Consider the following 57,671-nt stretch of genomic DNA (forward strand, 5'->3'; position numbering starts at 1 on the left):
GAAGACCGGTAACGGTTGGAGCTGACTGGTACTAATAGGCCGAGGGCTTGTCCTCAGTTGCTCGCGTCCACTGTGTAGGTTCTGAAGTAACGACCGTGTTGTGTTCCGGTTGGTTAACTTCATAGTGTTTCGGTGGTCATAGCGTTAGGGAAACGCCCGGTTACATTCCGAACCCGGAAGCTAAGCCTTTCAGCGCCGATGGTACTGCATGGGGGACCGTGTGGGAGAGTAGGACGCCGCCGAACAATTTTTAGCCTCAGGCCCCGAGCTTATGCTCGGGGCCTGAGGCATTTCTGCGTTGTGCCGCTATTCGATAGGCCGCTATTCGACAGTGAGACGGGGCCGACTCCGATCCTTCGGAGCCGGCCCCACCAATAAGCTCTTCCCTTTACTCGCCCGCCGCCCGAGCGAGTTCCAGGTCCAGAGACTCGCGACGAATGCGCTGGTCCATATAGAGAAGCGCCGTGATGCTCGCCGTCACTGGGAAAGTGATCGTCGAGCTGACGACCGCGCTGATGCCCGCGATGACGAGCGAGGACCAGCTGAGAGTGCCCGTCGAGCTCTGCTCGCCGCCGACGAAAGCCTCGATCACCGTGCTCGGGACCTGGACCAGCATCGAGACCATGAACGTGAGGAACACGGCCACCAGCTGCACGCCGAAGACCCGTCCCCACGCGCCCCGCACCAGCTTCGCCGAACGCCGCATCGACGCCACCACGCCCTGCTTCTCCAGCATCAGCGCCGGCGCGGCCAGGCACCAGCGGATCCAGAGCCAGGTCGCCACCACCGCGGCCACCAGGCCACCCATGGCGGCCACGGCGGTGCCGCCGTCCTTGTCGGCCGTCGCCATGAGAAGAAAGCCGGGGCCCATCCCGGCCGCGAAGATCGCGACGATCAGCAGCGGCAGCAGAACGAGCAGGCCGCACATGCGGAGCAGCTGCGGCCTGGCGCTCCGCCAAGCCTCGCCGATCGTCGTCGTACGCCCCAGAACCGCGCGACTGACCACGACCGTCAGCATTGCCGTGGCGACGATCGAACCGAGGAGGCCGAGCGCCCAGGCGACGCTCGTGCCGCCCAGGTTGTCGCCTATGTTCCTGAGGAGCTCCTCGGAACTCGGCGCGTCCGCGGCGTCGAGCGGCACATCGCGGAAATACAGGCCGATCAGCGTTGTGGCCGCCGCCTGCGTGGCGAGGGCGAGCGTCAGGGAGACGCCCAGGACCGTACGCCAGTTGCGGCGCATGGTCTGGATCGTGCCCTCGATGATCTCGCCGACGCGAAGCGGCCGCAGCGGGATCACCCCGGGCTGCGGAGCCGCCGGCGGCGGTGTCCAGCCGTTTCCGCCCCAGCCCCCGGTGGCCCCCTTGCTCGCGGCACGCTGCCTCAGGGGTTTGCGGGGCTGCGGCGGGCCCGCTGCCGGGGTGGTCCAGTGACCCCCGGGCGGCTGCTGCCGGGCCCACTGCGAGGAGCGTACGGCCTCGTCTGCGCCGGGAGCCCGGTCCGTGGGCGTGGACTCCTCCGGAGCGGTCGGCTGCTGCTCGTCGGAGGGGGAGGGCCCGGGCGAGGTCCGGCCCGGAGTGTCGTTCATGGTCTGTCGCTCCTTTTCGTGCCCGTCCGCCGGTGCGGCGGCCCGGGCGATCGCCAGCAATCGTGCCACGCGGCCCCGGGCCCGCCCCGGGCCCGCCCGAGCCCCTTTCGAGGGCCTGGCGAAGGCTCGTACGAGGGAGGAACCGAGAGGCGATCTTCAATAGTCGGGGCGTGCCGGGCAGACTGGAGAGATGGCTGATCAGCTCGCGGTACCCACGGAATCCGCCGGACCTCCGGTCATGCCCGCGCTCCGCTGGGACGAGCCTCCCGAGGGCCCCGTGCTCGTCCTCCTCGACCAGCGGCGACTCCCCTCCGAGGAGGTCGAGCTGGTGTGCACGGACGTGCCGGCCCTCGTGGAGGCGATCGCGACACTCGCGGTGCGCGGTGCGCCGCTGCTCGGCATCGCCGGCGCGTACGGGGTGGCGCTCGCGGCCGCACGCGGCTTCGAAGTGGCCGACGCCGCCGCGCTGCTCGCCCAGGCCCGCCCCACGGCCGTCAACCTGGCGTACGGCGTGCGGCGCGCCCAGCGCGCGTACGACGACGCCGTCGCGGCCGGCGAGGGCACCGGGCGGGCGGCCGCCGCCGCGCTCGCCGAAGCGCGGGCCCTGCACCGCGAGGACGCCGAGGCCAGCGCGCGCATGGCCGCCCACGGCCTGGAGCTGCTGGAGGAGCTGCTGCCCGGTGGCGGATATCGCGTCCTGACCCACTGCAACACCGGCGCCCTGGTGTCGGGCGGCAACGGCACGGCCCTGGCCGTGGTCGCCGCCGCGCACGGGGTAGGGGAGCTGAGGCGGCTGTGGGTGGGCGAGACGCGGCCGCTGATGCAGGGGGCGCGGCTGACGGCGTACGAGGCGGCCCGGGCCGGTATGGCGTACACGCTGCTCACCGACAACGCGGCCGGTTCGCTGTTCGCCGCCGGTGAGGTCGACGCCGTCCTCGTCGGCGCGGACCGGATAGCCGCCGACGGCTCGGTGGCCAACAAGGTCGGCAGCTATCCGCTGGCGGTGCTGGCCCGCTATCACCACGTGCCCTTCATCGTGGTGGCGCCCAGTACGACCGTGGACCTCCGGACCGACGAGGGCGCGGCGATCGAGGTCGAGCAGCGGCCCGGCCATGAGGTGACGGAGTTCGCCCTGGTGCCCGCGGCAGGGGCGGAAGCGGGCACCGGGATGCCCGTGGCGCCGCTGGGGACCACCGCGTACAACCCTGCGTTCGATGTCACACCGCCGGAATTGGTGACCGCGATCGTCACCGAGAGCGGGGTGGTCTCGCCGGTGACGCGGGCGGGTCTCGCGGAGCTCTCTGGCAGTGCGGGAACGGGACTTGGGAGTGTGACGGGCTGATTTCCGCACGCGTTTTCCGCTCCCGGCGCGAGGTGCCGAAGGCGCCCCGGGTCAACGGGACACACCGAGGAGTGTTCCTCACGACAGGTGAGCTGAGTCACCCGGCTCTATGGACCGGATGCGAAAATGGGATGATGTCGATATGAAGGGACGCGTCCTTGTCGTCGACGACGACACCGCACTGGCCGAGATGCTCGGCATTGTGCTGCGTGGTGAGGGTTTCGAGCCGTCGTTCGTAGCGGACGGCGACAAGGCACTTGCTGCTTTTCGTGAGGTCAAACCGGATCTTGTGCTGCTCGACTTGATGCTGCCCGGACGGGACGGCATCGAGGTGTGCCGCCTGATCCGGGCCGAGTCCGGCGTACCGATCGTGATGTTGACCGCGAAGAGTGACACGGTCGATGTGGTGGTCGGACTGGAGTCCGGGGCTGACGACTACATCGTCAAGCCGTTCAAGCCGAAGGAGCTGGTGGCCCGCATTCGAGCCCGTCTGCGCAGGTCGGAAGAGCCTGTGCCCGAGCAGCTCACCATCGGTGACCTGGTCATCGACGTGGCCGGGCACTCGGTCAAGCGTGAGGGGCAGTCGATCGCGCTGACCCCGCTGGAGTTCGACCTGCTCGTCGCCCTGGCCCGCAAGCCGTGGCAGGTGTTCACCCGTGAGGTGCTCCTGGAGCAGGTGTGGGGCTACCGCCACGCCGCGGACACGCGGCTGGTCAACGTGCACGTGCAGCGGCTCCGCTCGAAGGTCGAGAGGGACCCCGAGCGGCCGGAGATCGTGGTGACCGTGCGTGGTGTGGGCTACAAGGCCGGGCCGAGCTGACATGTCGGGCAACGGTGCCGCCCCGGAGCGGGGCGTGGGGCGGCCCGTCGAGACGGCGGGCGGTATATCTCTCCTCCGGCGCCTGTGGCGCGCCGGCAGGCTGCTGTCCGACGGCGCGGCCGCGGGCCCGGTCCATCCGGTGCTGCGGTTGTACGTGAGGTGGGTGCGGCGGCCGCTGCTGCCCGCGATGCGGCTGTGGCGGCGCAACATCCAGCTGCGGGTGGTCGCCACCACGCTGCTGATGTCGATGGGCGTCGTGCTGCTGCTCGGCCTGGTCGTCATCGGGCAGGTGCGCAACGGCCTCCTGGAGGCCAAGCGGCACGCCTCGCAGAGTCAGGCCGAAGGCGGCTTCAAGGCGGCCCGCGACCTCGCCGACAACCCCGGCGACGCCGCCCGTGGCCAGGGGGCCTCGTCCTCCGGCGGCCGCGCCACCATCGACGCGGGCGCGTGGCTGACGGGTGTGGTGCAGCAGCTCGCCAGCGGTGGCCAGGGCGTCTATCACGTGGTGGCCCTCAGCTCCGGCAGCGGCGACACCTCCGCCGCCGTGGGCATGCGCGGTCCGCGCGCCTCCGGCGATCTCGACCCCGAGCGCAGCATCCCCCTCGACCTGCGGAAACAGCTCGACCTCAAGACGGGCGCGCAGGAGCGGTCGGCCTCGATCAAGCACAGTGCCTCCGACGAAGGAGAGCCCGCTCTCGTCGTCGGCAAGCGCATGTACGACTTCAACGGCGACGCCTATCAGCTGTACTACCTCTTCCCGTACACCCAGGAGGAGAAGTCGCTGAGCCTGGTCAAGGGCACGCTGGCGACCGCCGGGGTGTTCGTGGTGGTGCTGCTGGGCGCCATCGCGTGGCTCGTGGTGCGGCAGATCGTCTCGCCCGTACGGATGGCGGCCAGCATTTCCGAGCGGCTGGCGGCGGGTGTGCTCCAGGAACGGATGAAGGTCACCGGCGAGGACGACATCGCCCGTCTGGGTGAGGCCTTCAACAAGATGGCGCAGAACCTCCAGGTCAAGATCCAGCAGCTGGAGCAGCTGTCGCGGATGCAGCGGCGGTTCGTCTCCGACGTCTCGCACGAGCTGCGGACCCCGCTGACGACCGTGCGGATGGCCGCCGAGGTCATCCACGAGGCCCGGGAGGACTTCGACCCCGTCACCGCGCGCTCCGCCGAGCTGCTCTACGGGCAGGTCGACCGTTTCGAGTCGCTGCTGTCGGACCTGCTGGAGATCAGCCGGTTCGACGCGGGTGCCGCGGCGCTGGAGGCCGAGCCGATCGATCTGCGCGACGTGGTGAACCGGGTGGTCGACGGTGCGCTGCCGCTCGCCGAGCGCAAGGGCACCCAGCTGCTCGTCCAGGGTGCCGAGCAGCCCGTGATCGCCGAGGCGGACTCCCGGCGCGTGGAGCGGGTGCTGCGGAACCTCGTGGTCAACGCCGTGGAGCACGGCGAGGGCCGGGATGTGATCGTGCGGCTGGCCGCGGCCGGCGGGGCGGTCGCGGTCGCGGTGCGCGACTACGGCGTCGGGCTCAAGCCCGGCGAGGCGACGCGGGTGTTCAACCGCTTCTGGCGGGCCGACCCCGCGCGCGCCCGGACGACCGGGGGCACCGGCCTCGGGTTGTCGATCGCGGTCGAGGACGCGCGGCTGCACGGCGGCTGGCTGCAGGCGTGGGGCGAGCCGGGCGGTGGTTCGCAGTTCCGGCTGACGCTGCCACGTACGGCGGGCGACACGCTGCGTGGCTCCCCGATCCCGCTGGAGCCCGACGACTCGCGGCGCAACCGCGGCCTGAACGAGGCCGGGGTGCCGCTCGGTGTCGCCGGTCGCGGTGGGTCCGTACCGCCGCAGGGCCCGCGTCCCGCGGTGGGGCCCTCGCCCGTGCCGGCGCAGACGCGGAGCCTGCCGACCGTGGATCCGACGGCGCTGCCGGGCAGCGGCGCGCGGGTGGTGCGGCCGGGTGGCGCGTGCTTCGACAAGCCGGACAGGGCGGGCAGGCCCGCGGCCGACGGGGCCGTGGACGAACGTGAGGGGCAGGCGCGTGGGCGCTGAACGCAGGCGCCGTCGTACGGCGGCCGGGCTCGGCGCGCTCGTCCTCAGCGGTGCGCTGCTGGCGGGCTGCGCGTCGATGCCCGACAGCGAAGAGGTCAGCGAGGTCGACTCCTCGCAGCGGGCGGACGCCGACGCGCAGGTGCGCGTCTACGGCGTCGCGCCGCACAAGAACGCGCAGCCGCAGGACCTGGTGGCGGGCTTCCTGGAGGCCACGACCAGCGATGACCCGGATTACGAGACGGCCCGGATGTACCTGGCCAAGGGCGTGAAGCGGGACTGGAACCCGGCGGCGGAGACGACGGTGCTCGCCGACCCGCCGCAGGTGCGGGTGGAGCGCAGCGGCGACCGGGACCAGGACTACACGGTCACGCTCGTCGGCAAGCAGGTGGCGAAGGTCGACGCCCGGCACGCGTACAAGCCGGACGAGGACACCTACAAGGCGCAGATCCACCTGGCGCGGGAGGGCGGCGAGTGGCGCATCGACGCGCTGCCGCCCGGCCTCGTGCTCGGCGTCGCCGACTTCCAGCGAATCTACCGGTCGGTCAACAAGTATTACTTCGCGGAGCTGGGCGCGGGCGGCTCCGGCAAGGGGCGGGACGTGCTCGTCGCCGACCCCGTCTATCTGCGCAAGCGCATAGACCCCGTGACCTCCACGGTGAAGGCATTGCTGGACGGGCCGACGAGCTGGCTCGACCCGGTCGCGGCCACGGCCTTTCCGACGGGGACGCGGGTGGTGGACCGCCGGCTTTCGCTGGACGACTCCAACACCCTGAAGGTCCGGCTCAACGGGCGCGCCTCGAGCACGAACGACGAGCAGTGCCGGCGGATGGCCGCGCAGCTGATCTACACGGTCGGTGACCAGTCGGCCAAGGTCAGCCAGGTGACGCTGTTGCGCGAGAACGGCTCCCAGATGTGTGTGCTGGGGCGGTTGCAGGCACGGGACTACGCGGCCGACAAGACGGCGGGGCCGGGCGGCCAGCAGTATTTCGTCGACGCGCAGCACCGCTTGGTGAGCCTGACCGACGGCGACGAGGAGCCGAGGCGGGTGCCGGGGCCGTTCGGTACGGACAACGCCGCGCAATTGCGGTCGGTGGCCGTGGACCGGGGCGAGCGCCGTGCGGCCGGGGTGACGGGCAACGGTCAGGCGCTGTACGTGGCCGACATGGAGTCCAGCACGCCGCTGGGCGAGCCCAGGCTGACCGCGAAGGGCGGTACGAAGGCGGGGCTGACGGCGCCGAGCTGGGACGGGCTGGGCGACCTCTGGGTCGCGGACCAGGACCCGGAGCGGCCGCGGCTGCTGCGGCTGCCCCAGGGCAGCGGCACACCCCAGGAGGTCGAGGTGCCCCGGCTCGAAGGCGGGCGGATCACCGGGCTCCGGGTGGCGGCGGACGGGGTGCGGATCGCCCTGCTGGTGACGAAGGACGACCGTACGACGCTGAAGCTGGGCCGGGTCGAGCGGCGTGGCAGTGCCGGGCGGCCGGTCCTCTCGGTGCAGGAACTGCGCTCGGTGGCGCCCCGGTTGGAACAGGTGGACGCGGTGTCCTGGGCGGGTGGCAGCCGGCTGCTGGTCGCGGGGAACGAGCAGGGCGGTCTCCAGCAGCTGCAGTACATCGAGACCGACGGCTCGCTGCCGAACGCCTCACCGCTGCCCGGGATCACGGGTGTGCGCGGTGTCGCGGCGACGGAGAGCGCCGCGAAGGCGCCGACGCTGGTCGCGGAGCGGGACGGCGGCATCGTGCGGCTGTTGCCGGACGCGAACTGGAAGCTGGTGACCAAGGAAGGATCGGCACCGGTCTACCCCGGGTAGGGCGGTTCCGCCCGGGGTGATCGCCGGGGTTTTCCACAGGGGTGGCGGGGGCGGGAGCCCCGCGCGACAGTGGATCCATGCGCGGGTGGTGGCAGGAGATCGCGGGGTTGGTGCTGCCGGTCGACTGCGCGGGATGCGGCCGATGGCGCGCCGTGCTGTGCGACGGATGCCGTGCGGCACTGAGCGGGCGTGCGGCACGGCGCGTATGGCCGGATCCGGTGCCTGCCGGCCTGCCGCCCGTGCACGCTGCGGCGCCTTATGGCGACAGGATGCGATCGGTGCTGCTCGCCCACAAGGAGCGCGGCGCCATGGGGCTGGCGGGGCCGCTGGGGGCTGCGTTGGCCGGGGCGGTGCACTCGGTGGCGGGCGGTGCCACCGATGGCGGGGGACGGGCTTCAGGGGCCTGGGCGGGGTCATTGCTGCTGGTCCCGGTGGCTTCGGCGCGGCGGGCGGTCGCCGCGCGCGGACATGATCCGTGCCGGCGGATCGCGATGGCCGCCGCGAGTGCGCTGCGGCGAGCGGGGACGCCCGCGCGCGTGGTGGCCGTGCTGCGGCAGCGCAGGGAGGTCGCCGACCAGTCGGGTCTCGGCGCGCGGGAACGAAGGGCGAATGTGGCCGGGGCCTTGGGGGTAGCCGGGGGTGGAGAACGGTTGTTGACCACGGAAGGGCCGGTGGTGCTGGTGGACGACCTCATGACGACCGGGGCGTCGCTGGCCGAGGCCGCCCGCGCGGTCGGACGCGCCGGCGGCCGGATTCTGGGGGCCGCGGTGGTCGCCGCTCCCGAGCGAGCCTTCGCCGACGCATCCCGAAAGAAACCGGAACCCCCCGTGAACGTTCTTCGTTACTGATGGAAACGGCAGGAAAACACCTGAATGGAGGTACGCCCCGGTAGGGGCTACCGACAGGCGTCCGAGCGAGATATGTTCGGTTGTGAGGAATGGCAAGCGCTATGCCTCATATCTCCGATTGGCGCGTTTCGCGCGCTTTCGCGGAAGCTTGAAGTCGATGGGGTGTAGATCTTGTCGATGGGGGAGGAGGAGGTGAAACCGCCAAGTCGGTGGCTCCGGAGTATCCCCGGGGCTTGATGCAAGAGGGATGCGCCTCGCACCTTCGGCGGGGCGATCCGGGAACGGAGTTCTGCGTGGACATCGTCGTCAAAGGCCGCAAGACCGAGGTGCCCGAGCGCTTTCGCAAGCACGTGGCCGAGAAGCTGAAGCTGGAGAAGATCCAGAAGCTCGACGGCAAGGTGATCAGCCTCGACGTCGAGGTGTCCAAAGAGCCCAACCCCAGGCAGGCCGACCGCTCCGATCGAGTGGAGATCACCGTACGGTCCCGCGGACCGGTGATCAGGGCGGAGGCAGCGGCAGCCGATCCCTACGCCGCGCTGGACCTGGCCGCCGGCAAGCTGGAGGCGCGGCTGCGCAAGCAGAACGACAAGCGTCACACCCGAAGGGGCAACGGACGTATTCCCGCGAGCGACGTCGGCGCGGCCGTCAACGGCACCGCGGAGCTCACCGACAGCGGGGAACTCGTCGCGGAGAAGGCCGTGGACGGAGTCCCGGTCACCCGCATGGGATCGCTGGAGATCCAGGGCGAAGGCCCCTTGGTGGTCCGGGAGAAGACCCACACCGCGGCCCCGATGGCGCTCGACCAGGCGCTGTACGAGATGGAGTTGGTCGGTCACGACTTCTATCTGTTCGTCGACTCCGAGAACAAGCTGCCCAGTGTCGTCTACCGGCGGCACGCCTATGACTACGGCGTCATCCGGCTCAACGCCGACCCGCTCTTCGAGGCGGAGCCCGGCGGCGCCGGCGGAGCGCTCGGCGGCTGACCCGACGGGCCCGGCGCCCCTCGCGCCGTGAGCCCGACCCACCGTGGACGGTGCCCTTGGAGCGTCTCGGCGCTCCCGGGGCACCGCTGTGCGACCGTGGAAGCACCGCCCGGCGGTCCGCCATGAAATCATGGCTGCGCGGCCAACCACCGGTCCGCCGAAACCGGTTGGGGCGGACGTAACACTGTGCAACCACCGCGAGGGGCTCTGGGCCTTCAGGGGCCTTCAGGGGGAGGAACAATGGCGGACAGGTTCGGGCCCGTACTGGTGCCCGGCGAGGACGACGACGAGTGCGCCGGCGAGGACCGGGGCACCACGCGCGAGGAGCCCATCCGGGTCCTGGTCGTGGACGACCACGCGCTCTTCCGCCGGGGGCTGGAGATCGTCCTGGCCCAGGAGGAGGACATCCAGGTCGTGGGCGAGGCCGGGGACGGCGCGGAGGCCGTGGACAAGGCCGCCGACCTGCTGCCCGACATCGTGCTGATGGACGTGCGGATGCCCAGGCGCGGTGGTATCGAGGCGTGCACCTCCATCAAGGAGGTGGCCCCCAGCGCGAAGATCATCATGTTGACGATCAGTGACGAGGAGGCCGACCTCTACGACGCCATCAAGGCGGGGGCGACCGGCTATCTCCTCAAGGAGATCTCCACCGACGAGGTCGCCACCGCGATCCGGGCCGTCGCCGACGGCCAGTCGCAGATCAGCCCGTCGATGGCGTCCAAGCTGCTGACCGAGTTCAAGTCGATGATCCAGCGCACCGACGAGCGCCGGCTGGTGCCGGCGCCGCGGCTCACCGACCGCGAGCTGGAAGTGCTCAAGCTCGTCGCCACCGGTATGAACAACCGCGACATCGCCAAGGAGTTGTTCATCTCGGAGAACACCGTGAAGAACCATGTCCGCAACATCCTGGAGAAGTTGCAGCTGCACTCCAGGATGGAGGCCGTGGTCTACGCGATGCGGGAGAAGATCCTGGAGATCCGGTGAGCCGGCCCGCTCCAGCCGGGCGGGCCGCCCCGGGAGCCGCCGGGCGGACCCGGCGGCCGCCTAGCCCTCCAGGGCCGTGACCAGCGCGGCGGCCAGCTTCGCGTCGTCGCAGCGCTCGACGCGCACAAAGTCGCAGCCCACCCACTCGGCGGCCTCCCGCAGCGCCCGCGCCATCGGCTCCACGGCCTGGGCCCCCTTCGCTTCGGCGAACGAGACCTGCCGGGCCACCAGGGTGCGGCCATCGCGGGCCGGGTCGACCCGCCCGGCCAGCCGCCCGCCCGTCAGCAGCGGCATCGCGAAGTATCCGTGGACCCGCTTCTCCTTGGGGGTGTAGGCCTCCAGCCGGTGGGTGAAGCCGAAGATCCGCTCGGTGCGCGGCCGGTCCCAGATCAGCGAGTCGAAGGGCGACAGCAGCGTCGTACGGTGCCGGCCCCGCGCGGGCTCGGCCAGCGCCGCCGGATCCGCCCACGCCGGCCGCCCCCAGCCCGCCACCTCGACCGGCACCAGGCCGGTGCCGTCGATGACCGCGTCCACCTGCTCGGCCTTCAGCCGGTGGTAGTCCGCGAGGTCCGCCCGGGTCGCCGCGCCCATCGCCGCGCCCGCCTGCGCGACCAGCCGCCGTATGCACTCGGCGTCGTCGAGATCGTCGTGGAAGAGCGGGTCCGGCACCGCGCGCTCCGCCAGGTCGTACACCCGCCGCCAGCCGCGCCGCTCGGTGCAGACGACCTCGCCCGTGTCGAGCAGCCACTCCACCGCGATCTTCGTCTCGGACCAGTCGTACCACTCTCCGCCGTTCTTGGCGCCGCCCAACTCCGTGGCCGTCAGGGGGCCCTCGGCCTTGAGCCGGTCGCGGACCTCCGCGCAGGAGCGCTCGCCGTCCTTCATCACATGCCAGCGGTGGCCACGCGCCTGGAACGCCCGCCGCCGGAACGCGAAGAGCGGCCACTCCTCGATGGGCAGGATGCACGCGGCATGCGACCAGTACTCGAAGCTGTGCGGGCGGGTGGTGGGGGCCCCTTCCGGGCGCGGCGTCCAGTACGCCGACTCCACCGTGTCGCGGCCGATTCCGCCCAGCCGTGCGTACGGCACCAGCTCGTGCGAACGGGCCAGCACCGAGATGGTGTCCAGCTGGACCGCGCCCAGCCGCCGCAGCGTCCCGCGCACCCCGGCCCGCCGGTCGGGGGCCCCGAGCAGGCCCTGGGCGCGCAGCGCCAGGCGCCGCGCCTCGTCGGCGGAGAGCTTCACCTCGGGCGCACGGCCCTTGCCACGGGCGGCAGTTGTCATCGTGGAGACCATGACGTCACCCTAGAGGCGAGCACTGACAACGCCGGCGGTGAGGTCAGCCGCGCTCGGAAAACGGCAGGTAGGCAGTCCGGTGGGGCAGTCCCAGGTCCGAGGGCAGCAGCGCGGCGGTCCAGGCGTCGCGGCGGGTGCCCGCGTGCGGGAGCTTCGCGCGCTGGACGCCCTCCATCCGGAAGCCCAGCTTCAGGGCGACGGCGCGCGAGCCCTCGTTCCCGGCCTCGGCGACCCACTCCAGCCGCTCCACGCCCAGTCCCTCGAACGCCCAGCGGACCACCGCGCGCCCCGCCTCCACGGTGTAGCCGCGCCCCCGGGCCTCCTTGGCCGTCCAGAAGCCGAGCTCGGCCTGGCGCGCGGGGGTGTGCAGCTGTGCGAGCCGCACCAGTCCCATGGCCCCCACGAGCCGGCCGTCGTCCCGGGAGAAGAGGCCGAAGTCGTACATGGAGTCCTCGCGCCAGCCGTTCGGGGAGAGGTCCTCGACGAAGGACCGGGCGTCCCGCGCCGTATAGGGCGAGGGCACGCTGGTCCAGCGCTGGATCTCCGGATCCTGGCACGCCGCGTACACCGCGGCGGTGTCGGACGGCGTGAACGGACGCAGCAGCAGACGCTCCGTGATCAGCTGTATCGGTTCCATGAACGGAGTGTAGGGACGGGTTTGACGGACGTCGTCCGGAATTCCGCCCGGGCGGCACCTTCGCGCCGCGCCGTTCGTTCCCCGTGCGGGTGACACCTGGCCCAGGCGATGACGGACCTCCCGGCGCGGTGGGGTCCTCGCTTACGATGGCCGTTGCGGCGGGGACTGTCCCGTCGTGCCCGCGCACCCTCCCCCTGCCCGGCGGTGGGGGGTAACACCAGTGCCAGGCCCGACCGGCAAGGAGTCAGCCTACGTGTCCGTCTTCGGCAAGATCATGCGTGCAGGAGAAGGCAAGATCCTGCGCAAGCTGCACCGCATCGCGGACCAGGTCAATTCCATCGAAGAGGACTTCCTCACTCTCTCCGACGCCGAGCTGCGGGCCCTGACCGACGAGTACAAGCAGCGGTTCGCCGACGGTGAGAGCCTGGACGACCTGCTCCCCGAGGCGTTCGCCACCGTCCGCGAGGCGGCCAAGCGCGTCCTGGGCCAGCGCCACTACGACGTCCAGCTCATGGGCGGCGCCGCGCTGCACCTGGGCTATGTCGCGGAGATGAAGACCGGTGAGGGCAAGACCCTCGTCGGCACGCTCCCGGCCTATCTGAACGCCCTCTCGGGCAAGGGCGTCCACCTGATCACGGTCAACGACTACCTGGCCGAGCGCGACTCCGAGATGATGGGCCGGGTCCACAAGTTCCTGGGTCTGTCGGTCGGCTGCATCCTCGCCAACATGACCCCGGCGCAGCGCCGCGAGATGTACGGCTGCGACATCACGTACGGCACCAACAACGAGTTCGGCTTCGACTACCTGCGCGACAACATGGCGTGGTCGCAGGACGAGCTGGTGCAGCGCGGTCACAACTTCGCCGTGGTCGACGAGGTCGACTCGATCCTGGTGGACGAGGCCCGTACGCCGCTGATCATCTCCGGCCCGGCCGACCAGGCCACCAAGTGGTACGGCGACTTCGCCAAGCTGGTCACCCGGCTGAAGAAGGGCGAGCCGGCCAACCCGCAGAAGGGCGTCGAGGAGACCGGCGACTACGAGGTCGACGAGAAGAAGCGCACCGTCGCCATCCACGAGGCCGGTGTCGCCAAGGTCGAGGACTGGCTGGGCATCGACAACCTCTACGAGTCGGTCAACACCCCGCTCGTCGGTTATCTGAACAACGCCATCAAGGCGAAGGAACTGTTCAAGAAGGACAAGGACTACGTCGTCATCGACGGCGAGGTCATGATCGTCGACGAGCACACCGGCCGTATCCTCGCCGGCCGCCGCTACAACGAGGGCATGCACCAGGCGATCGAGGCGAAGGAAGGGGTGGACATCAAGGACGAGAACCAGACCCTCGCCACGATCACCCTGCAGAACTTCTTCCGCCTCTACAACAAGCTCTCCGGCATGACCGGTACGGCGATGACCGAGGCCGCCGAGTTCCACCAGATCTACAAGCTCGGCGTCGTCCCCATCCCGACCAACCGCCCGATGGTCCGCAAGGACCAGTCCGACCTCATCTACCGCACCGAGGTCGCCAAGTTCGACGCGGTCGTCGACGACATCGCCGAGAAGCACGAGATGGGCCAGCCGATCCTGGTCGGCACCACCTCCGTCGAGAAGTCGGAGTACCTCTCGCAGCAGCTCGCCAAGCGCGGCATCCAGCACGAGGTGCTCAACGCCAAGCAGCACGACCGTGAGGCGTCGATCGTCGCCCAGGCCGGCCGCAAGGGCGCCGTGACCGTCGCCACCAACATGGCCGGCCGCGGTACGGACATCAAGCTCGGCGGCAACCCCGACGACCTCGCCGAGGCCGAGCTGCGCCAGCGCGGCCTGGACCCGGTGGAGCACGTCGAGGAGTGGGCGGCCGCGCTGCCCGCCGCCCTGGAGCGCGCCGAGGCCGCGGTCAAGGCGGAGTTCGAGGAGGTCAAGTCGCTCGGCGGCCTGTACGTCCTCGGCACCGAGCGCCACGAGTCGCGCCGCATCGACAACCAGCTGCGCGGCCGCTCCGGCCGACAGGGCGACCCGGGCGAGTCCCGCTTCTACCTCTCGCTGGGCGACGACCTGATGCGCCTGTTCAAGGCCCAGATGGTCGAGCGCGTCATGGCCATGGCCAATGTGCCCGACGACGTGCCGATCGAGAACAAGATGGTCACCCGCGCCATCGCCTCCGCGCAGTCCCAGGTCGAGCAGCAGAACTTCGAGACGCGTAAGAACGTCCTGAAGTACGACGAGGTGCTCAACCGCCAGCGCGAGGTCATCTACGGCGAGCGCCGCCGCGTCCTGGAGGGCGAGGACCTGCACGACCAGGTCAAGCACTTCATGGACGACACCATCGACGACTACATCCGTCAGGAGACCGTCGAGGGCTTCGCCGAGGAGTGGGACCTGGAGCGGCTGTGGAGCGCCTTCAAGCAGCTCTACCCCGTGAAGGTCACCATCGAGGAGCTGGAGGAGGCGGCCGGCGACCGCGCGGGCATCACCGCCGAGTTCATCGCCGAGTCCATCAAGGACGACATCCACGAGCAGTACGCCGCCCGCGAGGAGCAGCTCGGCTCCGACATCATGCGTGAGCTGGAGCGCCGCGTCGTGCTGTCGGTCCTGGACCGCAAGTGGCGTGAGCACCTCTATGAGATGGACTATCTCCAGGAGGGCATCGGCCTGCGCGCGATGGCCCAGAAGGACCCGCTGGTGGAGTACCAGCGCGAGGGCTTCGACATGTTCCAGGCCATGATGGAGGGCATCAAGGAGGAGTCCGTCGGCTATCTGTTCAACCTGGAGGTCCAGGTCGACCAGCAGCTGGAGGAGGTCCCGGTCCAGGCGGAGAGCCCGTCCCTGGAGAAGGAGGTCCAGGACACGGTGCCCGCCGGCGCCCGTCCCGAGATCCGCGCCAAGGGCCTCGACGCCCCGCAGCGGCCCGACCGGCTGCACTTCTCGGCGCCCACGGTGGACGGCGAGGGTGGTGTCGTCGAGGGCGACTTCGCCAACGGCGACGGCCCGACCCGCTCCCCGGCGGACGGCATGACCCGCGCCGAGCGCCGTAAGGCCCAGAAGAACAGCGGCGGCCGCCGCCGCAAGAAGTAGCTCTTCCTGCCACGAGGCGGGGGCGGGACACCTTCACGGTGTCCCGCCCCCGCCTCGTGCGTTCTCAGGCGCGCACCCCCGCCAGCTCGACGGCCGAGCACCGCCATCGCAGGTCCGTTCCGCGCTCCAGGCGGAAGGCGAGGGCGTGCAGGCGGCCTCCGGCGGCGATGCGGGCGAACGCCTCGATCACCCCCGGCCGGGGAGAGAACTCATCGCATCGGCGGACGTAGGGCGCGCGTGCCGGCGGGGTGGGCCGTAGCGGCGCCCGCGGTGCCAGGGCGGCGAGCTGGTCGTACGCGGAGCCCAGGGTGTGCCCCATCATCCAGTGGACCGGCCGCTGGCCGCTGAGGGTGAGCAGCAGGCGGTCGGCGAACCAGTAGCGCGGCAGGCCCTCGCGTTCCCGGTGGCGGGCGGCGAGGCCCGGGGTGGGCCGTCGGCTGTCGGTGCGCCGCGGGGGCGCCGTACCGGGCCTGCCCGGCCTGCTGGAACCGGGCCTGCTGGAGCCGGTGGACCGGTGCATGAGTGATCGCCCCCGTGATGCGGGCCCGGCCTGGATACCGGGCGGTAGCTTCCGTCGGTGATCTTCTATCGGCGTGTTTCCGGGGGCGGCAAGGACGGACGGGGGCAGCCCGGCCCGCCGACGGCGTTCACCTATCCGGGGGACGGCTGATCCGCACTCGCCCGCGGCCTGCGAAAACGGCGACCCGACGAGGCCGGCGAACGGGCCCCCACCAGGGCTCCCGGCACTTCGAAGGGGGACTCGCGCCCGTATGCTGGCAGGACGGTTGATACGTCCTCAGGACCCTCAGGAAAGCGGCTGTCATGCGCGTCTACGTCCCCCTGACCCTCCCCGGTCTCGCCGAGGCGCACAAGACCGGGCAGCTGGGCCCGGCCCCGCTGGACGCCTATGCCGTCACCCCCGCGCTGCGCGAGTGGTATCTCACCGATGACGTCGAGGAGCTGGAGTACGCGGCCCTCGGCCGGGCCGCCGCCGGGTCCCTGCGCAAGCTCGCCGCCGACCCGGACGCCGCGCGCCGGCGGGTGGTCGTCGCGGTGGACGTCCCCGACGGCGCCGCGGTCGCCGACCCCGACCAGGCCGCGATCGGCGAGGTCCGGCTCCCGGCGGCGGTGCCGCTGGCCAAGGCCGCCGCCGTGCACATCGACTCCGGCGACGCCGAGGAGGACGTCGCGGCCGCGGCGGCCGCGCTGGGCGCGGCGGACCGGGGCGACACCGACGCGCAGTTCACCGTGGACGGAGCCGAGGACCACGAGCTGATGTGGTTCGGCATCCAGGAGATTCCCAACCTCGTCTGACGGCCGACAGGCCCGCGTGCCCCGGAGGCGCGTTGTCACACCCGGTCGGTACGGTCTTGCTCATGGGGAAGCACGGGGCACACATCGTCTGGGACTGGAACGGCACGCTCTTCCACGACATCGACGCGGTCATCGCGGCGACCAACGCCGCCTTCGCGGAGCTCGGCCTGGAGCCGATCACCCTCGCGCGCTACCGCGAGCTGTACTGCGTGCCGATCCCGAGGTTCTACGAGCGGCTGATGGGCCGCCTGCCCACCGAGGCCGAGTGGGCCCACATGGACGTGGTCTTCCACCGGCACTATCAGGACCACCGCATACGCTGCGGCCTAGCGGACGGCGCCGAGGTCCTGCTGGAGCGCTGGCAGGGCACCGGCGGCACCCAGTCGATCATGTCGATGTACGGGCACGACGACCTCCTGCCGCTGGTGCGCGGCTTCGGCATCGAGCGCCGGTTCGTCCGGGTCGACGGCCGGACGGGCCCCTCGGGCGGCAGCAAGGCCGAGCACATGGCCCGCCACCTCGCCGGGCTCGACGGGATACCGGCGCGCCACACCGTCGTCATCGGCGACGCCCTCGACGACGCGGTCGCGGCCGCCCACGTGGGTGCCCACGCCGTGCTGTACACCGGCGGATCCCACAGTCGGAGCAGTCTCACCCCGGCCGGGGTGCCGGTGGTGGACAGTCTGGAAGAGGCGGTCGTGGAGGCGGAGCGGCTCGCCGGGAGCGGTCGGCGGGCGGGCTGACGGTCGAGGGCGGCCGCGTCGCTGTCCATACCGTCAAAGTTCGGCCCCTGGTTTTGTACACAAACAGCTCATGACGGTTTCCGGGGGAAGAGCGATAGCCTTACCAGGTGATCAGCGCGATATCCAGCAGGGGCGACGGCGCTCCTGCCCTGCGCCCGGAGTGCCACCGCACCCGGGCCGCCGCTGGTCCCCTGGGCCGGGCTCGTCCGACGAACTTCGTCAAGGACACCCCGGCCACCTCTCATTCCGGCATACCGTCGAAGACGACCGGAGAACCCGCGTCGCGACGTGATGCCTCCACCACCTATGTCACGCAACGGCGCGCGACAGGAGCCAGAGGACATGCAGACCAAGCTGGACGAAGCCAAGGCCGAGTTGCTCGAACGGGCGGCTCGCGTCGCTGAGAACAGCCCGGCCGGGGGGCAACAACCGACTGGGCCGAAGGGCGAGGGGAGCCTCGACCCCGAGACCCTGGACGCGTTCCTCCAGCGCTATTACCTGCACACCGCCCCCGAGGACCTCAGCGGCCGGGACCCGGTCGACGTCTTCGGCGCCGCGCTCTCGCACTACCGGCTCGCCGAGAACCGGCCGCAGGGCACCGCGAACGTACGGGTGCACACCCCGACCGTCGAGGAGAACGGCTGGACGTGCAGCCACTCCGTGGTCGAGGTCGTCACCGACGACATGCCCTTCCTGGTCGACTCCGTCACCAATGAGCTCTCCCGCCAGGGCCGCGGCATCCACGTCGTGATCCACCCGCAGGTCGTCGTCCGCCGTGACGTCACCGGCCGCCTGCTGGAGGTCCTCGGCTCCCGCTGCGACGCCCACGGCGCCGGCAAGGACGCCGTGCTGCCGCACGACGCCGTCACCGAGTCCTGGATCCACGTCGAGATCGACCGCGAGACCGACCGCGAGGACCTCAAGCAGATCACCGCCGATCTGCTGCGGGTGCTCTCCGACGTCCGCGAGGCCGTCGAGGACTGGTCGAAGATGCGCGACGCCGCCCTGCGCATCGCCGACGGCCTGCAGGCCGAGCCGCTCCCCGGCGACGTGTCCGAGTCGGAGACCGAGGAGGCCCGCGAGCTGCTGCGCTGGCTGGCCGCCGACCACTTCACCTTCCTCGGCTACCGCGAGTACGAGCTGGCGAAGATCTCCACCGACGGTGACGAGGAGGACGTCCTCAGCGCCGTCCCCGGCACCGGCCTCGGCATCCTGCGCTCCGACCCCACGCACCACGACGAGGGCCACCACGCCGGCCCCGTCTCGGCGTCCTTCAACCGGCTCCCGGCCGACGCCCGCGCCAAGGCCCGCGAGCACAAGCTGCTCGTCCTCACCAAGGCCAACAGCCGCGCCACCGTGCACCGCCCCTCCTACCTCGACTACGTCGGGGTGAAGAAGTTCGACGCCGACGGCAATGTCGTCGGCGAGCGCCGCTTCCTGGGCCTGTTCTCCTCCGCCGCGTACACCGAGTCCGTGCGCCGCGTGCCCGTCGTCCGCCGCAAGGTCGCCCAGGTCCTCGAGGACGCCGGCTTCACGGCGCACAGCCACGACGGCCGCGACCTCCTCCAGATCCTGGAGACCTACCCGCGCGACGAGCTGTTCCAGACCCCGGCCGACCAGCTGCGGGCCGTCGCCACCAGCGTGCTCTACCTCCAGGAGCGCCGCCGGCTGCGGCTCTTCCTCCGCCAGGAGACCTACGGGCGCTACTACTCCGCCCTGGTCTACCTCCCGCGCGACCGCTACACCACGGGCGTCCGGCTGCGGCTGATCGACATCCTCAAGGAGGAGCTCGGCGGCACCAGCGTCGACTTCACCGCGTGGAACACCGAGTCGGTCCTCTCCCGGCTGCACTTCGTCGTGCGCGTCGAGTCCGGCGCCACCCTGCCCGATCTGACCGACGCCGACGTCGAGCGCATCGAGGCCCGTCTGGTCGAGGCCGCCCGCTCCTGGGCCGACGGCTTCGCCGAGACGCTGACCGCCGAGCTCGGCGAGGAGCGCGCCGCCGAGCTGCTGCGCCGCTACGGCCAGGCCTTCCCCGAGGGGTACAAGGCCGACCACAGCCCCCGCAGCGCCGTCTCCGACCTCGGTCACCTGGAGAAGCTGACGATGGCCGGGGGTGAGCACGACTTCGAGCTCAGCCTCTACGAGCCGGTCGGCGCGGGCCCCGACGAGCGCCGCTTCAAGATCTACCGCACGGGTGAGCCCGTCTCGCTCTCCGCCGTCCTGCCGGTCCTGCACCGGCTCGGCGTCGAGGTCGTCGACGAGCGCCCGTACGAGCTGCGCTGCTCGGACCGGACGAACGCCTGGATCTACGACTTCGGTCTGCGGATGCCCGAGCGGATCGAGGGCGGCGACGACGCCCGCAACCGCTTCCAGAAAGCCTTCGCGGCGGTGTGGACCGGTGCCGCGGAGAACGACAACTTCAACAAGCTCGTCCTGCGGGCCGGGCTCGACTGGCGCCAGGCGATGGTCCTGCGGGCCTACGCCAAGTACCTGCGGCAGGCCGGCTCGCCGTTCAGCCAGGCGTACATGGAGGACACCCTCAGCAACAACGTCCACACCACCCGCCTGCTGATCAACCTCTTCGAGGCCCGGATGTCGCCGGCGCTCCAGCGCGCCGGCCGGGAGCTGATCGACGGGCTGCTGGAGGAGCTGGACGGCGCCCTCGACCAGGTCGCGAGCCTGGACGAGGACCGCATCCTGCGGGCCTTCCTCACGGTCATCAAGGCCACGCTGCGGACCAACCACTTCCAGCGCGATGCGGCCGGCAACCCGCATTCGTACCTGTCGATCAAGCTCGACCCGCAGGCCATCCCCGACCTGCCGGCGCCCCGCCCCGCCTTCGAGATCTGGGTCTACTCCCCCCGCGTGGAGGGCGTGCACCTGCGCTTCGGCAAGGTCGCGCGAGGCGGTCTGCGCTGGTCCGACCGGCGCGAGGACTTCCGCACCGAGGTCCTGGGCCTGGTCAAGGCGCAGATGGTGAAGAACACCGTCATCGTGCCGGTGGGCGCCAAGGGCGGCTTCGTCGGCAAGCGGCTGCCGGACCCGGCCGTGGACCGCGACGCGTGGCTGGCCGAGGGCATCGCCTCGTACAAGACCTTCATCTCCGGTCTGCTCGACATCACCGACAACCTGGTCGGCGGCGAGGTCGTGCCCCCGAAGGACGTCGTGCGCCACGACGAGGACGACACCTACCTCGTCGTCGCCGCCGACAAGGGCACCGCGACGTTCTCCGACATCGCCAACGAGGTCGCCCAGTCCTACGGCTTCTGGCTCGGCGACGCCTTCGCCTCCGGCGGCTCGGCCGGTTACGACCACAAGGGCATGGGCATCACCGCCCGCGGCGCCTGGGAGTCGGTCAAGCGCCACTTCCGCGAGCTGGGCCACGACACCCAGACCCAGGACTTCACCGTCGTCGGCGTCGGTGACATGTCCGGTGACGTCTTCGGCAACGGCATGCTGCTCTCCGAGCACATCCGCCTGGTCGCCGCCTTCGACCACCGGCACATCTTCCTCGACCCGACCCCGGACGCGGCCGTCTCCTACGCCGAGCGCCGCCGGCTCTTCGAGCTGCCCCGCTCCTCCTGGGCCGACTACAACACCGAGCTGCTCTCCCAGGGCGGTGGCATCCACCCCCGTACGGCCAAGTCGATCCCCATCAACGCGCATGTGCGGGCCGCTCTCGGCATCGAGGCCGGCGTCACCAAGATGACCCCCGCCGAGCTGATGAAGGCCATCCTGCGCTCGCCGGTCGACCTGCTGTGGAACGGCGGCATCGGCACCTACGCCAAGGCGTCCACCGAGACGCACGCCGACGTGGGCGACAAGGCCAACGACGCCATCCGCGTCGACGGCCAGGACCTGCGGGTCAAGGTCGTCGGCGAGGGCGGCAACCTCGGCCTGACCCAGCTCGGCCGCATCGAGTTCGCCCTGTCCGGCGGGCCCGAGTCCACCGGCGGCAGGATCAACACCGACGCCATCGACAACAGCGCCGGCGTGGACACCTCCGACCACGAGGTGAACATCAAGATCCTGCTCAACGCGCTCGTCACCGACGGCGACATGACCCTCAAGCAGCGCAACAAGCTGCTCGCGGAGATGACCGACGAGGTCGGCGAGCTGGTCCTGCGCAACAACTACGCGCAGAACGTGGCGCTGGCCAACGCCGTCGAGCAGGCACCCAGCCTGCTCCACGCCCACCAGCGGATCATGCGCCGGCTGACCCGCGACGGTCACCTGGACCGCTCGCTGGAGTTCCTGCCCAACGACCGGCAGATCCGCGAGCGGCTCTCCGCGGGCCGCGGCCTGACCCAGCCCGAGCTGGCGGTCCTGCTCGCCTACATCAAGATCACCACGGCCGAGGAGCTGCTGGGCACCGAGCTGCCGGACGACCAGTATCTGGAGCGGCTGCTCTTCTCCTACTTCCCGCGCCAGCTGCGGGAGTCGTTCGGCGAGCACATCGACACGCACGCCCTGCGCCGGGAGATCATCACGACCGTCCTGGTCAACGACACCGTCAACAGCGGTGGCTCGACCTTCCTGCACCGTCTGCGGGAGGAGACCGGCGCGTCGCTGGAGGAGATCGTCCGGGCGCAGACCGCGGCCCGGGAGATCTTCGGCCTGGGCAAGGTCTGGGACGCCGTCGAGGCGCTGGACAACAGCGTCGACGCCGATGTGCAGACCCGCATCCGGCTGCACGGGCGCCGGCTGGTCGAGCGCGGCACGCGCTGGCTGCTCAACAACCGGCCGCAGCCGCTCCAGCTCGCCGAGACCATCGAGTTCTTCCGGGACGGCGTGGCGGCGGTCTGGTTCCAGCTGCCGAAGCTGCTCAAGGGCGCCGACAGCGAGTGGTGGCAGTCCATCCACGACGAGCTCGTCGAGGCCGGTGTGCCGGACGACCTGGCCGTGCGGGTGGCGGGCTTCTCCTCCGCCTTCCCGGCGCTGGACATCGTCGCCGTCGCCGACCGCACCGGCAAGGAGCCGCTGGACGTGGCCGAGGTCTACTACGACCTCGGTGACCGCCTGCACATCACCCAGCTGATGGACCGGATCATCGAGCTGCCGCGCTCCGACCGCTGGCAGTCCATGGCCCGTGCCTCCATCCGCGAGGACCTCTACTCGGCCCACGCGGCGCTCACCGCCGACATCCTGTCCGTCGGCGACGGCACCGCCTCGCCCGAGGAGCGGTTCCGGTCGTGGGAGGAGAAGAACGCCGCGATCCTGGTCCGGGCGCGCACCACGCTGGACGAGATCCGCGGCTCGGACGCCTTCGACCTGGCCAACCTCTCGGTGGCCATGAGGACGATGCGGACCCTGCTGCGTACGCACAGCTGACGCAGGAGTGAACCAAGGGCGGCCCCGGGGAGAAATCCCCGGGGCCGCCCCTTTTATCGGGTTGTGCCGTGTTAAGAGAGACGGATGAAGGTCCTCTCACGGGTGGCCCCCACCCCGGCGCGCCAGGAGACCGTCCCCGCCTCCACCCGCCGGGAGGCGGCCCTCGCGGCCGCCCTCTACCTCGCGGTGGCCGCGCTCGGCTTCGCCGTCCTGCTGCTGATCAGCCATCATCTCGGGCGCGGCACGGAGGAGCTGCTGCGCCGCTGGGACAGCGGCAACTACCTGCACATCGCCTCGCGCGGCTATCCGCGCGAGATCGTCTACCGCGAGGACGGCGAGCCCGCCTTCAGCCGGCTGGCGTTCTTCCCGCTCGTCCCCGCGCTGATCCGGGGCGTGCACCTGCTGACCGCGCTCCCTGTGGCGTACGCCGGGGTGGTGGTCTCGTTCGCCGCCGGCGCGGTGGCCGCCTCCGGGGTGTACGTGCTCGTACGCGCCGTCGGCGGGCGCCCGGGAGCTGGGTACGCGTGTGTGGCGCTGTGGGCCTGCTCGCCGTACGCGTTCGCGCTGTGGGTGCCGTACTCGGAGGCGGTCTTCAGCGCGGCCCTCGTCTGGGCGATGGTGGCCCTGCTGGCGCGCCGCTGGCTGGGCGCCGCCGCGCTGTGCGTGGTGGCGGGCGCCGTGCGGCCGACGGCGACGGTGCTGATCGGGACGGTCGTCCTGGCCGCCGGCTGGGCGGCGCTGCGGCACCGGGACGGTTGGCGGTCGTGGGCGGCGCTGGCGCTGGCGCCGCTGGGGCTGCTGGGGAGCTGGCTGTTCCTGGGCAGCAAGGTGGGCCGGGTGGACGGCTGGTTCGAGGCCGAGCGGGCCTGGGGGCAGTCGTTCGACTTCGGCCGCGGCACCTGGCACGTCCTGCGGAGCGTCCTGTTCTACGGGCGCGAGGGCCGCGTCACGGACGTCCGCGGCCTCGTCCTGCTCGCGCTCATCCTGCTCACCGCCATCGGGGTGCTGGCGCTCGCGCTGGACCGCCGCGTGCCGTGGCCGCTGGTCGTGCTGGTCGCCGGGGCGTGGGTGCTGATGGTGGGGACGCCCGGCTCGCCGCTGTCCAAGCCACGCTTCATGCTGCCGTTCCTGCCGGTTCCGCTGCTGTTGGTGGCCCGGCCGCTCGCGCGTGCTCCGCTTGGGGTGCGGGTGTGTCTCTACTGTGGGGGTGCGGTGGTCTCGGGGTGGTACGCGGCGGGGTTGCTCTTGTTGTTCGAGGGCTCGCCGTGACGCGAGGGGTCGTCATGTCCCGAGGGCCGGCCGGGTTCTGCGGGCTGGTCGTTGCGCGGGTGCCGGACATGGTGCGGCAGCGCCCTGAACACCCACGCGCGGTAGGACCAGAAGCGGAACAGCGTGGCCGCGCCGATGCCCAGGAACTTGAAGAGGTTGTTCTGGAACGGCGTGTCCCAGCCGAAGCCGTAGGTGGCGATGTAGAGGACGCCGTTCTCGATCACCAGGCCGACGGCGCTGAAGGCGGCGAAGAGGGCGATCTCCCTGCTGCGGTGGCTCTTGTCGCGGTCCCGGTAGGCGTAGTAGCGCAAGCCCAGGTAGTTGAAGGCGATGGCGACCAGGGTGGCGATCACGCTGCACCGGACGACCTGGAGCTCCGTGGTCGTACGGCAGACGTTGAAGACCGCGAGGTTGACGAAGATGCCCAGGCCGCCGACCGTGCCGAACTTCGCGAATTCCCGTCCGAGCGCCAGCAGGCCCGCGGGGCGGGGCGCGGGTGGCCCGGGTTCTCCCGGTGTCCGGGGTGTCCTCGGTCGCAAGGGTCGCAAGGGCCTCTCCCACTACGCTCGCCACGCAAAGCAGACATTTTGCAGCAGGCAACAGATTGTAGTGTAAATTGCCGCAAAAACTGACACAGTGCTACGACGACGGCGAGGACGGTGGCATGACAGAGGCGGTACTGCTCGTCGGCGGCAAGGGGACCCGGCTCCAGCCGCTCACCCTCAACACGCCGAAGCCGATGGTCCCCGCCGCCGGTGTGCCCTTCCTCGCCCACCAGCTGGCCCGCGCCCGAGCCGCCGGGGTCCACCATGTCGTCCTGGCCACCTCCTACCTCGCCGAGGTCTTCGAGCCCTACTTCGGCGACGGCTCCGCCCACGGCCTGCGCCTCACCTACGTCACCGAGGACGTACCGCTCGGCACCGGCGGGGCGATCCGCGCCGCCGCCGACGCGCTCCTGGGCGGGCCCGGCGAGTCCGTGCTCGTCTTCAACGGCGACATCCTCACCGGCCTCGACATCCGGGGCCTGCTGCGCAGCCACGAGCGGGCGCGGGCGGACGTCACCCTGCACCTGACCCGCGTCGCCGACCCCCGCGCCTTCGGCCTCGTACCCACCGGACCCGACGGGCGTGTCCTCGCCTTCACCGAGAAGCCCCAGCGCCCGGAGGAGATCGTCACCGACCAGGTCAACGCCGGCGCGTACGTCTTCCGGCGCGAGGTCATCGACACCATCCCCACCGGCCGGCCGGTCTCCGTGGAGCGCGAGACCTTCCCCGGGCTGCTGGCCGCCGGCGCGCTGCTGCACGGCGTCGTCGACTCCTCGTACTGGCTGGACCTCGGCCGCCCCGCCTCCTTCGTCCAGGCGTCGGCCGACCTCGTACGGGGCGTCGTCCGCTCCCCGGCCGTCCCCGGCGAGCCGGGCGAGTTCCTGCTGCTGCCCGGCGCCCACGTCGAGGCCGGGGCCCGGCTCGGTGGCGGCACCGTCGTCGGCGCCGGGGCGTACATCGCGGCGGGCGCAGACGTCCAGGGGTCCGTCGTCCTGGACGGCGCGCGCGTCGAGGAGGGCGCGCGGGTGCGCGCCAGCATGATCGGCCGAAACGCCCGGGTGGGCCCGCGGACCGTCCTGGACGGCGCCGTGATCGGCGACCACGCCGGAATCGGCGCGGACAACGAACTGTGCGACGGCGCCCGCGTCTGGTGCGGCATGACCATCCCCGACGCCGCCATCCGCTTCTCCGCCGTCTGACCCCGGACCCGACCGGCCACACCGACAAGGACAGGCACATGAGCGCAATCCGCACCCCCGCCGCCCTCCCCCCGCTCCCCGCGGAGTGGGGACGCACCGCGACGACCGTGGTGATGCCCACGTACAACGAGGCGGACAACCTCCCCGCGATGGCCGAGGCGCTCATGTCGCTGCCGCTGGAGGGGCTGCGGCTGCTGGTCGTCGACGACAACAGCCCCGACGGCACCGGCAAGATCGCCGAGGACCTGGCCGAGCGGTTCAACGCGCCGGACCGCGCCCGGATGGCCGTCCTGCACCGCACGGCCAAGGACGGCCTCGGCCGCGCCTACGCCGCGGGAATGGCCCGCGCGGTCGACGAAGGCGCCGACTACGTCCTCCAGATGGACGCCGACGGAAGCCATCCGGTGGGCAAGGTGCCCGAGTTGCTCGGCGTGGCCCTCGCCACCGGCGCGGACGTCGTCGTCGGCAGCCGGTACGTGCCCGGCGGCTCCCTCTCCGCGGCCTGGGCCGCCCACCGCAAGCTGCTCTCCCGCTGGGCCAACGCCTACGCCAGTACGATCCTGGGCACCCGCGTCCGCGACATCACCGGCGGCTTCAACCTCTGGAGCGCCGCCGCGCTGCGCGCCATCGACCTCGACACCGTCGACAGCGCGGGCTACAGCTTCCAGGTCGAGATGAAGTACCGGGCGCTGCGCGCCGGCCACACCGTCGTGGAGGTGCCGATCCACTTCGAGGACCGCGCCGCCGGCGAGTCGAAGATGAACCTTTCCGTACAGCTGGAGTCCGTGGCCATGCCGTGGCGGCTGCGCGCGAGGGCCACCCGTGCTTCCGGCCACCGCGCCCGCTGACCGCGTGACCCCGCTGACCGCCGGGGTCACGCCGCCACGCCCGAACTCCCCGATCAGGGTGGCGGCCGGCGCCACCCTGCTGCTGATCGTCCTGCTGCTGCTCATGGTGGTGCGGCTGCCGTGGGCCGGTGACCTGGGCATGCACGCCGCCGTCCTGGAGCGGCTGCGCGCCGACCTCCTCCACCCGGGCAACCCGCTGGTGCACGCGGACACGCCCAGTCCCTACGTCTCGCCGTGGACGGTCCTGCTGGCGCTGCTCGGCTCCGCGACCGGCTGGGGCACCTTCACGGTGCTGCGGGCGGCGGCGTTCGTCGACCTCCTGCTGCTGGTCACCGGCGTGGGCGCGTTCGTGCGCACCTTCACCCGGGCCAGGAGCGCGGTGCCGCTCGCGCTGCTGTGCCTGCTGCTGCTCTACGGTGTGCGGCTGTTCGCGTGGAGCGGCTTCCCCGGCCTCACCTCGCTCGCGCTGACGCTCGCCTACCCGAGCACCTTCGCCCTCGGCCTCGCCTTCCACCTGTGGGCGCTGCTGCGCGGCGCCCTGGCGAGCGGCTGGCGGCTGCCCGGCTTCCTCGGGCTGGGCCTGCTGCTGGCGGGCGTGCTGCTCGCCCACCCGTTCACCGGCGCGGTGGCCGTGCTCGGCGTGGCCGCCCTGCTGCTGGGCGCCTGGCCGTGGCCCACGGGCGCGCTGTGGGCGCGGGTGTGCGCCGGGGGAGTGCTGACGGTGGTGCTGCTCGCCTACTGGCCGTACTACCCCTTCTTCTCGCTGCTCGGCGCGGGCGGTCTGGACGACATCCACCGGCCGCTCTACGACCACCTCGCGACGAAGTTCTGCCTGGCGCTCCTCGGCGTCGTGGCCCTGGCCGCCCGCTGGTGGCGCGACCGCCGCGACCCGCTGGTGATCTTCTTCCTGCTGGGCGTCGCCGCCTTCGCGCTGGGCGGCCTCAGCGGACACCACGCGTGGGGGCGGATCCTGCCCGCGGCCCTGATCCCCGCCCAGCTCGCCCTCGCGATCGAGACGGCCGACCGGCCGGCGCGCGACGCCGTCGTCGCGCTGACGGCCTGCGCCCTGGCGGTCGGGGCCTGGGCGCAGGCCGGGGTGCTGACGTACGTCCTGCGGCCGGACGCGGTCCCGTCCGTCCTGCGACACGCGCACCGGGTCGCGCCCTGGCCGTCCTTCGACTGGGTGACGCGCGACGTGGCCAAGGGAGAGACGGTGATGACCGACAACTACTACGCGCTGCGGATGATCCCGGCCTACGGCCCGTACACCGTGGCGCCCGCCTACCCCGATGTCTTCCTCCCCGACGAACAGCGCCGGCGGGACGCGACCCGCCGCTATTTCGCCCCGGCCACTTCCCGGGACGAACGGCTCGGCATCCTCAAGGAGTACGGCGTGCGATGGGTGGTGCACAAGGACGGCGGTGCCGGGCTGCCGCAGGGCGATCCGGCGCTGAGGAGGGCCGCGCAGGGGCCCGCGGGGTTCGTGCTGTCCGAGGTCGTGGGCCGGTGAGCGCGCCGGACGCGAGGGCTTCCTCCGACGTGAGCGCGTCCGAGGTGAGTGCCTCGGACAAGAGTGCTTCGGATAGGAGCGCACTGGATGTGAGCGCGCCCGACCGGAGCGCCTCCGACGGTGTCGGCCGGTGGTTGCGCGGGCGCGCCTCGTGGCCCGCGCTCGTCGCGGCGCTGGTGGTGTGCGGGCTGGACGTGGCGCGCGTCATGGCCAATCCGCGGGCGGGCATGGACAACGCCGTCGTGGTGCGCGCGGCCCGGGCCCTGCTCGACGGCGGCTCGCCGTACGCGGACAAACGGTTCCTCTATCTGCCGGGCGCGGTGTTCGCGGCGCTGCCGCAGACGGCCGTCGACGACCGGGTGCTGTTCTACGCGGTGCCGGTCGTCACCGCACTGCTCGTCCTGCTGAGCGTGGCGCTGTCGCTGCGGATCTTCGGCATCCGCGCGGACAGCAGGCTCGCGGCGGCCGTGACGGCGGGGTTCGGGGTGTTCCTGCCCTTCCACGGCCTGGTCCACCTCGGCAACTGGACGGTCGTCTCGGCCGTCGCCTTCCCCGTCGCCCTGCTGCTGATCCTGCGCGGACGCTGGTCGGCGGCCGCGTGCGTGATCGGCGTGGCGATCGCGCTGAAGCCGATGCTCGTACCGCTGTACCTGCTGTTCGTCCTCGCCCGGCGGTGGCGGGCGCTGGCGTGGGCCGTGGGGATTCCGGTGGTGGTGTCGGTGGTGTCCGCGCTGGCCATGCCCCGGCCGGGGCTGTTCTTCACCCGGACGCTGCCGTTCCTGTCGCACGGTCAGGACGCCTACGCCCGCCCGTACGACGCCTCGTGGACGACCGTGCTGCCCCGGCTCGGCGTTCCCCACTTCCTGGCCTTCGCCCTCGCGGCCGGCGCGGCGGTGACCGTGCTCGTCCTCGCGCGGGTGCGGTGGCGGGCCGGGGGGTCCGAGCGGGTGCAGGTCGTGGAGTGCGCGTCGCTGCTGATGCTCGCCGCGTTCCTGGTCACGCGGCCGTCGTTCCTGCACTACATGCTGGTGGTGCTGCCCTCGCTCGTGGCGTCGGTGGTGGAACGGGGGGCCGCAGCGCGTTCGGTGTGGTTCTGGCCGGCGCTGGTGCCGCAGGTCATAGGGGTGCGCTGGCCGTATCTGGAGAGCGCGCAGCGGCACGCCTTCAAGGATATCGTCATGATCACCGGAGTGGCGGCGGTGCTGGCCGTCCACGCCTGGCGGACGCGGGCGCGCCCGGCGGGAGAGGTGACTGTCAGTGGTCGCGTCTACTCTCTTCGTAGTGACCGTGATTCGGTGAATCACGCCGATCGCTCTGATTTGAGGTGACTTGTGACTGTCGTCGACCCCCTCGGCTCCGAGGGGCCCGCTTCCCGCCGTCCCGCTCCCGGCCGTCCCGCTTCCGGCCCGGACGTCAGCGTGATCGTGATCGTCTACAACGACGCGGAACGGCTCCCGCGCGCCGTGCGGTCGGTGCTCGGGCAATCGCTGCGCAACCTCGAAGTGATCATCGTCGACGACTGCTCGACCGACGACACCTTCTCGGTCGCCCGCGAGCTGACCGAGACCGACCCCCGGGTGCGCTGCCTGCGGCTGCCCGTCAACAGCGGCGGCTGCGGAGCCCCGCGCAACGCCGGCATCGAAGCGGCCGTCGCCCCTCATGTGATGTTCCTCGACAGCGACGACGAACTGCCGTACCACTCCTGCAAATCACTCCTGCTCACCGCCGAGGAGACCGGCGCGGACCTCGTCACCGGCGAAGTCACCCGGCACTTCGAGGAGAGCGGCACCACGGGCCTCTGGTATCCCGAGCTCTTCACCGACGTCAGGGTCGTCGACGGCATCCGGGCCGCGCCCGAGTACTTCCTCGACCACCTCTCCACCAACAAGCTCTACCGCGCCGACTTCATCGCCCGGCACCGCCTGCGCTTCCCCGAGGACATGCACTACGAGGACCAGCTCTTCACCGCCCAGGCCTTCACCCTCGCGCGCTCGTTCGCCGTCGTCCCCTGGTCCGTCTATACGTGGTGGCTCGCCGCCGACCCCGCCCACCTCTCCATCTCCTCCAGCCGGCACCGCATCCAGAACGTCGTGGACCGCCTCACGGCCGCCCGGCTCATCGACACCTTCCTGGAGGAGAGCGGCAACGGCGACCTCGGACCGGCGAAGGACGAGAAGTTCCTCCGCCACGACCTGCGCCTCTACCTCGGCGACCTGCCCTTCCGCGACCGCCGGTGGACCGCGGAGTTCGCCGACACCGTCACGCCCTACCTGCACACCCTCGCCCCGGAGGCGCTCGCCGCCGTGTCCCGCGAGCAGCAGATCTGCCAGTACCTGCTGGGCGCCGGCCGGCTCGACGAGGCGGCCGAGTGCGCCCGCACCCTCGACCGCCCCCACCTCGCCCCCCGCCACGTCGTACGGCAAGCCGGGCGCGTGTACTGGGGACGGACCCTCCCGGCGGACCCCGAGGCCGCCGCCGGGCTCGACATCACCGCCTGGCGGCTGGACGAACAGCCCTTCGCCACCGGCCCCCTGCGCCATGAGGTGGCGCACGTCGACCCCGCCGGCGCCGCCCTGCGCATCCGGCTGCACACCTACGACCCCGCGCTGCTGCTCACCGACCCCGGTCCCATCGCCGCCGAGCTGCGCATCGCCACCACCGCCGACCCGCTCACCGTGCCCTTCCGCTACGACCCGGCCCCCGTCGGCCCCGACGGCCCGCCGGGCCACCGCACCGCCGAGATCGACCTCGACCCGCGCCTGATCCCCCTGGAGGTCAAGGGCTTCCGCGGCAGGCGCCACCCCCTGATCGCCCTCACCCGCATGGGCATCACCCGCACCGACCCCCTCCTCGCGCCCGCCGAACTGCCCCCGCTGACCACCCGGCTCCCCCAGCACGGCCCCCTCGCCGGGCACACCATGCGGGTCGGCTGCGAGGGCCACGGCGCGGGCCGGCTCGAACTCACCTGGGAGCGCGCCGGCGCCCTCGGCCGCGCCGAGGCCGTGGCCCCCCGCGTCGCCCCCGCCCGCCGCCGGATCCAGCGGCTCACCCGCCGCGTCACCGGCCCCCGCGCCAAGGCCCTGACCTACCACGAGCTCCAACGGCTCCCCGTCGACGACGAACTCGTCGTCTTCGAGGCCCTGGAGGGCCGCGGCTACGCCGACAGCCCCCGCGCCATCCACGAAGAGCTCCGGCGGCGGTCCCTGCCGCTGCGCGCCGTCTGGTCGTACTCCGGCAGCCGCGCCTCCTACCCCGAGGACGTGCCGCTCATCAGACGCGGCAGCTGGGAGTACGTCCGCACGGTCGCCCGCGCCCGCTATTGGGTCGACTCGCACGGCTTCCCGCAGCCCTACGGCAAGCGGCCCGAGACCCGCTATCTCCAGACCTGGCACGGGCAGGCGCTCAAGCACATGGGCTTCGACGTCCCCGAACTGCGCCTCGCCGGCCCCGAACGGCAGCGACGGCACCGCGAGATGGTCGCCCGCTGGGACGCCCTCATCGCCCCCAGCCCGGAATTCGAGCGGACCTTCGTCCGCGCCAACGGCTACACCGGCGCCCTGCTGCGCACCGGCCTGCCCCGCAACGACGCGCTCGTCCGCTGGAACGACCCCGAGCAGCGCGACCGCGCCACCGCCACCCGGCAGCGCCTCCAGATCCCCGACGGCCGCAAGGTGCTGCTGTACGCGCCGACGTTCCGCGACGGGGCGCGCGGCAGCGGCGAGTCGGTCCGCGTCGACCTCGCGGAGCTGGTGCGGCACACCGGCGAGGAGTGGACGGTCGTGGTCCGCCCGCACTACTACGAGCGGTTCACCGTCCCCCGCGAGCTGGGCCACGCCGTACGCGACGGCCGGGACTTCCCCGACCTGAACGACCTGCTGCTCGCCTCCGACGCGCTGCTCACGGACTACTCGTCGGTGATGTTCGACTACGCCAACACGGGCCGGCCCATCCTGCTCTACACCGACGACTACGAGCACTACCGCTCCACGGCACGCGGCACCTACTACGAGCTGCCCGACATCGCCCCCGGCCCGATGCTCACCACGGTGGACGCGCTGGCCGCCGCGCTCGCGGACCTGGACGCGGTGCGGGAGGAGTGGGCGGGGGCGTACGGACGGTTCCAGGCGCGGTTCAACCCGCACGAGACCGGGCGGGCGAGCAAGACCGTCGTCGACCTGTTCTTCGAGGGGCGAGGCTGATGGCACCGCGCGCCATGACACCGCGCAATCTCTTCCTGGTCGGCATCGACGTGGACTCCTTGGGTGGCTCGCAGCGCGTCCTGCACACCCTTGCCCAGGGCTTCGCGGAGCGCGGCCACCGCGTCGACCTGATCGGGATCCGGCCGAGCCCCGAACCCCACACCTACCGCGCCGACCCCGCCTATCTGCACACCACCCTCTACGGTTCGCCGGCCGCCCCGCCATGGCGGGCCTCCTCCTTCGCCGAGCGGCTGAGCCCCACCCGGCTGCGCGAGGCCCATGCCGAACGGCGGGAGCGGGACCGGGCGCGACACCGGCTGGCCCGGCGGTTCGCCGCCGTGCCGGACGGCCATGTCCTCATCGGCTCGCCCTGGGCCGCGGTCTGGCTGCGCGCCGTGCGATGGCCGCACCTGAAGGGCATCGGGCAGTACCACGAGTCCTTCCTCCAGGCGTGCCACTCCGCGAACCTCCAGCTGATCCTGCGTCACTACCCGGAGCTGGAGAAGTCGGTGTTCCTGAGCGAGCCGGACGCGGCGGAGTTCCGCCGCCGGCGGCTGCCGAACGCGACCGTGATGCCCAACCCCCTGCCCTTCTCGCCGGGCCGGCCCGCCCCGCTCGACACCCGGCGCGTCGGCGCCGTCGGGCGGCTGGAGGCGGTCAAGCGGCTGGACCGCCTCCTCGACGCGTTCGCCGCTGCGGGCGGCGGAGGGGAGGGCTGGGAGCTGCACTTCTTCGGCGACGGCCCGCTGGAGCCGGACCTCCGCGCCCGGGCCGAGCGTCTCGGCGTCGCCGACCGCGTCCGCTTCCGCGGCAGCGTGCGGGACATGGCCGCCGCCTACGGCGAGCTGTCCGTCGTCGCCCTCACCAGCGAACGCGAGGGCCGGCCGATGGCGCTCGCTGAGGCGTCGGCGGTCGGGGTGCCGTGCGTGAGCTTCGACCTGTCGGGCGGCGTCCGGGAGCTGATCGACCACGGCCGCACGGGCACGCTCGTACCGCCCGGTGACACCGAGGCGTTCGCCGCGGCCCTGCGGGAGCTGATGACGGACACCGCCCTGCGCGAGCGCTATGGGCGGGCCGCGCGCGAGCATGTCGCGCCGCTGCGGCTGCCGGACGTACTGGACCGGTGGGAAGCGCTGTTCGAGGAGATCGACCGGTAGCCGGGCGGCCGGTCCACGGGGTTCCGAGGAGAGGGGGAGGGCGATGCTAAGAGGTGGCGGCGCGGCGCAGCCGGCGCAGGGCGATGCCCAGGGCCGCGCGGGTGCCCGAGGCCAGGCGGAGGGCGAGCGAGCCGGTCGCCGTGGCGTACGGCTGGGTCAGCAGCAGCCCGACGCGCGGACTCGGCAGCGCGGTGCGGCGCAGGCCGCGGCCGACGGCGCGCACGGACGTACGGAAGGAATCGCCCGCCGCGCAGCGCACCCGCACGCGGACGTCCCACACCTGAGGGGCCGTGCCGGCGCCGTCGCGACGGCCGAGGGCGGCGAGCGCGCCCAGGCCCAGGACGAGCCGCGCGGTCCAGGCGGGCCCCTCGCCGGTGAGCGGGACGCCGCGGCGGAGGGTGGCCGCGCCGCCCCGGCGGCGCAGCTCGACATCGGCGGTGCGCGGAGGGTCGGCGGCGAGCCGCCCGTAGAGGTCGTGGACGCGCAGCCGCAGTTCGGCGTACGGGCCGGCGGGGGCGCGGCCCTTCGCGGGCCGGGGACGGGGGCGGCGGAGGCGCGGCAGCGCGCGGCGGCCCACCATCAGCCGCAGTTCGCCGTCGACCGTCACCGGCAGCCGGCCGGTGGGCACGGCGGCCGGGTCGGTGAGGCCGTCCAGGCGCGCGCCCGGCAGGTCGGCGGCCCAGACGGGACCGTCGTCCGCCTCGGCGTAGGGCGGCACCAGCCGGGGCGGACGGCCGGCGAGCTGGGCGAGCCGGCCGAGGTCGCGCGGGGTGTCGGCGGCGAGGACGGCACGGGCGATCCAGCGGGCCGGCGCGCGGGCGGCGCACAGCTCGGACTCCTCGTACGTGGCGAGATAGCCGCGGGTCACCCGCCACCAGGCGTGCCGGTAGCCGGGGCTCCGGGCGGGCAGCTCGCGGACGTACATGCGCAGGTCGTGGTCGAGGAACTTCACCCGGGCGGCGTGCGCGAGCGGCTTGCTGCCCGCGTCGAGGAAGACGTCGACGCTCCGCCGGTGGGCGCGGACGCGCGCCTGCCAGTTGGCGACGCGCTCGCGGTCGAGGGAGATCGAGGGCGCGGCGGCGCCGCGGCGCACGTGCCAGATGTAGACGGTGTCGGGGACGGTCGCCACGCGGGGCGCCGCCGCGAACACCTGGGCGGTGAAGACGAAGTCCTCGTAGATGAAGCGCCCTTCGGGGAAGGCGATGGCGTGCTCGGCGAGGAAGGCGCGCGCGTAGAGCTTGTTGACGCAGAGGGTGTCGTGCAGGAGCGCCGGGCGGTGCTCGGGGGAGCGGTGGACCCCGGCCCGGCGGTAGAGGCCGGGCTGCCAGCGGGTGTCGCGCCCCTGGGGAAGTTCGCGGCGCACGCACAGACCGGCCGCCACGGGTGCCCGGTGGCGCAGCGCGGCCCGCAGGAGAGCCTCGGCGGCGCCGGGGGGCAGCAGGTCGTCGCTGTCCAGGAACATCACATACGGCGCGGTGGCGGCCCGCACGCCGTCGTTGCGGGGCGCGCCGCAGCCGCCGCTGTTGACGGCGCGGTGGATGACGCGCAGGCGCGGTTCGCCGGCGGCCAGCTCGTCGAGGATCGCGCCGGTGCGGTCGGTGGAGGCGTCGTCCACGGCGACGACCTCGGCGACGGCCGGCCCCTGGGCGAGGGCGGAGCGCACGGCGTCGCCGATGTGCGCGGCGTCGTCGAAGCCGATGACGACCACGCTGACCTGCCCGGCGGGTGGAGACGGGGCGGGCTCGGGAGAGCCGGTACCGCTGTCGCTTGCTGCCACAAAAAGCAGTTTTACCTACAAAACGGCGTTAAGTGGGGCATTGGGGGTTCGGGCGTGGCCGATCAGGAGGGGGAGGGGCCGGGATGGAAGAGACAGGACTGAGGCGGCCGGTCACGGCGGGGGAGGCGGAGCGGCCCGCGGAGCCCGTGGCGGGCGGCGGGCGGTGGGGGCTCGGGGAGGTCGTTCGTCTCCGTGCAGGCCGTCAACGGCCGTGGCGGGCCGGTGGTCAGGCGGCCGAGGCGGGCGACGCCCTGCGGCGCGTCGGCAGCCGGGGCGGTGCGGGCGCGCCGGTCCCCGAGCCCCCGCCACGCGGTGCGCGGCGGACGCCGGTCCTCGCCGTGTTCCTCCCCGCCGTCCTCATGCTCGGCGTCGGGCTGTGGGGCCTCGATCGCGGGACCATGTGGCGGGACGAGAGTGCCACCTTTCAGGTGGCCCGGCGCTCGCTGCCGGAGATATGGCACCTGCTCGGCTCCATCGACGCCGTCCACGGGCTCTATTACGCGCTGATGCACGTCGTCCTCGCGGTGCGGGCCGACGAGATCGCGCTCCGGCTGCCATCCGTCGCCGCCTCCGCCGCCACGGCCGCGCTCGTCGCCGCTATCGGCTGCCACCTCGCCCGCCCCCGCGTGGGCCTGTGGGCCGGGCTGCTCTACGCCACCACGCCGTTCGTCAGCCACTACGCGCAGGAGGCCCGCTCCTACGCCCTGGTCGCCACCGGCGCCGCCCTCGCCACCTGGCTGCTGATCCGCGCGGTCGAACACGGCACGGGCGGGCCAGGGGCGGGCGGGCCAGGCGCGGACGGATGCCCGCCCGGACGTCCCGGCGCGGGGTCTGACCGGAAGCCGGACGGACGGCTCGGCGGGTGTCCGGACACCCGCCCGGACCGGCCCCCGCACGGCCCCCCGAGCTCCCGCACCCGAATCCGCTTCCGCACCCGCATCCGCCCCCACTCCCACACCCGCACCCGCCCCCACTTCCGCACCCCCTGGACCGCCTACGGCACCGTCGTAGCCGTCACCGCGCTGCTCCATGAGTTCGCGATCCTGCTGCTCGCCGCGCACGCCCTGACCCTGCTCGCCTCCCGGGTGCCGGCGCGGGTCTGGCGCGCCTGGGGATGCGCGGCCGCCGCCGCGTGCCTCGTGCTGCTGCCACTCGTCGTCGTCTCGCGCGGCCAGAGCGCCCAGGTCTCCTGGATCAGGACGCCCGGACCCGAAGAGGCCGAAGCGCTCCTGCGGGCCTTCGCGGGTCCCGGTGACCTCGTCCTGACCTGCACCCTCCTCCTGACCGCCGTCGCCCTCCTCACCCCGACCGCCCGCACCAGCCACCCCCTTGCACCCGCACCCCCCACCCCCCGCCTCCACCTGAACGCGGTCGCCCTGCCGCTCGCGCTCGTACCGCCCGTGCTCCTCTACGCCGCCGCCCAGTACCAGCCGCTCTTCCTCGACCGCTATCTGCTCTTCTGCCTCGCCGGTGTCCCGCTGCTCGCCGCCGCCGGTGCCGACCGGCTTCTCGGGCTCCTGCCGTGGCGGCGTGCCGTGGGTGCCGCCGGGGCCCTCGCCGTCGGCGCGGCCTTCGTCTGGCAGCTGCCGTTCCAGGACCGCGAGCGCCTTCCCACCAGCCGCGGCGACGAACTGGCCCGCGTCGCCACGGTCGTCGGGCGGGTCGCCGAGCCGGGGGACGCGGTGCTGTTCCTGCCGCTGCACGAGCGCCGTACGGCCCTCGCCTATCCGCGCGACTTCGCCGGTCTGCGCGACCTCACCCTCAAGCGGTCGCCCGCCGCGTCCGGCACCCTCTTCGGCGAGGAGGTGACCGCCGCCACCCTGCGCGCCCGGCTGGCCCGCCTCGCCCCGGAGGGCCGCCTCTGGGTGGTCCGGGACACCGGCACCGTCGGCACCCCCTGGTTCCGCGCCCAGCGCGCCGAGCAGGCGAAGACCACCGAGCTGGAGCGGCTCTACCGGGAGGAGTCCACGACGTATGTACGCGGGGGCGCCGTCTCGCTCTACATACGCCGCGAGTGAGACGGCCCCCGCGCACACCCACCGGCCGAGGGGAACGGGCGATACCGGCGCCCCGAAGCTGACAGCCCCCGCGCGCACCCGCCAGCACGGCCCCCTACTTCACCGCGCCCGCCATCACACCGCTGACGAACTGCCGCTGGAAGGCGAAGAACACCGCGAGCGGCACCACCATGGAGAGGAAGGCCCCCGACGCGAGGATGTCGATGTTGTCGCCGAACTGCCGCACCTGCTGCTGCAGCGCGACCGTGATCGGCGGGTTCCCGCTGTCCGCGAAGATCAGGGCGATCAGCATGTCGTTCCACACCCACAGGAACTGGAAGATGCCCAGCGAGGCGATCGCCGGCCCGCCCAGCGGCAGCACGACCCGGGTGAACAGCCGCAGCTCGCCCGCGCCGTCCAGCCGTGCCGCCTCCAGCAGCTCGCGCGGGATCTCCGCGAAGAAGTTGCGCAGCAGGAAGACCGCGAAGGGCAGCCCGAAGGCGGTGTGGAAGAGCACCACGCCCGGCGTCGACTCGAAGATGCCCAGCGTGTTGAACAGCTTCGCCACCGGGATCAGCGCGACCTGCACCGGCACGACCAGCAGCCCCACGACGGCCATGAACCACCAGTCGCGGCCGGGGAAGTCCAGGCACGCGAAGGCGTAGCCGGCGAGCGCGCCGACCAGGATCACCAGCACCGTCGCGGGCACCGTGATCAGGGCGGTGGTCAGCAGCGACTTCATCACCGTGTCGTTGGAGAAGAGGTCGCCGTAGCTCTGGGTGGTGAGCTGCGCGGGGTGGCTGAGGACCTTCCACCAGCCCGAGGCCGCGATGTCGGACTTGTCGCGGAAGGAGGACAGCAGCAGGCCGACGGTCGGCGTCAGCCAGAACAGCCCGATGACGACGAGGAAGGCGCGCATCACGCCCCCGCCGAGGCGGCCGGCGATCCGTGCCGGCAGCGACTGCTTGGCCCGTACGACCGAGTCCAAAGTGGTCATCGCTGCCGCTCCCTTCGGATCCGCCGAATATTCACGAGCATCACCGGCAGCACGAGCACCAGCAGGAACACGGCGATGGCGCTGCCGACGCCCTGGTTGACGTCCGTGCCGAAGGACGACTGGTAGAGCTGGAGGGCGAGCACGTTGGCCTTGTCGAGGCTCGCGCCCGGCGCGATGATGTAGACGAGGTCGAAGATCTTCAGCACATTGATCATGAGCGTGATGAGGACGACCGCGAGGACCGGCGCCAGCAGCGGCACCGTCACCCGGCGGAAGACCTGCCACTCGTTCGCGCCGTCCACCCGCGCCGCCTCCAGGAGTTCGCGCGGCACGCTTGCGAGGCCCGCCGCGATGAGGACCATCGCGAAGCCCGCCCACATCCAGATGTACGCGCCGATGATGGCCGGCGTGACCAGCGAGGGGCCCAGCCAGTCGATGCCGTTGTAGGGCGTGGCGAAGTTCGCGGCGGGCAGTCGCAGCAGCGCGCCGTCCGCCGAGCCGGGCAGGGTGAAGGTGCCGTCGGCGGCCGTCGTGGCCGAGGCCACGGTCCGGCCGTCCTTGACCGCCTCCACCTTCACACCCTTCAGGGCCTTCTCGCCCTGGTCGATCAGGCCCGCCGTGCCGCCACCGCCCCGGGTGAAGTCCCGCCACACCGTGCCGGTGACCTTCCCGGCGACGTCCCGCGCCGGGACGGCGTCCTTGGCGCCCTTCATCTCCGCCGGCTTGGCACCCACCAGCGGCAGCGCGGCCGGCCCGCCGGCCCGTACGGCCGTCCGGGTGGTGAAGTCCCCGCCGCTCTCGGTGAGCAGCTTGTCGTTCGACGGATGCGCCCCCGGGAACGGCGGAGGCGCCTTGAAGGTGTCGTGGACGCCCACCCACACGGCGTTGGCGACGCCGCGATCGGGATTCTGTTCGTACACCAGCCGGAAGATGATGCCCGCGGCGAGCATCGAGATCGCCATCGGCATGAAGACGACGAGCTTGAAGGCCGTCCCCCAGCGGACCCGTTCGGTGAGGACCGCGAAGATCAGGCCGAGCGCGGTGGCCACCGACGGGGCGACGATCACCCAGATGACGTTGTTCTTCAGGGCCGTACGGATCCGGTCGTCGGTGAAGACCTCGTGGTAGTTGTCGACGCCGACGAAGCCGTCGCCGGAGGCGTCGAAGAAGCTGCGGTAGACGGAATAGCCGATGGGATAGACGACGAGGGCGCCGAGCAGGGCCAGGGCGGGCAGCAGGAAGCAGGCGGCCACCCACGGCCGGGTCCCCAGCACCCTCCTGGGCTTCTTCAGGGGAGGCACCTGCGGCCCGGGGGCCGCGGCACCGCCCGCGGTAGCGGTCGACATGAGGCCGGGCTCCCGTCAGCTCTTGAACGCCTTGGCCGCGTCGGACTCCAGCTTCCGCTGGGTGCCCGCCACGTCGCCCGGGTTCTTCAGGAAATCCTGGAGGTGCTTCCACTCGCCCTGGCCGGGCTTGCCGCCGAAGGAGGCGGGCGCCTGGTCGGACATGTCGAAGCGGAAGTCGTCACCCGCCGAGACCAGCGCCTTGGCGATGGAACGCAGCACGTCATTGGGGTAGGCGGCGAGATCCAGATGCTTGTTGGCCGACAGGAAGCCGCCCTCCTTCGCCCACACCCCCGCCGCGTCGGGCGAGGCGAGGAACGTCAGCAGGGCCTGCGCCGCCGGGCCGTCCTTGAGCGCCACGCCCACGTCGCCGCCGGTCACCACCGGGGCCTCGGCCCCGACCGCGGGGAAGGGAAAGACCTTGGCGTCCTTGCCGATCTCCGCCCGGGCGCCGAGGATGTTGGCGGCCGCGAAGTCGCCCTCGAAGACCATGCCGGCCTTGGCGTTCTCCCCGCCGCTGAACGTCTGGGTGACGGAGGTGGGGAACTGCGTCTGGATGGCACCCGCGTTGCCGTCCGCCACCAGCCCCTTCCCACCGAAGAGCTGCCCGAGGGTGGTCAGGGCGTCCTTCACGGACGGGTCCGTCCAGGGGATCTCGTGCCGGGCGAGCCGGTCGTACTTCTCCTGGCCCGCCTGCGAGAGATAGACGTTCTCGAACCAGTCGGTGAGCGTCCAGCCGTCCGCGCCGGCCACCGAGACCGGCGCGATGCCGAAGTCGGAGATCAGCTGGGCGGTGCTCAGGAACTCCGGCCAGGTCCGGGGCTCCTTCGCGCCCGCGCCGTCGAAGACCTTGGTGTTGTACCAGACCAGGGACTTGTTGCTGACCTTGAAATAGACGCCGTACCGCTTGCCCTCGTACGAGCCGAGGTCCTGCCAGCCCTTGGTGAAGTTCTTGTCCAGCTCGGCCGCGGCCGCGTCGTCGAGCGGCTTGAGCCAGCCCTTCCGGGCGAATTCCTTCAGCACGCCAGGCTGTTGGAGCATCGCCACGTCCGGCGGGTCACCGCCCGCGATCTTCGAACCGACGAAGGAGGACATGTCGTCGCCGCTGGGCACGAAGGCCACCTGCGCGCCCGTGCGTCTGGCGAACTCGTCCAGGACCTTGGTGAAGCCCTTCTGCTCGGCGCCCGTCCATACGGCGGTGACCTTCAGCTTCTGGCCGTTGAGCTTGGGGAGCCGGACGGTGTGCGGGATCAGGTCCGAGGAGCCGCTGGGGGCGCCCGACGGCTTCTTGTCGTCGTCACTGCATGCCGCGGTCGCGAGGGCCAGCGCCCCCGCGGCGAGCAGCGCGAGCGCGCTGCGCGCCCCGCGCACCGTACGAAGCGATGTCCGCATTGCCGCCCCTCCCGTACGAGCTCCCCGTGGACGGCCGCCGCACGTCGGCCCGGGCGCGGCCCGTCTCCCGTGCGACAGTCCTACGCCCGCCCGCGAGCTGCCGCAATACCGTCGCCGGTGACAACTCGCTGATCGTGACCGGCCTGTGATGAGCCGTCACGCCGCGGGGATCTCACAGCAGGGGCGGTGCGGCCTCCGTCCCGGCCGACTGCGCGGCGCGCTGGAGGGCACTGGCGAGCAGGGCGAGGTCGGTGGGGCCATTGCCCAGTTCGCGCAGCGGCCTGCGGGTGGGCGGATCGCCCATGCGCTGCCAGTCCAGGGCCACGACCGTCGGCCGGAGCGTCGCCGTCCGGGGGATGCGGCCGGTGACCCGGCCCGCCTGGAAGGGCGTCGTCGCGTCGTCGTCGGGCCGCATCAGGCGGCCCCGGCCCGGCGCGGCCTCGCCGCTGCCGTCCGCCGCCGTGCCGTCGGAAGAGGGGGGCGCGATCTCCAGCGTCGCGCGCAGGCCCGCGCGCTCGACCGCCGCCGTGTCCGCCGTGCGCTCCGGCCGGCCCGAGGCGGCCACCAGATGCACACCGAGCCGCTCGCCGTCGCGGGCCGCGGCCTCCAGCGCCCGGACGACCGAACCCGCCGCCGGCCGGCCCGTACTGCCCAGGGCCGGGGCGACCAGCGCGTCGAAGTCGTCGACGAGGACGACCAGGCGCGGCAGGGCCGTCTCCGCCGTGAGCGACGGGCCGTCCTTCTGCGTACGCAGCTTCAGCGTGCCGCTCGGTACCGACTCCAGGTCGCCGGACGCGTCCATCGGCCGCCGGGGGGCGATGACCTGCGCGGCGGCGACCGCGGCGTGCTGGGCGTGCCAGGCGGTGAAGTCGAGCCGGCCCAGCAGCTCGGCGCGGCGCTTGAGCTCCGAGCTGAGCGCCTGGGCGAACTCCCGCATCCGCACCGGGTCGGCGGCGGCGAGGTACGTCGAGACGTGCGGCAGGTCCGTGCACACCCGCAGCCCCTCGCCGCGCTCGGCGCCCGCGCCGTCGACCAGCACGAGCGAGAGCCGGTCGGGCCGGTCGGCGGCCGCGAGCGACGCGGCGAGCGAACGCAGCAGCTCGGTCTTGCCGCTGCCCGGCCCGCCCTCCACCAGCAGATGCGGGCCGTCCGCCGCCAGATCCACGGCGAGCGGCCCGTGCGGGCCCGCGCCGAGCACGGCGACGGCGCGCCCGCCGGGCCGCGTGCCGCGGTCCGTGGCCGCCGCCCAGCGGGCGGTGAGCGAGGCGGGGGTGGCCCGGGCCAGGCCCAGCTCATCCAGCAGGCGCGAGCTGCGCGGCAGGGCCGCCACGACCCGCGCCGCCTGCCCGCTCGCGGCGCCGGCGTCCGCCATCCGCAGCGGTGCCAGCGCCCGCGCGAACCGCTCGGCCCACGCGCCGGACACGGCGTCGACGGCCGCCACGACGGCGGCACCGGCCGGCTGCCGTGGCGCCGCGCCGTGGACCGCCGCCGCGCCGTCGGCGGGCGACAGGCCGTACGGGTCGGTGGAACCGGCGCCGGAACGATCCGCGGCGGCGGCCGGTGCGTGCCAGGTGTCCAGCGCGGTGCCGGGGGAGTGGCGGGCGGCGTCCGCGCCGGCCGCGGGCTCCGGCGTCCGGTGCAGGACCTGCACCACCGTGGCCACGTCCCCGCTCAGCAGCGCCACCGCGCCGCAGTGCGGGAACGCGGGCGACGCGGCGCGGGCCGTGGCCAGCGTGGCGGAGACCGGCGAGGCGGGGGTGGTGGCGGGGGCGTCCGCCAGGCACAGCAGGTGGATGCCCGCCGCCGCGCCGCCCGCGGCCAGCCGCGCGACCGTCTCGCGCAGATCCGGCGAGCCGGGGTCGCCGTCGACGACCAGGAGGGTGTACGGGCCGGTGTGGCGCTCGGCGGTCGCCGCGACGGACGCCGGGGGCGCCGCCGCCCAGTGCGGCCCCAGCGGGCCCTCGTCCAGGCGGCGTACGAGCTCGGCCGTACGGGCCGCGGCCTGCTCGCAGTCATAGGCGACCAGCAGTCGGCAGTCCTGTCCGCGCACCGGCCGCAGGTGCGGCAGCCAGCCCAGCCAGGACCACTCCGCGAGCCGTTCCTCCGGGGTGCGCGAGCGGTCCGCGCTGATCAGGACGATCTCCAGGGTGACGGGCGAGTGCAGCGCCGCCAGCTGGGCGAGGACCGAGCGGGCCAGCCCGGCCAGCCGCCCCCGGGGCCCGGCCAGGCCCAGCGAACCGACCTGGCGCAGCCCGACCGTCACCGGAACGGAGGACAGCGCGCTGCCGTCGGGGCCGTAGCGGTCGGCGGTGCCCAGCCGGACGGTCAGCAGGTCGGCGTGGTCCGTACCGCGCTCCCACAGCCGTGAGCCCGGGCCGAGCGCCGTCAGCAGCACGCTCGCCGGATCCGGCCAGCGCTCGCGCAGGGCGGCCGCCTCGGCGTCGGCGCGTCCGGCCGCCGCCTCGTCCTCGGGCCAGTCCCCGGCGTCGAGCGGCCGCGCCACCGCGCTCCGGCCGCCGGTCAGCCGCCGCGCCCACGCGCCTATGCCGCGGCCGCCGCGCTTGCGGGGCTCCGGCTCCGGCTCCGGTCCGGAGTCCGGGCCGAAGGCGTCGTGCTCGGCGCCCAGCCGGACCCCGCGCCCGCCGTGGGTGACGGGGGCGTCGTCGTACGAAGGGCCGTCGGCGGTGAGGAAGGCGGTCCCGACCGCGCTGCTCGCCGGGGCCGGCTCCCAGGCGCCCGCGGGGCCGCCCAGCCATGTGCCGTGCGCCGGGGGCGCCACCGGCGCGGAGGGCGGGGTGACGGCGCTCCCCACCCGCAGGTGCCCCTCGCCGTCCGGGGCGGCCGGAAGCACGCGCGGGCAGACGTCGCCCCCGGTGCCGTGCAGGCTCAGGACGGACTCGCCGACCCGCAGCAGTCCCCCCGGGGGGAAGGCGACCGGCTCGGCGCCGAGCTCCTCCCCGGCGAGGACGGTGCCGTTGGTGGAGCCCAGGTCGCGCACGGTGACGGTGCCGTCGTCGGAGAGGGTGACCGCGCAGTGCAGGCGGGAGACGTCGGGGTCGTCGAGGGGGACGTCGGCGCTCGTGGAGCGGCCGACGCGGACCTCGCCGCCGTGCAGCAGATGGACCCCGCCCGCGTCCGGCCCCGACACGACGTGCAGCCGGACCGCCTCCGGGGCGCCGGACAGCAGCACGCCGGCGTGCCGTTCGGGGTCGGCCGGGGCGCACAGCGACAGGACGGCGCCGTCGATCAGCGGTGGCTCGCCCAGGGCGCAGCGCTGGGGGTCGAGCCGCTCGGCGCCGGAGTGGACCACGACGGCACCGCTGCCGAGGTCGCAGCCGGCGGCCGCGACGGCGGTGGCGAGGCCGCTGGTCACACTGGCGAGGGCGGTCCCCGCGGGGGCGGTCACGAGCACATCGCAGGCGCGTGTGGCGTGCGTGGTGTGGCCGCTGAGCGGCCCGAGGACGGTCAGCCTGATCTGCATCGCCGTCAACGGTCCCTTCCTGCCCGTCGGGTGCGCGACAGGGGCCGGGCGGCCTTCCCCCACCGTGCACGGGCGCGTCGGCACGTACAGGTCACCACGTCGCGCGGGGCAGTCCGCTCCCTCCCCCCGCATCCGTGCTCCGAGCATCCTCGCACCTGCCACCGACGACGCGCCCGGCGAGAGCCAATTCGTGATCTTGAACGACCATCGGAGTGTGCGAAAAACACCAATGGTGAACGCGTGGTGATGCGTCCGGTCACGGGTCGGTTCACCGGGCGCCCGTTTATCCGTCCCTTACTGCCGACTGATGCCCGACCGATGTCCGACCGAGGCCCGGCGATGTTCGCGGCGGTTTTTCCGGAGACCGTTTTTCGGTCTTTCGTACGCCCTCTGACCTGCGCCTCCGATGTCCCACCGGGCGCAGTGGCGATCAGGTGTGGCAACCATCTGTCCGGAACGCTCGTCTTTACCCCGAGCCCCCCGGTTTTCGGCAAGCCGGTGGTCCGGAAGACGGCACTACAGTGGGCGCCAAGGCCGAGTACGACAGAGGCCATCGCAAGCTTGGATCACGATCAGGGAGCGCATGACGTGCGGCCGGTAGGCAGCAAGTACCTGCTCGAGGAGGTGCTCGGTCGCGGAGCGACGGGCACCGTCTGGCGAGCCCGCCAGCGCGAGGCGGCCGGTGCCGAGGCCGCCGTGGCCGGGCAGCCCGGCGAGACCGTCGCGATCAAGGTCCTCAAGGAGGAGCTGGCCAACGACGCGGACGTCGTGATGCGCTTCCTGCGGGAGCGCTCGGTCCTGCTGCGGCTCACCCACCCGAACATCGTCCGCACCCGCGACCTCGTCGTCGAGGGCGATCTGCTCGCCCTCGTCATGGACCTCGTCGACGGCCCGGACCTGCACCGCTATCTGCGCGAGAACGGCCCGTTCACGCCGGTCGCGGCCGCCCTGCTGACCGCGCAGATCGCGGACGCGCTCGCCGCCAGCCACGCCGACGGCGTCGTCCACCGCGACCTGAAGCCCGCCAACGTCCTGCTCAGGAACGACGGCCACGCGATGCACCCGATGCTCACCGACTTCGGCATCGCGCGCCTCGCGGACTCCCCGGGCCTGACCCGCACCCACGAATTCGTCGGCACGCCCGCCTACGTCGCGCCCGAGTCCGCCGAGGGCCGCCCGCAGACCTCCGCCGTCGACATCTACGGCGCCGGCATCCTGCTGTACGAGCTGGTCACCGGCCGCCCGCCGTTCGCCGGCGCCACCGCGCTCGAAGTCCTCCACCAGCACCTCAGCGCGGAGCCCCGCCGCCCCACGACGGTCCCCGAGCCCCTGTGGACGGTCATAGAGCGCTGCCTGAGCAAGCGCCCCGAGGAGCGGCCCGCCGCCGAGAACCTCGCCCGCGCGCTGCGCGTCGTCGCCGCGGGCGTCGGCGTGCACGCCTCCCCGGCACAGGCGGAGGCCGCCCTCGGCGTCGCCGCGCTCCTCGCGCCCGACCCGGACCCCGCGCGGGTGCCGGGCACGGGCCAGGGTGCCGCCGGCTCCGGCGACGCGGAGCCCACGCAGGTGCTGCCGTCGACCGCGGGCTCGTACGACCCGAACGCCGCGACGAGCTTCCTGCCGACCACGGGCGCCGCCGACGCCACGCGGGCCATGCCCACCGGCTCCGGCCCCGCGGGCGGACCCGACCCGACCCGCGCCATGCCGCCGGTACCGCCGCTGCCCCCGGAGGGCGGCGGAGAGCACCCGTGGCAGACCCAGATGCGCGCGGCCCGCGACCGCAACGACCAGACGCAGGTGCAGTACCTCGACCCGAGCGAGGATCCGCTGCGCCGCCGCCCCCAGCGGCGCGCGCCGCAGCCCCCGCCGCCCCAGCAGCAGCCGCCGCAGCGGCCGTACGGGCAGCAGCCGCCGCAGCCGCAGCGGTACGCGCCCCAGCCCCAGCCGCAGCCGTACGCCCCTCAGCACCAGCCCCAGCCGTACGCGCCGGAGCGGCGCGGACGCCGGCAGCCCGAGGCGCCGCAGCCTCCGCGCTACCAGGAGCCCCAGCCGCAGCGGTACGCCCCCGAGCCCCCGGCGCCGCGCCGCGAGCCGAGACCGCCCCGGCAGCGCAGCGCCAACCCGATGCGGATCCCCGGTCTGGGCTGCCTCAAGGGCTGCCTGTTCATGATCCTCGTGCTGGTCATCGGGTCCTGGCTGGTGTGGGAGTTCACGCCGCTGAAGGACTGGGTCGCCGACGGCAAGAGCTTCTGGGACGCCGCGTGGGGCTGGTTCACCGATGTGAAGGACTGGATCTCCGACCTGGGCGCGTCGAACAACCCGTAGGCCCGCGTCGGCCTTGTGGATTTGTCGACACCTGATGGGTGTTTTCCGCCGCAGAAGTGGCGGTTGGCCCGGGATCGGCGTCCCCAAGGCCGTCGCGGCCGCGTAGCTTGGTCGCCAGCTCCCCCCTGTCGGATGTCAGGACTCGGAAAGGAACCGGACAGCCTTGGCACGGAAGATCGGCAGCCGGTACACCGCCCACCAGGTCCTGGGCCGTGGCAGCGCGGGCACGGTGTGGCTCGGCGAGGGGCCGGAGGGCCCCGTCGCCATCAAGCTCCTGCGCGAGGACCTCGCCTCGGACCAGGAGCTCGTCGGCCGGTTCGTGCAGGAGCGCGCGGCCCTCCTCGGCCTGGACCACCCGAACGTGGTGGGCGTCCGCGACCTCGTCGTCGACGGCGCGGACCTCGCCCTGGTCATGGACCTCATCCGGGGCACGGACCTGCGCACCCGCCTCGACCGCGAGCGGCGCCTCGCGCCGGAGGCCGCGGTCGCCATCGTCGCGGACGTCGCGGACGGCCTCGCGGCCGCGCACGCCGCCGGTGTCGTGCACCGCGACGTCAAGCCGGAGAACGTCCTCCTCGACATGCAGGGCCCGCTCGGCCCCGGCGGCGCGCACCCCGCGCTGCTCACCGACTTCGGCATCGCCCGCCTCGTCGACGCGCCGCGCCCCGAGACCGCGCCGCGCGCCGCCGGGCCGGGCCGCGCCCCGAGCCCGCGCAGCGTCATCGGCACCCCCGACTACCTCGCTCCCGAGATCATCGAGGGCCTGCCGCCGCGCGCCTCCGTCGACGTCTACGCCCTGGCGACCGTCCTGTACGAGCTGCTGGCCGGCTTCACGCCGTTCGGCGGCGGCCACCCCGGGGCGGTCCTGCGGCGGCACGTCACGGAGACCGTGGCACCGCTGCCGGGCATCCCCGACGAGCTGTGGCAGCTGATCGTCCAGTGCCTCGCGAAGGGTCCCGCGTCCCGGCTGCGCGCCTCGGAGCTGGCTGCGCGCCTGCGCGAGCTGCTGCCCGGGCTGGCCGGCATCCCGCCGCTCGACATCGACGAACCGGAGGACGAGCCCGAGCCGGCGGAGGGCGAGCACGAGGGGCCGTACGAGCCCCGCGCCGCTTCCGCGCCTCCGCGGCGTCGGGGCGCGGTCCCGCTCGTACCGGGCGGCATCGCCGACTCCAGCCGCGACACGCACACCAGCATGCGGGTGCCGACCCCCGCGGAGCTCGCCGGCGGCGCCCACGGCACCGCCCGCGCTCCCCGCGCGGCCGGCCAGCGCCGCGCGGGCTCCGCCCGCCACCGCTCCCCGGCGGAGACGCGCCGCCGCCGCATCAAGCTCGGCGCGGCAGCGGTGGCCCTGGCCGCCGCGGCCGGCGTAGGCGGCTGGCTCGCAACGTCCTCCCACGACTCCGCCCCACCGTCCGACATGAAACCGCGTGTCCACACGACGGACCCGACTCCGATCCCGTAGCCACGGCCGGCCGGGCCGCTGAGTGGCGGCTTGGCCGCCGCAGCGGCGGGGAGGGGCGCGCTGCCCGGCGTGGCCGAGGCAGCTCTGCCGAGCCGGCAGCAAGTTCCCGCCCGCGACGGCGATCAGCCCCCGTGTCGGAGCCCGGCGGTGCCGAGCCGCGCGCCGCGGGCACCCGTGCGACGGCCCGGTCCCGTAACCCCGGACCGTCCGGTTCGGCACCGCCGGGCCACTGCGTGGTGGCTGGCCGCCGCTGCGGCGGTGAAGGGGTGCTCGGCGTGGCCAGGGCAGGTCTGCCGAGCCGGCAGAAGAGTTCCCGCCGCGACGGCGAGCAACCCCCGCGCCGGGCACCGGCGGTGCCGAGCCCCGGACGCCGGAGGCGCCGTTCCTGCCCGGAAAAGAGACCCGGGCCGCCCTCTATGGCCCGGAAACCCGCTTTGGGGAACCCGTTCGGGACTGGTAGCCCGGCGCAGCCGTTAGGCTGGGTGCGTGGCAGTCGTTGATGTATCCGAAGAGCTGAAGTCCCTCTCCTCGACCATGGGGTCGATCGAGGCCGTCCTGGACCTCGACAAGATGAGGGCTGACATTGCCGTGCTCGAGGAGCAGGCGGCAGCCCCCTCCCTGTGGGACGACCCGGACGCGGCGCAGAAGATCACCAGTCAGCTGTCCCACCTCCAGGCCGAGCTCCGCAAGACCGAAGCGCTGCGCGGCCGAATCGACGACCTCGCCGTGCTCTTCGAGCTCGCCGAGGCCGAGGACGACGCGGACACCCTCACCGAGGCCGAGGCCGAGCTGATCTCCGTCCGCAAGGCGCTGGACGAGATGGAGGTCCGCACCCTCCTCTCCGGCGAGTACGACTCCCGCGAAGCCCTGGTCAACATCCGCGCCGAGGCCGGCGGCGTCGACGCCTCCGACTTCGCCGAGCGCCTCCAGCGCATGTACCTCCGCTGGGCCGAGCGCCACGGCTACAAGACCGAGATCTACGAGACCTCGTACGCCGAAGAGGCCGGCATCAAGTCGACCACCTTCGCCGTCCAGGTCCCGTACGCCTACGGCACCCTCTCCGTCGAGCAGGGCACGCACCGTCTGGTGCGCATCTCCCCCTTCGACAACCAGGGCCGCCGCCAGACCTCCTTCGCGGGCGTCGAGGTGCTGCCGGTCGTCGAGACGACCGACCACGTCGAGATCGACGAGTCCGAGCTGCGCGTCGACGTGTACCGCTCCTCCGGCCCCGGCGGCCAGGGCGTCAACACCACCGACTCCGCGGTGCGACTGACGCACATCCCGACCGGCATCGTCGTCTCCTGCCAGAACGAGCGCTCGCAGATCCAGAACAAGGCGACCGCGATGAACGTCCTCCAGGCCAAGCTCCTCGAGCGCCGCCGTCAGGAGGAGCAGGCGAAGATGGACGCGCTCAAGGGCGACAGCGGCGGCTCCTGGGGCAACCAGATGCGTTCGTACGTCCTGCACCCGTACCAGATGGTCAAGGACCTGCGTACCGAGTTCGAGGTCGGTAACCCCACCTCCGTGCTCGACGGCGACATCGACGGCTTCCTCGAAGCCGGAATCCGCTGGCGCAAGCAGCAGGAGAAGTAGCCTCAACTCCCCTTATAGCTGGACAGTTCCGCCGATAACTGCCTTGACGCTGCATCAAAAAGTGGAAAGGCTGCGTGCGGCATGCGTATCACTGGGGCGCGTGTGGCGGGGGGCGGACGGCCCGGCCGATGCGGCCGGTTCAGCCAGTTCTTGTAGCCCCCGGAGCGCCACCGCCCCGTGCATAGCTGCTCCAATGACGAGATCAGCTACTGGGGGTAGCAGGCATATGACGAAGAAGACGCGGCTGCGCGTAGCGCGCATAGCCGCCGGAGCGGTCGTCGCCGCGGGCGCTTCACTGACCGCGGCCGGCGCGGCCTCGGCCGCCGGCGTCCACGTCGCCGGGGTCGGCGCGAAGCCGGTCCACGGCGCGGTGCACGTCGCCGCCGACGAGGGCGACCCGGACCACATCCCGCAGCCGCCCACCGGCGGCGGCACGGGCTCGGGCGGCAACGACACCACGGGCGGAGTCACCGGCGGTATCACCGGCGGAATCACGGGCGGCATCACCGGTGGAGTCACCGGCGAGACTACCGGTGGTCCGTCCAGCGGTGGCAGCACGACCGGCGAGACCACCACCGGGGGCCCGTCCAGCGGCGGTACCACGACCGGTGAGACCACGACCGGCGGTCCGTCCAGCGGCGGCAGCACCACCGGCGATCCCACGACCGGTGGCCCGACCACCGGCGGCACCACCGGCGAGCCGACCACCGGCGGTACGACCGGCGGAGAGCCCACGACCGGCGGCAGCAGCACCACCACCGGCGGCAGCACGTCCGGCAGCACCACCGGCGAGCCCACCACCGGTGGCAGCACGACCGGCGGCAGCAGCACCTCGGGTGGCAGCACCTCCGGTGGTAGCACCTCGGGCGGCAGCACGACCGGCGGCGGTTCCTCCTCCACGGGCGGCGGCTCCACCAGCGGCGGTTCCTCCTCCACGGGCGGCGGCTCCACCAGCGGCGGCTCCGCCTCCACCGGCGGATCCAGCACCTCCGGCGGCAGCGGTTCCACCGGCTCCACCGGCGGCAACACCACCGGCGGCGACCACGACGGAGCCACCGGCGGCGGCTCGACCGGCTCCACCGGCGGCAACGCCACCGGCGGCAGCACCGGCGGTGGCGACGAGGGCCGTACCTGCCCCGTCGACACCAACAGCAACTGCGGCTCCAACACGGACACCGACAGCGCGGGCGCCAAGCCCGTCGAGCAGGCCAAGCCCAAGGAGCAGCTCGCCGAGACCGGCGCCGGTCAGACGGGCTTCCTGCTCGTCGGCGCCGCGACGATGATCGCGGGCGGCGTCGGCTTCCGGCTGCTGCCGCGGCTGATGACCCGCGGCGCCACCGCGGCCTGACGCACCCGGCACATCACGGCATGACAAGGGCCCGGAACGCTCCAGCGCTCCGGGCCCTTGGTCGTACCAGAAACCTGTGAACCCGCTCGAAACCCGCTCGAAAACCGGCTGAATCCTCGAAAGTCACACATGCCTGGGGAAAGTCAATACGTTCGCGTCACCGGGCGACTACGCGGCGAAATTGTGCGCCATCAAGGCCACCGCTATCAGCGCCACCAGCAGCGCGAGCAGCGTGGCCGGGGTCAGCCCGGCGAAGTGGCCTTCCTGGTGCTCGAGGCGCTCCCTGCTGGCCCGGCATACGGGACAGCGGCCCTCATTGACGGGGGCCGCGCAGTTGGCGCACACCAGTCGGTCGCATGTCATGCGATCTCCTCCTCCGGTACGTCCAACGCGTGAGAGAGCCGAGCGGTTCCCCTTACCACTGTGCCAGCTTCCGCGCCGTTCGGCGCGGCCGGTCGGTGGAGGCGTCGGACACGCACCCCGGGGCACGGCCCCATTGTCCTGGATTTGTCCCCGATGACGGTGATGACAAACGCGCCAGGACCGGATGCCGACTGCGCGTACACGGGTCGTTCGCGTATGGTCACGGACACCGACGGGAGCCGTGCCCTGCGCGGCGCCCCGTGCCCCTATCCAGGTCGACGCGTGGTGCACTCGTGATCCGATTCGACAACGTCTCCAAGTCCTACCCGAAGCAGAACCGTCCGGCGCTCCGCGACGTCTCGCTCGAGATCGAGAAAGGCGAGTTCGTCTTCCTGGTCGGTTCCTCGGGTTCCGGCAAGTCCACCTTCCTGAGACTGCTGCTGCGCGAGGAGCGGGCCAGTACGGGCCAGGTCCACGTGCTCGGCAAGGACCTCGCCCGGCTCTCCAACTGGAAGGTGCCGCAGATGCGCCGCCAGCTGGGCACCGTCTTCCAGGACTTCCGCCTGCTGCCCAACAAGACCGTCAGCGAGAACGTCGCCTTCGCGCTGGAGGTCATCGGCAAGCCGCGCGGTGAGATCCGCAAGGCCGTCCCGCAGGTCCTGGAGCTGGTCGGCCTCGGCGGCAAGGAGAGCCGGATGCCCGGCGAGCTCTCCGGCGGCGAGCAGCAGCGCGTGGCCATCGCCCGCGCGTTCGTCAACCGCCCGATGCTGCTGATCGCCGACGAGCCGACCGGCAACCTCGACCCGCAGACCTCCGTCGGCATCATGAAGCTGCTGGACCGGATCAACAGGACCGGGACCACCGTCATCATGGCGACGCACGACCAGCAGATCGTGGACCAGATGCGCAAGCGCGTCATCGAATTGGAAAAGGGCCGTCTCGTACGCGACCAGTCGCGCGGCGTCTACGGCTACCAGCACTGAAAGGACGCCATGCGCGCCCAGTTCGTCCTGTCGGAGATCGGCGTCGGTCTCCGCCGTAATCTCACGATGACCTTCGCGGTGATCGTCTCCGTGGCTCTGTCACTCGCGCTCTTCGGCGGGTCACTGCTCATGCGCGAGCAGGTCAGCACGATGAAGGGCTACTGGTACGACAAGGTCAACGTCTCGATCTACCTCTGCAGCAAGACCGATGTGGAGTCCTTCCCCTCCTGCGCCAAGGGGGCGGCGACGGAGGACCAGAAGAAGCAGATCCGCACCGATCTGGAGAAGATGGACAACCTCGTCCAGAGCGTCCAGTTCGAGACGTCCGACGAGGCGTACAAGCACTACCAGGAGCAGTTCGGCAAGACCTCGCCGATCGCGGGCTCCGTGACGCCGGACCAGATGCCGGAGTCCTTCCGGGTCAAGCTGAAGGACCCCACCAAGTTCGAGGTCATCTCCAGCGCCTTCTCCAACCGGCCCGGCGTGCAGATGGTGCAGGACCAGAAGGACGTCCTGTCCGACCTCTTCAACCTCCTCAACGGCATGAACATCGCGTCGCTCGGCGTGATGGCCCTGATGCTCGTCGTCGCGCTGATGCTCATCGTGAACACGGTGCGCGTGTCCGCGTTCAGCCGCCGCCGCGAGACCGGCATCATGCGGCTGGTCGGCGCGTCCAGCTTCTACATCCAGATCCCGTTCATCATGGAGGCCGCGTTCGCCGGTCTGCTCGGCGCGGGATTCGCGTGCGTACTGCTGGTCTGCGGCCAGTACTTCCTTGTGAACAACTGGCTGGTGAACCACATCGACGTCATCCAGTTCATCGGCTGGGACGCGGTGCTGGCCAAGCTGCCGCTGGTGCTCGCCATCGGTCTGCTGATGCCCGCCCTGGCGGCTTTCGCGGCGCTGCGGAAGTACCTCAAGGTGTGACACATGCCAAGGGCGCCGTGCGGTCAACTCCCCGTACGGCGCCTTCTTGTGTCTTAGACTCACGCGCATGCCCGGCCCGTCGATGTTCCTGCCGCAGCCCCGCGCCCGGCGCGGTGCCGCCCTGACATTGGTCTTCGTGGGCGTGCTGGCGACGGGCGCCGTGGCGGGCGCCTGGGGCGCGGACGCGCGGGACGGCCGGAAGCCGTCGGACGCCCGCGGCTCCTCCCGCACGGCCGCCAGACCCGCGGCCTCGGACATCGGGGCGGGCGGCCCGAGCCCGCTGGACCACCGCGCCGTCGAGGCCGCCGCCGAGCGGGCCGAGCAGGACGGCAGATCCGGCTCGGAGGCCGCCGCCGAGGCGATCACCCGCAGCGGCGACCGCTGGAGCGCCGTCTACAGCGCCCGGGAGTACGAGGGCTTCGCGCGGGCCCTCGACGGCGCGTACGTCGGCGTCGGGCTCTCCGCCCGGCGCGGCGGCCAGGGCCGTACCGAGGTCGACAGCGTCCGCCCCGGCAGCCCCGCCGAGCGGGCCGGCATCCGGCCCGGCGACCGGCTCCGCGCGATCGACGGCGTCGCGGTGGACGGCAGGCCCGTCACCGAGGTCGTCGCCCGCCTGCGCGGCGACGCCGCGACGGGCGTCCCCCTGGAAGCGGCCGGCGCCGCGGCGCCCGGCTCGCCCGTACGGATCGGCCTCCAGCGCGGCGGGCGGTCCTGGGACCGGACGCTGCTGCGGGAGCGGCTGATCACCGAGAGCGTCGCCGTGGAGCGGCTGCGGGGCCCCGGCGGGCCGGCGGCCACCCGGATCAAGGTCGACTCCTTCACCAAGGGCACCGGCGAGCAGGTCCGCCGGGCCGCCCGTTCGGCCGCGCCGGGCGAGGGCATCCTGCTGGACCTGCGCGGCAACAGCGGCGGCCTGGTCGCCGAGGCTGTCACCGCCGCCTCCGCCTTCCTCGACGGCGGCCTCGTCGCCACCTATGACGTCCACGGCAGCCAGCGGGTTCTGGAGGCGGGCTCCGGCGGCGCCACCCGGCCGCCGCTCGTCGTCCTCGTCGACGGCGGCACGATGAGCGCCGCCGAGCTGCTGGCCGGTGCCCTCCAGGACCGCGGCCGGGCCGTCGTCGTCGGCACCCCCACCTTCGGCAAGGGCTCCGTGCAGATGCCGACCCGGCTCGCCGACGGCTCCGTCGCCGAGCTGACCGTGGGCCACTACCGCACCCCGGCCGGGCGCGCGGTCGACGGCCGCGGCATCGTCCCCGATCTCGTCGTGCACGGCGACGCCGAGCGGCGGGCCCGCACAGTATTGAGTGGCCTCGGGGGTGGGTCGTAGTGCGAGAATGGCCGCGCTATGGCTAAAGAGAAGACGGGTCGCAAGCTGGTCGCGCAGAACAAGAAGGCGCGCCACGATTACCACATTCTGGACACCTACGAGTGCGGCATGGTGCTGACCGGCACCGAGGTCAAGTCGCTGCGCCAGGGCCGCTCGTCGCTGGTGGACGGCTTCGTGCAGATCGACGGCGGGGAGGCGTGGCTGCACAACGCCCACATCCCCGAGTACACCCAGGGCACGTGGACCAACCACAGCGCGCGCCGCAAGCGCAAGCTGCTGATGCACCGCGCCGAGATCGACAAGCTCGAATCCAAGTCGCAGGAGACGGGCCACACGATCGTGCCGCTGGCCATCTACTTCAAGGAGGGCCGCGCCAAGGTCGAGATCGCCCTCGCCAAGGGCAAGAAGGAGTACGACAAGCGGCAGACGCTCCGCGAGAAGCAGGACACGCGCGAGTCGAACCGCGCGATCGCGGCGGCGCGCAGGCGCCAGCGGGCGAAGGTGTGACCCCTCCCGGGGCCTCCCGGGATATTCGCTGGCACCGTCCCGCGTCGGTCACGTACGATGGGCAGTGCACACCCGGGGTGGTGCCCGGTGCGCACTTTGAAAAATCAACATGGGGATGATCGGTTTCGACAGCGGATGTCGAAGCAGGGGAAGCGTGTCGAGGAAGCGGCAATGATCTCGTAAACCATATGTCGCAACCAATAATCGCCAACACCAAGCGCGATTCCTTCGCCCTCGCTGCCTAAGTAGCGACTTGCGAAGTGTCAGCCCGGGGCTGTTCCCGACCCGGATCCTGGCATCAGCTAGGGGACTAAACCACTAGGTCCGGTCACGGGACCTGGTGGGAAACCAAACAGTGACTGAGCCCGTCGGAGACTTGTTCGCGTGATCTCCGGGGCCGAGAAAATCGCAGCGAACTGCACACGGAGAAGCCCTGATTCTGCACCGTTGGACGCGGGTTCGATTCCCGCCATCTCCACGGGCGGACGGGCGGACTCTGCTCACAAAGAGCGCGAGCAGAGTCCGTCCGTCCCACTTCTGGGGGCATGACCCCCAGACCCCCTTCATCCCATGTGAGGCAGAGGCCCCACCGCCACTCGGCGGTGGGGCCTTTGTCGTACGCCGTCCCGCATCTCGCCCCGCGAACGGGGCATGCCGCACCCGCGGGCGCAACCGATGGGCCAAAGCGGCCCTCTTCCTCCGTGACGGCTCCGCGACGAGGGGGTGGTGGCCCGGTGAACTGGACACGGATGGTGGCGGCCGTACTGGGAACGGGCGCGCTGTGGCTTGCGGGCGGCGTCGCCCCGGCGGCGGCCGACGACGGGCCGGGCGAGGTGCACCTGCTGCTCAACGGCGCCTTCGACAACCGGCCCGGCGAACTGATCGACATCGACGTCCAGGGCGTGCGCGCCCCCGGCCCCGTCACCGTCTCCTCGCCCGTCTTCCCCCGGCCCGTCCGGCTGACCCCCTACGAGCGCCACGCGCCGGACACCGAGCGCGGCCACCACGCGCGGCCGGCCGTCGCGATGACCGTCGAACCCGGCACGTACCCCGTCACCGTGGAGGCCGGCGGGCGCGTCGTCGCCGAGGACCGCGTGGAGGTCCGGCCGCCGGAGCGGCCCCGCTTCTCGGTGACCTCGCCGGGCGAGGTGCTGCGGCCCGGGGAGCGGCTGTGGATGTCGTACGACGATCTGTACCCCGGCGAGAACGGAACGGCCTTCTCCGCCCGCTCCGCGGCCTTCCGCGGGCCCGTGCGGCTGGCCCACGACCCCCAGGGCGCGGACTGGAACAACCCCCGGCTGTTCGCCGGCGCGGTCCGGCTGCCGCCGACGATCGAGGACGGCACGTACAAGGTCGCGCTCACCGGGCCGGACGGCCGCACGATCGAGGAGAAACCGCTGGTCGTCCGCGCCGCCCGGCCCGGCGACCGGGACTACCTGGGCCGGGCGCGCGGCCCCGCCTTCTTCGCCACCTCGGCCGGCTCCGGGCCCGACACCGCCCGCACCCACGGCCACGAGGTGCCGGCCGGCGGCAGCGTCAACGTCCTGTGGCACGACGAGGCCCCCGACCCGGGCGAGGAGGAACGCCTGACCGCCACCTCCCCGGCCTTCCAGTACCCGGCGGAACTGCGCCGCGACGACACCAAGGCCGCCGACGGCGCCGCCCCGCGCTTCTACGGTCCCGCCCGCGTCCGGGCCGGCCTGGAGGCGGGCCGGTATCCCGTCACCGTCGTCAGCCACCACGGCCGCGTACGGAAGACCGGCCACCTGGTGGTCAAGGCGGCGCCCGGCGAGCCGGAGGCCGGGCACTCCACCGCGCTGCTCGCGGCGGCGGGCTCGGGCGCGGGGGCGCTGGCGCTGGCCGTGACGGGAGGGGTGGCCCTCAGGCGCCGGGCGACACGGGCACGGGCACGGGGGTGACGTTCAGGCGCCCGCCGCCTGTTCGCGCGGGGGCCGGGCCCCGCGTCCCGCCATCGCCGTGAGCAGGGCCAGGGCCGCCGCCGCGGCCGTGACCCCGTAGCCGTCGGCCGGTGACAGGTGTTCCGCGGACCAGCCGCCCGCCGCCGAGCCCGCGGCGATGCCGGCCAGGAGGGCGGTCACGGCCAGGGTCATGCCCTCGTTGAGGCGGGCGACGGGGGTCAGGCGTTGGACGAGGTTCATGCCGGTGACCATCGTGGGTGCGGTCGCCATGCCCGCCAGGAGGAGCGCGCCCGACAGGGCGAGGAGACCGCCCGTACCCGCCGCGACCAGGGGCAGCACTGCCATCGCGGCCATCGCGGCCAGGCAGCGCCGGAAGCGCGCCGGTGCCGGGCCGCGCGG

Annotated in this window: 41 protein-coding genes, 1 rRNA gene and 1 other RNA gene (1 of these 43 running past the window's edge); 31 read left to right on the forward strand and 12 right to left on the reverse strand. The window is 72.6% G+C overall.

All coding sequences use genetic code 11. The features are described from left to right. Nucleotides 1-128 precede the first annotated feature (128 nt). Nucleotides 129-245: ribosomal RNA gene (rrf, locus tag ACZ303_RS03530) — 5S ribosomal RNA — on the forward strand. A 143-nt stretch (nucleotides 246-388) separates the two neighbouring features. Here the strand turns inward: rrf and ACZ303_RS03535 are convergent. Continuing rightward, complete coding sequence (locus tag ACZ303_RS03535; protein WP_467334627.1) at nucleotides 389-1,585, reverse strand: DUF7847 domain-containing protein; 1,197 nt, start codon at nucleotides 1,583-1,585, stop codon at nucleotides 389-391. A gap of 190 nt (nucleotides 1,586-1,775) precedes the next feature. On the opposite strand from ACZ303_RS03535, the gene mtnA reads away from it, so the two are divergent. The 7 genes from mtnA to ACZ303_RS03570 all read left to right on the forward strand — a co-directional run bounded on the left by mtnA (nucleotide 1,776) and on the right by ACZ303_RS03570 (nucleotide 10,410). Continuing rightward, complete coding sequence (gene mtnA, locus ACZ303_RS03540; RefSeq protein WP_467334629.1) at nucleotides 1,776-2,927, forward strand: S-methyl-5-thioribose-1-phosphate isomerase; 1,152 nt, start codon at nucleotides 1,776-1,778, stop codon at nucleotides 2,925-2,927. A gap of 142 nt (nucleotides 2,928-3,069) precedes the next feature. After that, complete coding sequence (gene mtrA / locus ACZ303_RS03545) at nucleotides 3,070-3,747, forward strand: two-component system response regulator MtrA (RefSeq protein WP_467335769.1); 678 nt, start codon at nucleotides 3,070-3,072, stop codon at nucleotides 3,745-3,747. A 1-nt stretch (nucleotide 3,748) separates the two neighbouring features. Then, nucleotides 3,749-5,788 (forward strand): MtrAB system histidine kinase MtrB, encoded by a 2,040-nt coding sequence (gene mtrB / locus ACZ303_RS03550; protein WP_467334630.1) that lies wholly within the window; start codon nucleotides 3,749-3,751, stop codon nucleotides 5,786-5,788. Further along, nucleotides 5,778-7,595 (forward strand): LpqB family beta-propeller domain-containing protein, encoded by a 1,818-nt coding sequence (locus ACZ303_RS03555; RefSeq protein WP_467334632.1) that lies wholly within the window; start codon nucleotides 5,778-5,780, stop codon nucleotides 7,593-7,595. The genes mtrB and ACZ303_RS03555 overlap by 11 nt, the downstream gene beginning before the upstream one ends. A gap of 77 nt (nucleotides 7,596-7,672) precedes the next feature. Further along, entirely contained in the window at nucleotides 7,673-8,443 is a 771-nt protein-coding gene (locus ACZ303_RS03560) for a ComF family protein (RefSeq protein WP_467334633.1), read from the forward strand. Nucleotides 8,444-8,736: 293 nt separating this feature from the next. Continuing rightward, nucleotides 8,737-9,426, forward strand: a complete 690-nt coding sequence (gene hpf, locus ACZ303_RS03565) for a ribosome hibernation-promoting factor, HPF/YfiA family (RefSeq protein WP_467334635.1) — start codon at nucleotides 8,737-8,739, stop codon at nucleotides 9,424-9,426. Nucleotides 9,427-9,666: 240 nt separating this feature from the next. Continuing rightward, on the forward strand, nucleotides 9,667-10,410 hold the full coding sequence (locus ACZ303_RS03570; RefSeq protein ID WP_467334637.1) for a response regulator: 744 nt from the start codon (nucleotides 9,667-9,669) through the stop codon (nucleotides 10,408-10,410). 60 nt (nucleotides 10,411-10,470) lie between these two features. On the opposite strand, the gene ACZ303_RS03575 is transcribed toward ACZ303_RS03570, so the two are convergent. Further along, entirely contained in the window at nucleotides 10,471-11,694 is a 1,224-nt protein-coding gene (locus ACZ303_RS03575) for a winged helix-turn-helix domain-containing protein (protein WP_467334639.1), read from the reverse strand. 55 nt (nucleotides 11,695-11,749) lie between these two features. After that, nucleotides 11,750-12,343: a GNAT family N-acetyltransferase gene (locus tag ACZ303_RS03580; protein ID WP_467334641.1), complete on the reverse strand. Its 594-nt coding sequence runs from the start codon at nucleotides 12,341-12,343 to the stop codon at nucleotides 11,750-11,752. 253 nt (nucleotides 12,344-12,596) lie between these two features. Here ACZ303_RS03580 and secA point away from each other — a divergent pair, with 253 nt between their 5' ends. After that, the gene (gene secA / locus ACZ303_RS03585; protein ID WP_467334643.1) at nucleotides 12,597-15,416 is read left to right on the forward strand and encodes a preprotein translocase subunit SecA; all 2,820 of its coding nucleotides are present in this window, start codon (nucleotides 12,597-12,599) and stop codon (nucleotides 15,414-15,416) included. 64 nt (nucleotides 15,417-15,480) lie between these two features. Here the strand turns inward: secA and ACZ303_RS03590 are convergent, their stop codons facing one another. Then, on the reverse strand, nucleotides 15,481-15,936 hold the full coding sequence (locus tag ACZ303_RS03590) for an Rv3235 family protein (protein WP_467334645.1): 456 nt from the start codon (nucleotides 15,934-15,936) through the stop codon (nucleotides 15,481-15,483). Nucleotides 15,937-16,238: 302 nt separating this feature from the next. Here ACZ303_RS03590 and ACZ303_RS03595 point away from each other — a divergent pair, with 302 nt between their 5' ends. From ACZ303_RS03595 to ACZ303_RS03610, 4 genes are all read left to right on the forward strand, one after another. After that, entirely contained in the window at nucleotides 16,239-16,730 is a 492-nt protein-coding gene (locus ACZ303_RS03595) for a DUF6912 family protein (protein WP_467334647.1), read from the forward strand. Between the two features lie 62 nt (nucleotides 16,731-16,792). Beyond that, nucleotides 16,793-17,473, forward strand: a complete 681-nt coding sequence (locus ACZ303_RS03600) for an HAD family hydrolase (protein ID WP_467334649.1) — start codon at nucleotides 16,793-16,795, stop codon at nucleotides 17,471-17,473. A 342-nt stretch (nucleotides 17,474-17,815) separates the two neighbouring features. After that, nucleotides 17,816-22,807: an NAD-glutamate dehydrogenase gene (locus tag ACZ303_RS03605; protein WP_467334651.1), complete on the forward strand. Its 4,992-nt coding sequence runs from the start codon at nucleotides 17,816-17,818 to the stop codon at nucleotides 22,805-22,807. An 84-nt stretch (nucleotides 22,808-22,891) separates the two neighbouring features. Then, on the forward strand, nucleotides 22,892-24,076 hold the full coding sequence (locus tag ACZ303_RS03610) for a hypothetical protein (protein ID WP_467334653.1): 1,185 nt from the start codon (nucleotides 22,892-22,894) through the stop codon (nucleotides 24,074-24,076). On the opposite strand, the gene ACZ303_RS03615 is transcribed toward ACZ303_RS03610, so the two are convergent. Next, nucleotides 24,004-24,615 carry a GtrA family protein gene (locus tag ACZ303_RS03615; protein ID WP_467335771.1) on the reverse strand — a complete coding sequence of 204 codons (612 nt, stop codon included), beginning with the start codon at nucleotides 24,613-24,615 and terminating at the stop codon, nucleotides 24,004-24,006. The genes ACZ303_RS03610 and ACZ303_RS03615 overlap by 73 nt on opposite strands. Nucleotides 24,616-24,740: 125 nt before the next feature. On the opposite strand from ACZ303_RS03615, the gene manB reads away from it, so the two are divergent. From manB to ACZ303_RS03645, 6 genes are all read left to right on the forward strand, one after another. After that, nucleotides 24,741-25,820: a mannose-1-phosphate guanylyltransferase gene (gene manB / locus ACZ303_RS03620; RefSeq protein WP_467334655.1), complete on the forward strand. Its 1,080-nt coding sequence runs from the start codon at nucleotides 24,741-24,743 to the stop codon at nucleotides 25,818-25,820. 38 nt (nucleotides 25,821-25,858) lie between these two features. After that, the gene (locus ACZ303_RS03625) at nucleotides 25,859-26,668 is read left to right on the forward strand and encodes a polyprenol monophosphomannose synthase (protein WP_467334657.1); all 810 of its coding nucleotides are present in this window, start codon (nucleotides 25,859-25,861) and stop codon (nucleotides 26,666-26,668) included. 103 nt (nucleotides 26,669-26,771) lie between these two features. Next, entirely contained in the window at nucleotides 26,772-28,178 is a 1,407-nt protein-coding gene (locus ACZ303_RS03630; protein ID WP_467335773.1) for a hypothetical protein, read from the forward strand. 89 nt (nucleotides 28,179-28,267) lie between these two features. Further along, the gene (locus ACZ303_RS03635) at nucleotides 28,268-29,506 is read left to right on the forward strand and encodes a glycosyltransferase family 87 protein (RefSeq protein WP_467334659.1); all 1,239 of its coding nucleotides are present in this window, start codon (nucleotides 28,268-28,270) and stop codon (nucleotides 29,504-29,506) included. A 3-nt stretch (nucleotides 29,507-29,509) separates the two neighbouring features. Beyond that, complete coding sequence (locus tag ACZ303_RS03640) at nucleotides 29,510-32,377, forward strand: bifunctional glycosyltransferase/CDP-glycerol:glycerophosphate glycerophosphotransferase (protein ID WP_467334661.1); 2,868 nt, start codon at nucleotides 29,510-29,512, stop codon at nucleotides 32,375-32,377. Beyond that, entirely contained in the window at nucleotides 32,377-33,534 is a 1,158-nt protein-coding gene (locus tag ACZ303_RS03645) for a glycosyltransferase (RefSeq protein ID WP_467334663.1), read from the forward strand. The genes ACZ303_RS03640 and ACZ303_RS03645 overlap by 1 nt, the downstream gene beginning before the upstream one ends. Nucleotides 33,535-33,580: 46 nt before the next feature. On the opposite strand, the gene ACZ303_RS03650 is transcribed toward ACZ303_RS03645, so the two are convergent. Then, nucleotides 33,581-35,311 (reverse strand): glycosyltransferase family 2 protein, encoded by a 1,731-nt coding sequence (locus ACZ303_RS03650; protein ID WP_467334665.1) that lies wholly within the window; start codon nucleotides 35,309-35,311, stop codon nucleotides 33,581-33,583. Nucleotides 35,312-35,670: 359 nt separating this feature from the next. Here ACZ303_RS03650 and ACZ303_RS03655 point away from each other — a divergent pair, with 359 nt between their 5' ends. Next, complete coding sequence (locus ACZ303_RS03655; protein WP_467335775.1) at nucleotides 35,671-37,329, forward strand: glycosyltransferase family 39 protein; 1,659 nt, start codon at nucleotides 35,671-35,673, stop codon at nucleotides 37,327-37,329. 94 nt (nucleotides 37,330-37,423) lie between these two features. Here ACZ303_RS03655 and ACZ303_RS03660 read toward each other — a convergent pair whose 3' ends face one another. From ACZ303_RS03660 to ACZ303_RS03670, 3 genes are read right to left on the reverse strand one after another with little or no spacing between them, the layout of a single operon-like run. Beyond that, nucleotides 37,424-38,305 carry a carbohydrate ABC transporter permease gene (locus ACZ303_RS03660; protein WP_467334667.1) on the reverse strand — a complete coding sequence of 294 codons (882 nt, stop codon included), beginning with the start codon at nucleotides 38,303-38,305 and terminating at the stop codon, nucleotides 37,424-37,426. Beyond that, nucleotides 38,302-39,651: a carbohydrate ABC transporter permease gene (locus ACZ303_RS03665; RefSeq protein ID WP_467334668.1), complete on the reverse strand. Its 1,350-nt coding sequence runs from the start codon at nucleotides 39,649-39,651 to the stop codon at nucleotides 38,302-38,304. Before ACZ303_RS03665 ends, ACZ303_RS03660 begins: the two co-directional genes overlap by 4 nt. Before the next feature lie 15 nt (nucleotides 39,652-39,666). Further along, nucleotides 39,667-41,040, reverse strand: a complete 1,374-nt coding sequence (locus tag ACZ303_RS03670; RefSeq protein WP_467334670.1) for an ABC transporter substrate-binding protein — start codon at nucleotides 41,038-41,040, stop codon at nucleotides 39,667-39,669. Here ACZ303_RS03670 and ACZ303_RS03675 point away from each other — a divergent pair. Beyond that, on the forward strand, nucleotides 41,031-41,189 hold the full coding sequence (locus tag ACZ303_RS03675; protein WP_467334672.1) for a hypothetical protein: 159 nt from the start codon (nucleotides 41,031-41,033) through the stop codon (nucleotides 41,187-41,189). The two genes, ACZ303_RS03670 and ACZ303_RS03675, sit on opposite strands and share 10 nt — an antisense overlap. 23 nt (nucleotides 41,190-41,212) lie before the next feature. On the opposite strand, the gene ACZ303_RS03680 is transcribed toward ACZ303_RS03675, so the two are convergent. After that, on the reverse strand, nucleotides 41,213-44,521 hold the full coding sequence (locus ACZ303_RS03680; RefSeq protein WP_467334674.1) for an FtsK/SpoIIIE domain-containing protein: 3,309 nt from the start codon (nucleotides 44,519-44,521) through the stop codon (nucleotides 41,213-41,215). Between the two features lie 588 nt (nucleotides 44,522-45,109). Here ACZ303_RS03680 and ACZ303_RS03685 point away from each other — a divergent pair. The 4 genes from ACZ303_RS03685 to ACZ303_RS03700 all read left to right on the forward strand — a co-directional run bounded on the left by ACZ303_RS03685 (nucleotide 45,110) and on the right by ACZ303_RS03700 (nucleotide 51,246). Then, nucleotides 45,110-46,843, forward strand: a complete 1,734-nt coding sequence (locus ACZ303_RS03685; protein WP_467334676.1) for a serine/threonine-protein kinase — start codon at nucleotides 45,110-45,112, stop codon at nucleotides 46,841-46,843. A gap of 163 nt (nucleotides 46,844-47,006) precedes the next feature. Next, nucleotides 47,007-48,305, forward strand: a complete 1,299-nt coding sequence (locus ACZ303_RS03690; RefSeq protein WP_467334678.1) for a serine/threonine-protein kinase — start codon at nucleotides 47,007-47,009, stop codon at nucleotides 48,303-48,305. Between the two features lie 486 nt (nucleotides 48,306-48,791). Then, complete coding sequence (gene prfB, locus ACZ303_RS03695; RefSeq protein ID WP_467334680.1) at nucleotides 48,792-49,898, forward strand: peptide chain release factor 2; 1,107 nt, start codon at nucleotides 48,792-48,794, stop codon at nucleotides 49,896-49,898. Between the two features lie 226 nt (nucleotides 49,899-50,124). Further along, the gene (locus ACZ303_RS03700) at nucleotides 50,125-51,246 is read left to right on the forward strand and encodes a hypothetical protein (RefSeq protein ID WP_467334681.1); all 1,122 of its coding nucleotides are present in this window, start codon (nucleotides 50,125-50,127) and stop codon (nucleotides 51,244-51,246) included. Between the two features lie 168 nt (nucleotides 51,247-51,414). Here ACZ303_RS03700 and ACZ303_RS03705 read toward each other — a convergent pair whose 3' ends face one another. Continuing rightward, the gene (locus ACZ303_RS03705) at nucleotides 51,415-51,609 is read right to left on the reverse strand and encodes a hypothetical protein (RefSeq protein ID WP_467334683.1); all 195 of its coding nucleotides are present in this window, start codon (nucleotides 51,607-51,609) and stop codon (nucleotides 51,415-51,417) included. 293 nt (nucleotides 51,610-51,902) lie between these two features. Between ACZ303_RS03705 and ftsE the strand changes: the two genes are divergently transcribed. The 6 genes from ftsE (at nucleotide 51,903) to ACZ303_RS03735 (ending at nucleotide 57,272) form a co-directional block, all read left to right on the forward strand. Further along, the gene (gene ftsE, locus ACZ303_RS03710) at nucleotides 51,903-52,592 is read left to right on the forward strand and encodes a cell division ATP-binding protein FtsE (RefSeq protein WP_467334685.1); all 690 of its coding nucleotides are present in this window, start codon (nucleotides 51,903-51,905) and stop codon (nucleotides 52,590-52,592) included. Between the two features lie 9 nt (nucleotides 52,593-52,601). Further along, nucleotides 52,602-53,519: a permease-like cell division protein FtsX gene (gene ftsX, locus ACZ303_RS03715; protein ID WP_467334687.1), complete on the forward strand. Its 918-nt coding sequence runs from the start codon at nucleotides 52,602-52,604 to the stop codon at nucleotides 53,517-53,519. 67 nt (nucleotides 53,520-53,586) lie between these two features. Further along, entirely contained in the window at nucleotides 53,587-54,846 is a 1,260-nt protein-coding gene (locus ACZ303_RS03720; protein ID WP_467334689.1) for a S41 family peptidase, read from the forward strand. Nucleotides 54,847-54,864: 18 nt separating this feature from the next. Continuing rightward, nucleotides 54,865-55,353 (forward strand): SsrA-binding protein SmpB, encoded by a 489-nt coding sequence (gene smpB / locus ACZ303_RS03725; RefSeq protein WP_467334691.1) that lies wholly within the window; start codon nucleotides 54,865-54,867, stop codon nucleotides 55,351-55,353. A 111-nt stretch (nucleotides 55,354-55,464) separates the two neighbouring features. After that, nucleotides 55,465-55,834, forward strand: a transfer-messenger RNA (tmRNA) gene (ssrA, locus tag ACZ303_RS03730). Nucleotides 55,835-56,087: 253 nt separating this feature from the next. Beyond that, nucleotides 56,088-57,272, forward strand: coding sequence for a peptidase associated/transthyretin-like domain-containing protein (locus ACZ303_RS03735; protein WP_467334693.1), 1,185 nt, complete (start codon nucleotides 56,088-56,090; stop codon nucleotides 57,270-57,272). A gap of 3 nt (nucleotides 57,273-57,275) precedes the next feature. Here the strand turns inward: ACZ303_RS03735 and ACZ303_RS03740 are convergent, their stop codons facing one another. Further along, a protein-coding gene (locus ACZ303_RS03740; protein WP_467334695.1) for an MFS transporter crosses the window boundary here: on the reverse strand, nucleotides 57,276-57,671 show its 3' portion. The gene runs 891 nt beyond the window's last position; 396 of the gene's 1,287 nt are visible here — the last part of the coding sequence; its start codon lies off the right edge, out of view; it ends in the stop codon at nucleotides 57,276-57,278.

The organism is Streptomyces sp. NPDC023527, from assembly GCF_055560115.1.

What these genes read in the sequence shown, in the direction of transcription:
- mtnA (WP_467334629.1), top strand. Translation starts at nt 1,776, where the DNA reads ATGGCTGATCAGCTCGCGGTACCCACGGAATCCGCCGGACCTCCGGTC.
- ACZ303_RS03570 (WP_467334637.1), top strand. Translation starts at nt 9,667, where the DNA reads ATGGCGGACAGGTTCGGGCCCGTACTGGTGCCCGGCGAGGACGACGAC.
- ACZ303_RS03535 (WP_467334627.1), bottom strand. Translation starts at nt 1,585, where the DNA reads ATGAACGACACTCCGGGCCGGACCTCGCCCGGGCCCTCCCCCTCCGAC.
- ACZ303_RS03630 (WP_467335773.1), top strand. Translation starts at nt 26,772, where the DNA reads ATGGTGGTGCGGCTGCCGTGGGCCGGTGACCTGGGCATGCACGCCGCC.
- ACZ303_RS03645 (WP_467334663.1), top strand. Translation starts at nt 32,377, where the DNA reads ATGGCACCGCGCGCCATGACACCGCGCAATCTCTTCCTGGTCGGCATC.
- ACZ303_RS03605 (WP_467334651.1), top strand. Translation starts at nt 17,816, where the DNA reads ATGCAGACCAAGCTGGACGAAGCCAAGGCCGAGTTGCTCGAACGGGCG.
- ftsX (WP_467334687.1), top strand. Translation starts at nt 52,602, where the DNA reads ATGCGCGCCCAGTTCGTCCTGTCGGAGATCGGCGTCGGTCTCCGCCGT.
- smpB (WP_467334691.1), top strand. Translation starts at nt 54,865, where the DNA reads ATGGCTAAAGAGAAGACGGGTCGCAAGCTGGTCGCGCAGAACAAGAAG.
- ACZ303_RS03575 (WP_467334639.1), bottom strand. Translation starts at nt 11,694, where the DNA reads ATGACAACTGCCGCCCGTGGCAAGGGCCGTGCGCCCGAGGTGAAGCTC.
- ACZ303_RS03670 (WP_467334670.1), bottom strand. Translation starts at nt 41,040, where the DNA reads ATGCGGACATCGCTTCGTACGGTGCGCGGGGCGCGCAGCGCGCTCGCG.
- ACZ303_RS03675 (WP_467334672.1), top strand. Translation starts at nt 41,031, where the DNA reads ATGTCCGCATTGCCGCCCCTCCCGTACGAGCTCCCCGTGGACGGCCGC.
- ACZ303_RS03595 (WP_467334647.1), top strand. Translation starts at nt 16,239, where the DNA reads ATGCGCGTCTACGTCCCCCTGACCCTCCCCGGTCTCGCCGAGGCGCAC.
- ACZ303_RS03560 (WP_467334633.1), top strand. Translation starts at nt 7,673, where the DNA reads ATGCGCGGGTGGTGGCAGGAGATCGCGGGGTTGGTGCTGCCGGTCGAC.
- ACZ303_RS03665 (WP_467334668.1), bottom strand. Translation starts at nt 39,651, where the DNA reads ATGTCGACCGCTACCGCGGGCGGTGCCGCGGCCCCCGGGCCGCAGGTG.
- ACZ303_RS03590 (WP_467334645.1), bottom strand. Translation starts at nt 15,936, where the DNA reads ATGCACCGGTCCACCGGCTCCAGCAGGCCCGGTTCCAGCAGGCCGGGC.
- manB (WP_467334655.1), top strand. Translation starts at nt 24,741, where the DNA reads ATGACAGAGGCGGTACTGCTCGTCGGCGGCAAGGGGACCCGGCTCCAG.
- mtrA (WP_467335769.1), top strand. Translation starts at nt 3,070, where the DNA reads ATGAAGGGACGCGTCCTTGTCGTCGACGACGACACCGCACTGGCCGAG.
- ACZ303_RS03655 (WP_467335775.1), top strand. Translation starts at nt 35,671, where the DNA reads ATGCTCGGCGTCGGGCTGTGGGGCCTCGATCGCGGGACCATGTGGCGG.
- ACZ303_RS03580 (WP_467334641.1), bottom strand. Translation starts at nt 12,343, where the DNA reads ATGGAACCGATACAGCTGATCACGGAGCGTCTGCTGCTGCGTCCGTTC.
- ACZ303_RS03660 (WP_467334667.1), bottom strand. Translation starts at nt 38,305, where the DNA reads ATGACCACTTTGGACTCGGTCGTACGGGCCAAGCAGTCGCTGCCGGCA.
- ACZ303_RS03625 (WP_467334657.1), top strand. Translation starts at nt 25,859, where the DNA reads ATGAGCGCAATCCGCACCCCCGCCGCCCTCCCCCCGCTCCCCGCGGAG.
- ACZ303_RS03700 (WP_467334681.1), top strand. Translation starts at nt 50,125, where the DNA reads ATGACGAAGAAGACGCGGCTGCGCGTAGCGCGCATAGCCGCCGGAGCG.
- ACZ303_RS03600 (WP_467334649.1), top strand. Translation starts at nt 16,793, where the DNA reads ATGGGGAAGCACGGGGCACACATCGTCTGGGACTGGAACGGCACGCTC.
- ACZ303_RS03610 (WP_467334653.1), top strand. Translation starts at nt 22,892, where the DNA reads ATGAAGGTCCTCTCACGGGTGGCCCCCACCCCGGCGCGCCAGGAGACC.
- ACZ303_RS03720 (WP_467334689.1), top strand. Translation starts at nt 53,587, where the DNA reads ATGCCCGGCCCGTCGATGTTCCTGCCGCAGCCCCGCGCCCGGCGCGGT.
- ACZ303_RS03705 (WP_467334683.1), bottom strand. Translation starts at nt 51,609, where the DNA reads ATGACATGCGACCGACTGGTGTGCGCCAACTGCGCGGCCCCCGTCAAT.
- ACZ303_RS03680 (WP_467334674.1), bottom strand. Translation starts at nt 44,521, where the DNA reads ATGCAGATCAGGCTGACCGTCCTCGGGCCGCTCAGCGGCCACACCACG.
- mtrB (WP_467334630.1), top strand. Translation starts at nt 3,749, where the DNA reads ATGTCGGGCAACGGTGCCGCCCCGGAGCGGGGCGTGGGGCGGCCCGTC.